Here is a 52,529-nt window from a genome sequence, read left to right on the forward strand (position 1 = left end):
AATATCAACTGAAGGGACACGTGCTCGATTTAGGATGTGGTCAAGGACGGGACGCCTTGTTACTCGGACAGCTGGGTTATACCGTGACGGGTGTCGATCATTCCGTCGTCGGTATCACCCAGCTCAACCAACACGCTTCAGTAAAGGGCTATGCTGTCGAAGGCATTGTCGGCAACGCTTATGCCTTTCCGATTTCCGAACAGATTGATGTCGTATTGTTAGACTCGATGCTGCACTTCAACAAAAATGATTTAAAGAACGAAACGACGTTCGTAAACCACATCTTGAACCAGTTGCGCGAAGGCGCAGTCTTCGTCAATTGTATGTTGCAAGGGACAAACCGCGAACAGGTATTAAAAAATATTCTTTCTGATTCTCTTTATGAATGGGAAACGCTCGCTGACACATATACCGAATATGCAGAAGCAAATGCAACATTCCATCTGCTCGCCGTAAAAAAGCGAGGTCCCGTTCCGCCCGATTGAACGGAAAGAAGTGTTTGCCAGACCTCTTTATTTGCATTCAAAAAGGCATCAACTCATCTGAAAGAGTGGATGCCTTTTAAGTGCGTGGAACGAATACGATTCGCTCACTTAGTTATCTTGATTCGTTTCCTCGTTCGCTTCGACGTCAGAGTCATCGTCTGCTTCATGCGAAAGATCCGGTTGCTCATCAGACGCCTCGTCTGATTTCTCGGCATCCGCTTTTTGGTTTTTTGCTTGATCGTGCTTATCGCGAGTATCCAGTGCCGCGTCTTTATCACGTCCCGCAATTTCATCGTTCGTCATCTGATTACCTGATGTAATCGGATCTGTTTCTTTATCGTGTTGTTCATTCATGAGAAATCCCCCTTAACTGAATTAAGCTACAGTTAAGAGTATTCCCTGAACGATTTCCGTTAAACATCAAGAGGTTGCATTTTCTTCGCAAAGTCCGTAATCAACTTATCGAGCGGTTGCGGATGATGCAGATAGTGCCCCTGGACATATAAACGTTCGCCTAGCATTTCTACCTGCTTGTATTGCGATAATGTCTCGACCTCTTGAATGACGAGCGAAACACCGAGCGCCTCCGTCAAGGCATAGACCGACCGGATCATCGACTGTTCGAGCTGATTTTGAGCCAAACGTCGGGTGAAGATGGGATCGAGCTTGACCGCCTGGACCGGTAGATGAAGCAATGAATTGAGCGATGCATAATGGCTACCGAAATGATCGACCGTCAAGCGGTATCCCGCGCTTCGTAACAGTTCAAGGCGCTCAATTGCTTTTTTCCGTCCTGTCTGCAATACTTCTTCCCGAATCTCGAGGACGACACGATCTTGTTTAAAGTTTGCTTGCTTCGAAAAGGACAAGAGTTCTTCTAACAGTTGATTCGACTGAAATTGACTCGCGGAAAGATTGACCGCAACCGAAACGGGTAAGTCGAATTCTGCTTCGAACCGTTCGCGATCGGCAATCGCTTGGCGAATCGTAAATCGACCGATGTCGCCAAAGACCCCCATACGTTCTGCAATTGGAATGAAGTCAGTCGGGCTGACGAATCCGAGCACAGGATGGTTCCAGCGTAATAAGGCTTCGACCGCAACGGTCATCCCTCGCTTCATATCAAGAATCCGCTGGTAATACAGTTCGAATTGCCCGCGTTCTAACGCATGCGTCAACTCTTCTTCAAGAACGGAAGCGAACGGATGCTGTTCGAACTCCCGCTGTTGATTGACGAACAGCATTCCATTTTTCCCATCGAGCTTCACTTGTTGCATCAAGGCCTCTGCCGCATAGACTTGCGTCTGTCGGTTCGTATAATCCCCCGTCAACAAACTGACACCGGACGACGCCGTCAAATGAATCGGTTCAAATCCGATGTCCGCGATCGGCGCCTCGATTGCTGCCATGATGTAATCGGCATACATCGCACCCGTTTGTTCAAACTCTCGTTCATCAAGCGGCGCAAGAATGATGAATTCATTGCCGTCCTTCCGTCCGACGACATGATTCGGAATCGGAACATATTTCAGCCGGTCGGCGAGGACTTGTAAAACCCGGTTGCCGACACGGTATCCGAATTTGGCATTGACAGCGTGAAAGTTATCCAGGTTCAAGACCATTAAAAATGCCGGATGAATCGTCACACTTGAAATCAAACGGTTCATGTACCGTTCATTGTACACATCCGTCAAGGCATCTTTAATGACGTATGTTTCGACACTGATCGATTTGCTGATGATATCAGCGTAATGTTCAATCAATGCTAAATCGCCCGCCGAGAAGTCATATGGTCGATCGTCAAAGGCACAAAGCGTCCCGATTTTCTCATTGTCGGCGTTTTTGATTGCGACGCCAAGAAAGCTCCCGTTTCCTAATGCCTTCGTGACGGGATGGTCGACCGTCAACGGACTCGTCAACAACTCATTGATTTGAAGTTTCCCTGCATTTTCATCGATGACCAGTTTACAAAGGACGTGGTTGAACACATGCGTCGATCCTTCTTCAATCAATTCTTGATTTTGATTGATTGCTTTGACGATGAAGTTGCTACTTGAATCATTCAGTGCGAAAAATAACGAATTGACGCCAATTTTTTCACTGAGTTTCTCTAAAATTTCTTCGACGAGCGGATGTAAGGCTTCGTAGCGGCTTTGAGAATTATCCATTGTGCTGCCTCCTTTCGTATCATGACATCGGATGAATCGGGAACTCAACGATGAAGCGACTTCCGACACCAACTTCTGACTGAACAGAAATCGCCCCCCCATGGTCCATGACGATCATTTTACAAATCGCAAGTCCGAGACCTGTTCCGCCAATTTTCCGGGTATCTGAGTTATCGGCCCGGTAGAATTTATCAAAAATGAACGGTAACGCCTTATCCGGAATTCCAATTCCTTCATCTTCGACTTCAATTCGGACGTCTTGTGCTGTCACTTCAGTACGTATCTCGATGTTTCCACCATTCGGTGAGTATTTGATTGCATTCATGATTAAGTTCGTAAACAATTGCTTCATTTTTTCTTCGCTTGCCATCAAGAGATGCGCCCCTGAACCGAACGCCATTCGAACTGTATGTTCACTGCTCGCTAACTCGAACATCGGTTTCATTTCAATCAGCAGTTTCTTTAAATCAATCGTTCTTTTCGTTGCCCCTTGCGTCAAATCTTCACCCTTTTGAATTTCGAGGATGTCGTGGATCAGCTCAGACAAACGGACGGTCTCGGAATAAATCGTCTCGAGGTATTTCTTTTGACGGGGCCCGTCGAGGGAACGCTTCATCAACAATTCTGTGAATCCCATGATTGAAGAGAGCGGCGTCCGCAGTTCGTGAGAGACGATGGACACGAATTCAGCTTGCTTCAAGTCGAGTTCTTTATCTTTCGTCACATCGCGCAAGACGAGCATCATGCCCCACTCGACGTTCGCAATCGCAATCCGCTCCGCATAGGCACTGAGCAAGAGATTGCCTCGAAAGGCTGACAGTTCAATCGTTTCACCCGGTATATCACCGTTCATCAGCTGACCAATATAATCGTGCAACGCATCCGGTTGATCGACGTGCTCAAACAGCGATGTCGCCCGCTCATAGGCATGTCGAAATCCTTGTGCTTGATTCAACAGTTTTGGCGGGAACATATCGAGCAACGCTTGGTTGGCATAGATTTGTTCGCCACTACTCTCGATGTAGAGGACTGCTTCGCGAATCGAATCGAGTAACTGGTACGTCTTGATTTTTTCATGCTCCATCTGATGGAACAAGAGGTGTCGCTCTAACGTCATCCCGAGCTTGCGTGACAAGTCTAAGATGTCTCCGACTTGTTCTAAATTAAATTGCTCGAACTCATGCTTTAAATAAATCAACCCGACGACATTGTTGTTACTCGGTGACTGGATTGGAATCGCGGACTCATATCCTCCTGTTTCAATCGGCAGTTGGACGGACTTTCGCATCACGAATGCACGGCGCAAAACGGAATATTGATCTAAGTCCTTTTCAATCAATTCCATCTCTTCCACCGCCTCTGTCACGACATGACTGAGTTGTTCGCGCCGGTAGAGAATGATTGCACCACGCGTCAATCCGATGAGTGGAAGTAGCTTCAACAGAAGCGTCTCGCACGCAGATTCGACGTTTTGTGTCGCGAGTGTTTCCATGATTTCATTTCGGTGTTTTAATTTATCTTCGGCTGCGAGCAAGTCGTGTTTCAGCTGACCGATTTGTTGCTGATCCGTCGTGACGTCCGCACTTTGCTCGATCGAAGGAAACGATCCACTCTTCAAACGATATGGTCGTGTTTTTTTAGTTGGACGGTACCGCATGACTTTTTTCAATGAATTTCTTCCTCCTAGCTGAAAAATCGTTTCTAAAATTATACCACGCGTATGAGAAGGCCGGCATACATCATTTGAATTCTTCTTGCTTCAGTAAGGAGCGGAAGGACACTTCAAATTGCTCGTTTTCTAGGCGCGTTCGCTTTTTCGGTCCCTTCGTCCGTCCGCCGGCCCGACGAATTTGTTGGCCGACATGCCGCGTATGCAAGAGAAAATCAATATTGTCATCTGTAAAAATTCGTCCATTCTGGTCAATCGGTCGTCCTTTACGCGCTAAGGCAAGTGCCGCCAGTCCATAATCTTGTGTGACGATGATATCACCCGGTGAAATCCGGTTGACGATTGCATAATCGACCGCATCCGGACCTTGTCCAATTGTAATCGTCGTCGCCCCCGCCCGGTTAAATTCATGCGCTGTATCACAGACTAAAAACACGTCCACCCCGGCGCTTAACCGGATTGTCAAATCAACGACCGGACACCCATCGGCATCGACTAATACTTTCATTTCCCTCTTCCTCTCTGTTTACCTATCTGTCCTAAGTGTCCGCGAGAAACAGAAACACTGTCAAGCGAATCGCTATAAGTTGACCCGAGTCCGATTTCGCAAGACAATAGATAGGAAAGGAAGTGCCCGTATGGAGCAAGCTACATTCAAATCATTTTTACATCTTCTCAAAAAAAGTAATCCCCCGGTCGGTCTGCTATCAGCAGCCGTCGCCGTCTCGGTCATCCAGGCATTAGCGGCACTGATGATTCCGTGGTTTCTGAAATCACTGATTGATAATTTCTCGGTCGATCGGCTGACACCCGGACTGATTTCCTTATTCATCGTCGTTTTTCTCGTCCAACTCGTCAGTAATGCCTTTTCGATTTACTGGCTCCAGATTGCCGGGCAACGCATCGTCGCCAACTTGCGGACATTACTGTGGAAACATCTCCTCGGTCTACCGGTTCCGTTTTATGATGAAACAAAATCAGGGGAGCTCGTCTCCCGCCTCAACAATGACGCGACGACGTTACAACAGTTGTTGTCGGAGCAGCTCGTCCGCCTGTTGACATCCGTCGTTTCCATCATCGGGGCCATCACGATTTTATTTTTCCTCGATTGGCAGATGACGCTTGTCATGGTGATCGCCGTTCCGTTGACGTTACTGATCATCATCCCGCTCGTCCGGAAACTGCATGAGATTTCCCGGGCGACACAAAAAGAACTCGCCGGATTATCCGGCTTCTTCGCCGAGATGTTGAGCGAAGTCCGGCTCATCAAATCGCAAGCGACCGAGTCTTACGAAATGGACCGTGGAAACGAAAAGATTGAGAATCTCTTCGGCTTCGGCGTCAAAGAAGGTCGGATTCAAGCGATTCTGTTACCGCTGTTCAACGTGACGCTGACATCGATGCTGATCATCATCATCGGCTTCGGTGCTTACCGGGTCTCGACGAACCAAATTTCTGCCGGTGAGCTCGTCGCCTTTTCACTCTACTTGTTCCAAATCATGACCCCGCTCGTGACGATGACCGAATTCATTTCGAAGCTCCAGAAAGCACGCGGGGCGACAGAACGAATTTCGGAACTTCTCGAAGAACAGCCGGAGCAACAAGGAACGCGTGACGTCACCCGTCCGTTCGGAGCGGTTCAATTCAATCAGCTCTCGTTCGGCTATGATGAGACGACGTTACTGCATGACGTGTCCTTTTCTTTGCCGCACGGCCAGACGACGGCGATCGTCGGACCAAGCGGTTCTGGAAAATCGACGTTGTTTGCGTTGCTCGAACGGTTTTATCAACCGACGTCAGGAGATATTTCACTCGGACCGGACGGCATCGAGACATTCCGACTTGAAAGCTGGCGCCGGGCAATCGGCTACGTCGCCCAGGATTCACCCGTCTTGTCGGGAACGATTCGTGATAATTTACTGTACGGACTCGTCCGTGACGTGACGGAACAGGAAATCCGCGATGCTGCAGAAATGGCGAATGCCGATGCCTTCATCGAGTCGTTCCCGCATGGTTACATGACGGAAATCGGCGAACGTGGGGTCAAACTGTCGGGTGGACAACGGCAACGGATTGCGATCGCCCGTGCCTTGCTGCGTGATCCCGAACTCTTACTCCTTGACGAAGCGACGTCGAGCCTTGACTCGGAATCGGAACGCGTCGTCCAAGAAGCACTTGAACGTCTGATGCACGGACGGACGACGTTTGTCATCGCCCATCGCCTGGCGACAGTCCGTCACGCGGATCAAATTATTGTTCTTGAGGACGGACGGGTTTCCGGCATCGGGACACACGACACCCTCGTCGAGACGAATGTTTTGTATAATAAACTCGTAACGCAACAATTCATCGGTCAGACCGATGCAATCAGGGGGAATCACGGATGACGAAAACGGTAGGATTTATTGGACTCGGTGTCATGGGCCAAGGAATGGTGCGAAACTTACTGAAAGCCGGTTTTGCCGTCAAAGGCTATAACCGGACAAAAGAAAAAGGCTTACCGCTCGAACAGGACGGGGCGACGATCGTCGACACGATTAAAGAAGCCGTCACCGGCGCAGACGTCGTCATTTCAATCGTCGGGTACCCGGAAGACGTCGAACAGATTTACTTCAGTGAAGACGGAATTTTAGCGAATGCTGCGCCCGGGACGATCGTCATCGACATGACGACATCAAGCCCGGCGCTCGCCGTCAAAATCGCGGAGCAGGCACAAGCAAACGGGCTCGTTTCACTCGATGCACCTGTCACAGGTGGTGACCTTGGTGCGAAAAACGGGACACTCGCGATTCTTGTCGGTGGTCAAGAACAGGCTTTCGCTGACGTCAAACCATTGTTTGAGGCGATGGGACGCTCGATTTCATTATTCGGCGGTCCCGGAAAAGGACAATCGGCGAAACTCGCAAACCAGATTGCAATTGCCGGTTCAATGATCGGGACAGCTGAGATGTTATTGTTCGTCACGCGCTCCGGCATCGACCCGACCCAGTTCGTCGAGACGATTAAAAGTGGTTCTGCCGGCAGCTGGTCACTCGAGAACTTGATTCCGCGTGTCATCGCGGAGAATTATTCACCAGGATTTTTTGTCAAACATTTCATCAAAGACATGCGTCTTGCACTTGAACGGGCGGATGAGATGGGAATTTCGACACCGGGTCTTGCGCTCGTCAAATCACTGTATGACGAGCTCGCAGCGATGGGGCACGGTGAGTCTGGTACACAAGCACTCTATTTATTACTCGCTGAAAAGTCACAGCAACAGCAACCGTAACAAAAAGGTCCGCCCGATTCATTTGGGTGGACCTTTTTTGATCAATTGATATCGGTTAATGAGAAATCGTATGCGGCAACCGCTTCTTGCTTCCCGTGCTTTCCACATAGAAATCATAAAGGGCAAAGTCCGTTTGTTGCGGCAACCGCTTCTTGCTTCCCGTGCTTTCCACGTAGAAATTATAAAGGGCAAAGTCCGTTTGTTGCGGCAACCGCTTCTTGCTTCCCGTGCTTTCCTCGGGCGAGCCGCAAGCCGTTGCTCCTTGCTTCTGACGAACAAGGAGCAGGGTCTCGCCTGGCTCTGACAGCGCAAGGTGACCTTGCGCTTTTTCCCGTAGGAGTCACGAAAAGCGAAGCGATTCTGAACATATTATCTTTGCCTTCTTGAAAAACAGAACGATTCGACCGAGCCGTCCGTCTTGAATCGCTCCCTAACGAATAGCAGTGCATTTGTGACCCTGCAGCGCAGCGAAGCGGCACAAATCACTGCCGCTTGGGAGACGAGACAAGGGAGGGAGGCGCGAACGGTCGGTTTACTCCGAATCCAGTCCAACTCAAAAGGTCCTCCGATTTCTCAGAGGACCCATCCGTACCAATCATTCAGCCGCTGTCGGCCGTTCTGCTTTTAATTTCTCATAAAAATGTGCCATCGTCGTATCGAAATACGGCGTCAGGAAGATGACACCGACCGTACTCAACAAGGCGAGAATTCCCCAACCGATGAAGCTGATGTAGAGTTTGATTAAATGTCGTTTCTGTCCACGCATCATCCGTCGGCTCTCTCCTAATACTTGAATAAACGACAGTTCCGGACGATCGACGAGAATATACGGGACGAGTCGGTAAACAAGATAGAAATAGATCGCCGGTAAAATCAAAAATGATCCTGCATAGACGAGCAGTGTGACGACCGTGTACGAAAGAATCGTCCGGACATATGATTTCAACGAAGCGAATCCTTCGAACAACGTTCCGATGCCGGCTTTTTCATCTCGAACGAACCGTAAGTAGGAAATCGTCCGTCCGACCGTGACCGGTGCCAAAATAATCGTGACGACGATGTTCAAGCCAACGAATTTCATCATACTTCCGATGTCTTCTTGATCAAACGACATTCGACTGGCCGCTAAGGCAAAAATCGCAAAATAGACGATTGAAATGCTTAGCCCAACAAACCAGTTGCCTTTTAATGTCGCGAGTGCTGTTTTTTTGTACGCTGAATTTGTCATCATAAACCCCTTCTCACTTCACTTTCCCATTTGATTTTAACGTAGTCCCGCTTGAAAAAATAGGGACGTGCTTCGATTTCAGAGAAAGTTGTGACAAACTACTGAAAGATGGACGGACGACAGCAACAAACAAAAGGAGAGGCACACCCTCCCACTCAGGGAAGATGCACCTCTCGTTACCGATGCTTTTTTAAAGAAGTGATTTCAAGGCCGATACTCTTGATGCATCGACTTTTCCATTAACGAGAACTGCTGAACCGACGTGGAGTTCGGTCGCTTTCGTCGTTTCCAACAACTCTTTTGCTGCTTCGACGGTAATGCCGGAGCCCGGTAAAATCGTCAATTCCTCGTGTCGTTCGACGAGTTCCGCGATGACCGCTTGTCCTTCGAGCGCCGTTGCTTTGGCACCCGACGTCAAAATGCGGTCGACTTCCGGGAAGTCGGCTAAGACCTCTGCTGCTTCGTGGATATCACGGCTGCTGTCGATGGCCCGGTGGAACGTCAGCGACAGCTCCCCTTTGTGTTTGATGACGCGACCGAGGAATCCTTCATCAATCCGTCCATCCGCTGTCAACGAACCGACGACGATGCCGGCAGCCCCTAATTCACGAATCAAGTCGATATCGGTGATGATCGTTTCCTGATCCGCTTCTGAATAGACAAATGACTTACTATGTGGCCGGACAAGGACATGGACCGGGATTTCTACTGCCGAAAGAACTTGACGAATCAATCCGTAACTTGGTGTCAGTCCACCTTCCGATAAGGCAGATACGAGCTCGAGTCGATCTGCGCCTGCTTGTTCTGCAGCCGTCGCCTCTTCGACGGTTGCTGCGATTACTTCTAACATGTACATCCCTCCCGCATCAGTGTATCACGAGACGACGGTCCAGTTCACCCGTTCGTTAAACAACTTCATCTCCCATGATGGTGGATAGGTCGAAGGACTGAGGACGATTTTAGCCCGTCGGAACTCGGCGACTTTATACTTGCGGTTCCCCTCAAACTCGTCACATGCTAAAAAGGCATAGACGTCTTTCGTACAACCGATGACGGCTTTTTGAATCAAGGATGACTCGATGTCGTCACTAACGAAGCCTCGTTCGATTTCTGCGCCGTCAAATGCAAGGAAACAGGCATCAAACGCATAGGAATCAAGTGCTTGCAACACTTCGACACCGACCGTTTGACCATAGGTGTCGACAGTTCCGCCAAGTAAGCGGATTTCACCGCTGAATGGTCCATTCTTACGACATTGTTCCAGATGGTTTGCGATCGAGAGCGAGTTCGTCACAATCGTCGCCGTTCCCGTTAAGTACGGCAATAAGTGCTCGACGGGTTCCCCTTTTCCTAAAAAGATACAGGAGTATTCACTGAGCCATCCTTTCGCGTAACGCGCGAGACGACGCGACAATTGATCCGTCCGACGGGAAATCGGCGATTCTGGTTTCCCGCCTTGATAGATGGCTCCCCCATAAACACGTTTGAGTTGGCGGTCCCGCTCGAGTTCCTCCAGGTAGCGACGGACGGTCTCCCCTGAAACATCCAATCGATCAATTAAATCTTTCGTCATGACTTTCCCTTCTTCTTCCAGCCATTTCATGATTTGTCCTTTTCGTTCTTCTCCGAGTAACGACACACGACCTTCCCCCTTCATTAACGAGTACTAGTTCTAGTGTACCGAACGTCTGTAAAGGTCTTGTAAATCCGGTGTAAAAAAACGTGTGCTTCCTATGAATTGTTGTTGAATTCCTCATTTTTTCAGAATTAACACGTCCCTCAGACAAAAAAAGTCCACCTTTATTCACGGATGACATGAATAAAGGTGGACTAAAGTCAGACTGTTATTGCTTTTCTTTATCGAACAACGGAATCTTCGACTCTGTCCCTTGACGAATCCGACCGATGTTATCGCGGTGTTTGAAAATGACGAACAAAGCAAGTACGGTAAAGAACGTCGGAACGATCCAGTCGTGTTGTACGATGCCGATCGACACGGCAGCGACGATTCCGATGCTTGCCGCGACAATCGAGCTGAGCGACACCATTCGACTGAAACGAAGCGTCGTTAAGAACGAGACGAGCAAAATCAAGAATAAGAGTGGACTCGTCACGAGCAACATCCCACCTGATGTCGCGACAGCTTTTCCACCTTTGAACTTTGCGAAGATCGGATAAATATGTCCGATGACGGCCGCAATACCGGCAAAGAGTGGATGGAGTTCTGACGTGAGCAGAATTGGGACGAGACTCGCGACCGCCCCCTTACCGAGATCCCCAATCAAGACGATGATCCCGGCTTTTTTACCTAAGACACGAAACGTATTCGTCGTTCCTAAGTTACCGCTCCCGTGCTGACGGATATCTATCCCGTGTCCCCATTTTCCGACAAGTAACGCAAATGGTATCGATCCAAGCAGATAGCCGAGAATCAAAATCCCAATGATTTCAATCATGGTCAACCTCCAAAGTATTAATGACCGACCTTCATATATTCTTCGAGAGTCTGTCCATTATTTTTGATTTGTGTTGCAGGACCGACACCGACGTAACGAATATGCCATGGTTCATACGTATACCCTGTCCGCGCTTGGAACCCTTTATCATAACGAACGATGAAACCATACTTCGCCGCATTGTTCGCAATCCACTTACCTTCTTTTGTGTTGCCGAGTTCAGCTGTCAAGCCGTTTCCGACGCTCGGTGCTGAAATATCGAAGACGAGCCCTGTCTGGTGTTCACTGTGACCAGGACGTGCCGAATATTGATCGGCTGCTGCTTTCCCGTCTCGTGCGACATAGTTATTGTAGAGGACCGTCTGGCGTTGACCGGACCGGAAACCACTGACCGCATTCAATGTCACGCCGTCTGCTTTAGCGGCTGCGAACATCTTCTCAATTTGTTTTGCGGCAGGTGCGCGCATGTAACTTTGTTCGAGCACACCCGAATAAGAGAAGCTGATGTCTGGAACGACGAGATCAGACGGTTTGTAGTCGATTGGCAGACTGTATTTCTTGTTGACGACGACGAGTTCATTGAGTCCTAAATCGGCTTTTGTATCCGATTTATCGACGTCCGGTGTCTCTGATTCCGGTTCAGACTTTTTATCCGGCTCAGGATCTTGCGACGATGTTGTTTTACCATCATCCTTTTTATCCTCAGTTGCTTTATCTTCCGTCGCTTTATCGTCTGCGGCTTTTTTATCAGCAGCGGCTTTCTCTTCTGCTGCCTTCTTGTCTGCTGCCGCCTTATCTTCTGCTGCTTTTTCTTCCGCAGCCTTCTTGTCAGCAGCTGCTTTCGCGTCCGCTTCTTTTTTTGCTTCTTCTGCTTCTTTTTCTTTCGCTACTTCTGCGTCTGTCTTCTTATCTTCTTGGGCGACGTTGTCATCCGTTTTTTCTTTTGTCGCATCTTCTGTTTTAGTGGCATCTTCTGCGCCTTGATCCCCAGGATTACATCCTGCAAGGAGGAGCGCTAACGTGCTGACTGCTACGATTTTCTTCATCGTGTATTCCCCTCTTCCTTCGTGCTATTCTATGTTACCTCTAATTGACGCAATAGAAAAGCCCTCCAGCAAGAAATCCTGCTGAGGGCTTAGGCTTAGTTCGAAACGAGTCGTGCATCCTCAGCACTCATCTGTTCATAGATGGCATGCCAGTTCGGAAAGACCTTTGGTAAACGAATCGGTCGGAAATTCTCTTTTTTGACGACGACATGCGTCGTTTTTCCAGCGACGGCAAGTTGACCATCCGCATTTTTGACTTCATAGCCGTAAATCGTCCGAAGTCCGTCGTAATGGCTGATCCAGACCGAGACTGTCGCCGTATCGCCATACGTCAATGACCGTTTGTAGTCGAGATTGACGTTCGTAACCGGTGAGACGTAGCCTGCCTCTTCCATTTCCTTATAATCAAGACCAAGCGACTTAATCAGCTCCGTCCGGGCGATTTCAAGATAAACGAGATAGTTCGAGTGATAAACGATCCCCATCATGTCCGTTTCCGCATAGCGAACCGGTATTTCAATCGTGTGCATGTAACTTCCCCCTTAAAAATCCTCTTTTTCAAGATAGGACCATTCTGAACCGCTGACACTCGCTTTGTCAATCAATCGGACGGACTGTTTCGCGATTGCCCGTTCGACAATCGTAATCGCGGCACGGGCGTTTCCGTTCGGCACGACCTGAATCTGTTCATCTAACGCCAGACGCGCTTCTTCCGTCAAGACATACCCGTAGCGTTCCGCGTAATTGACGATGATTTCAATCAACTCGTCTTTCGCGTAGTTCGGAAAGTGCAGTTCCCGCTTAAAGCGTGACTTCAGACCGGGATTGCTTGCAAGCAGTGCCTGCATCGGTTGCTCGTAACCGGCGAGAACGACGACGAGGTTATCGTTATGCTTCGTCATCTCATCGACGAGCGTATCGATTGCTTCCTTGCCGAAGTCATTTGCCCCGCCGTTCAACGAATAGGCTTCATCGATGAAGAGGACACCACCGAGTGCGTCACGGATGACGTCCCGTGTCTGTTGCGCCGTCTGTCCGACATAACCGGAGACGAGGTCGGCGCGACTGACGACTTTCAAATGTCCACGTTTCAAATATCCCGCTTGACGCAAAACGTCAGCATAAAGGGCGGCGACCGTCGTTTTACCCGTTCCGCTGTTGCCGCTAAAGACGGCATGCAGTTCGACCGGTAAGACTTTAAAGCCTGCTTCCTGGCGCCGCTGTTGCATCGAGAGCAGTGCCTGGATTTGTTTGAGCTCTGCTTTTAGCTCCGTCAGACCGACGAGTGACGCTAACCTTGCATCAATCGACTCGTCTTCCGGTGCCGCGAGTTCGAAATCCGCTTGTTCGAGCAGGGCAAAGTCTTCGTGACTCGCACTTTCGCCGAGGCTTGCACCCTTTTTGAAGATTGCATCGAGGACGATGTTACGGACGGCACGCCCGTTTCCGAAACTCGAGTCGACCCGTTCGCGCTCGAGTCGCGCAAGTAGCGTCCGCTCCGCTTGATCCGTCAGGACATAATCGTTAGACGTCGCAATCGACCGACCGATTTCAAGCAATTCCTGATCCGTATAGTCGGCGAGCAGATAATGGTTCGATTCCGGAAAACGGCTCCGGAGTCCCGGATTCGCTTTTAGGAAGTCACGCATCTCTTCCGGATAACCGGCGAGGACAACGGCGAAACGTCCCGCGTATTCCCCGCTCGTCATCGCCGCGACGAGCGTATCAATTGCCGCCTGTCCGTAATCATTCCCGCTTTGACCGGACCGTTTCAAGGCATAGGCCTCATCGATGAAGAGGACACCACCGACCGCCTCCCGGACTTTACTCATGACCTGTTCTTCTGTCTGACCGACGAATGCACCGACGAGCGACGACCGATCCGTCTCGACGACTTCCGCCCGTTCAAGCAGTCCGAGTTCATGATAGATTTTCGCCATCAGACGAGCGAGCGTCGTTTTCCCGGTCCCGGGGTTGCCCATGAAAATCATGTGCAGTGACGGCTGGTCACTCGACCGGTAACCATCTTCCGTCCGTTTTTGTTGGTACTTCAAGAAACGGTACATTTGATGGACACGTAACTTGATGTCTTCGAGTCCAATCATCGCATCGAGTTCCTCGAGTGCCGAGCGTTCGACTTGTTTGATCTCAATCGGGAGCAGTGAGACGACACGGCGTAATTCTTCCGTCGCCGTCACCTTCAGCTCTGTCATCTCTCGAAAGGCTTCGCGTGAATAAAACCGTTCCTGTAAACTGTTGACAAAGTCCGTCGCCGTCTGTTCGAGTCGGGCACTCGACAAGAGGAGCGCTTTTGCCGCCTCAAACAACTCCGTCCAGCGCGTCGCATCGATCCGCCGCAGCCGTTCCGTCAATTCGACGACTTGTTCTGTTTCTTGTACGATTTGACTCGCCTGCTGAATCATATCTTTTGTCGCCGATCGTTTCGCATTGGCATTATCCGTCTCACGGATCGTCGGGAACGTGTTCGCGACGAGCAGTTGATAACTGCCTTGTAATTGTTGTTCAATCATCAATTGCTCCAAGCGTTCCGGTAAGCGACCGTGTTGTTTGATTTCTTGAATCCAGCTTTCTGCCAGCGCATCAATCCGTCCCGTCATGATGTACCGATGTTCGACGAGTAGCGCGAGAATCCGGACGAGTGCTTCCGTCTCTTTTAACAGCCGACTACTTTGTGCGTAGCGTAAGGCGCGGACCTCCTCGACTTTTTCACCCTGTTCCCAGGCTTCAATTTGTTTGAACATCTCCTCTTTCGAGAATGCTTCCATCGCTTTAGTCCCTCCTACTTCTCGAAAAAACCGACTTTTGTCGCCACGATGTGCGACGTTCAAGTCGGTTTTTCGATTACTTCATTTTTAACCAAGCTGGATCAAATTCATCCAACGACTCGATTTTTTTCATTTTGACGGAATAGAATAACTTACCGTTATTCCGTGACTCCGCCCCTAAGACTTTCGAACGGTCGGATGCGACATAATATGTCGCTTCTTCTTGATTGTCTTTTTTATCGAAGAACGATGGATACTGTTTAATCCACTCATCCGGAACCGTGCTTGCGGGTTCTTTTTTGACGTAGACGTCTGCTGCATTGCCGGCAATATCCGCCTCGCCCTCGATTTGACCAAAGTCACCTTTATCGATGAAGTCGAGGATTTGTTCATTGAAGCCACGCGATAAGAATGGGCGCGGCGCACTGACACTTTTCGATGCTTCCGTCTCATTGACTAGCTTGCCGTCAGCGTCGTATTCCCGGAACATTTCACCGTCCCAAATCGCCGTCGTGCCTGTCGAAGGTCCTTCAATGACTTCCGTTCGGAAATGACCCTGATCGTCAAATACGACTTCGTACGTCCGAGCTTCGAGTGCATCTTCCTTCGTCGATAATTTCTTTTCGACATACTGGATGCGGGACATCGTATAGAACGGTTTGACGGGAGTCGCTTCATCCTCTTTAGAGGTCTGTGTCGTATTTAGTAAATAAAAATTATAGGCAAGGAGTATCGCCATTGCCACGATTGCTACAGCAATCCATGTACTCGTTCGTTTCGTCATGCCATGTACACCATCCTAATCAGTCTCGATTCATAGTTAATGGTATCGGTTTTACGCCTAGAATACAAAGGGTTTGTCTAAGTTCAACTGATTTCTAAGGAAATACGGCAGACTTTTGAACGATTCCGTTCATCGAACATACAAATTGACAAAAAAAGACGAAATGAATCACGTGCGCGCGATTCATCCCGTCTTCGGTTAATTTTCTTTTGGTTCACGTGCGATGATCATCGATTCGTCGACGAGATAATACGAATGCTGTGGCAATTCGCGTAAATAGCCTGTCGCAAACAACATCGCACAATCAACTTGAAACGTTTTCGAATACTTCTTTAATGGTAACTTACCCTCTTTATCAAAATAGCGATCGACGGCGAGCTGGACATGATCCATCTCATAGACGATGTCCCGGTCTTTTGCTTCCATGATCGCGAACGTCTCCCGCGACATGTAAAAGCTTTGTGTCGACCGGACACCGAGGTGGACAGCCAGGCGGTCTAAATCAATTTTCTGTGCTTCGTCGAGTAAGACCGTCCGGTTCGTCCCTTTCGGTAACGTCAACTCAAATTCGTGGGTCGCTTGTTTGACTTCATCGAGCGTAACATCACGAATCGGTAAAGGTTCTTCCTCTTTCGGCTGAAACCACTTTTTGAACCGACTCATCGGCTGGCCTCCCTCCTATAGAAAAAGGCGGGGTTCCCCCCACCTTTTCAATCAACGACAATCCCTTATTTTTGAAGACGTTCGCGAAGGACCATCGGCAAGATTCCACCGTGGCGGTAGTAATCGATGTCGACTTCCGAGTCAAAGCGGGCAATCGCTTCGAACTTCGTGACTTTTCCGTCTGCAGCTGTCGCTGTGACTTGGATGATGTCACGCGGACGGACCGATTCGTCGATTGCGATACTGATTGCTTCCTCACCTGTTAAACCAAGTGACTCAGCAGACGTACCTGCGACGTATTGAAGTGGTAAGACACCCATCATGACGAGGTTCGAACGGTGAATCCGCTCAAAGCTCTCGGCGATGACGGCTTTGACGCCGAGGAGGTTCGTTCCTTTTGCAGCCCAGTCACGTGACGAGCCCATACCATAGTCTTTACCAGCGAGGATGACGAGGCCTGTGCCATCTTCTTTATACTTCATCGCAGCATCGTACATCGCCATCGTTTCACCAGTTGGCCAGTACGTCGTGAATCCGCCTTCTGTTCCCGGTGCGACTTGGTTACGAATCCGGATGTTCGCGAATGTCCCGCGCATCATGATTTCGTGGTTACCACGACGTGAACCGTACGAGTTGAAGTCTTTTGGTGCAACGCCTTTATTGACGAGGTATTGACCGGCTGGTGTCGTTTTCGAGAATGATCCGGCTGGTGAAATGTGGTCTGTCGTAACAGAATCCGCAAATTTACCGAACACACGGAGATCATTCAATGCTTCAACATGTCCCGCTTCCTTCGCCAAGTTCTCGAAGAACGGCGGGTTTTGGATATATGTCGATGCTTCGTCGAAATCATACTGATCGCCAGTCGGAACGTCGAGGTTGTTCCAACGTTCGTTTCCAGTGAAGACTGAATCATATTCAGCACGGAAGCTTTGTGGTGTGACGACGGTGTTGATGATCGTCTGAATTTCGTCACGTGACGGCCAGATGTCAGCGAAGAAGACTTCTTGTCCGTCTTTACCTGTTCCGAGTGATGCGTTCATGATATCAACATCAACCGTTCCCGCGATTGCGTATGCCACGACGAGCGGTGGTGATGCCAAGTAGTTGGCTTTGACGAGCGGGTGAACCCGACCTTCAAAGTTACGGTTACCCGAGAGGACAGATGAGACGAGCAGGTCTGAACCGAGAATTGCATCTTCGACAGCACGGTCGAGTGGACCCGAGTTCCCGATACATGTCGTACAACCGTAACCGACCGTGTTGAATCCGAGCTCATCGAGGTACGGTTGAAGTCCTGATTTCTCAAGGTAATCCGTTACGACTTTTGATCCCGGAGCAAGTGACGTCTTGACGTATTTTGGAACTGTCAAGCCGAGGTCGATTGCTTTTTTCGCAACGAGTCCGGCACCGATCATGACGTAAGGGTTTGATGTGTTCGTACAGCTTGTGATGGCTGCGATTGCTAGGTCCCCTGTACGCATTTCGACCGCTTCGTCTTCGAACTGGACGACTGCGACTTTATCTTTTTCGTCTTCAGAAAGACCGAATCCAGCATTGCCTTGCGGCGCTGTCAACGCTTTTTCGAATGACGTGTGGACGTCTGTCAAATCAATCCGGTCTTGTGGACGTTTTGGCCCAGCAAGCGCAGGAACGATTGTTGAAAGATCAAGTTCAACTGTTTTCGTGAACGTTGGATCTTCGTTTTGTGGTGTGTAGAACAAGCCGTTTGCTTTCGAGTAGTTTTCAACTTTCTCGATCAACGCTTCTTCACGACCTGTCAAGCGAAGGTACGTCAACGTTTCTGTATCGACTGGGAAGAATCCGCATGTCGCACCGTATTCTGGTGCCATGTTAGCGATCGTCGCACGGTCAGATAATGACATCAAGTGAAGTGATGGACCGAAGAACTCAACGAATTTACCGACAACGTTTTGTTGACGGAGCATTTCCGTCACGCGAAGGGCAACGTCCGTTGCTGTTGTTCCCGGGTGCATTTCACCTGTGATGCGGACACCGATAACTTCAGGAACCGGGAAGAATGAAGGTTGTCCGAGCATGCCGGCTTCCGCTTCGATTCCACCGACGCCCCATCCGAGGACACCAAGACCGTTGATCATCGTCGTATGTGAGTCTGTTCCGACGAGTGTATCCGGATAGACGTCGACTGTGCCGTCTGCCGTTTCTTTTTCAAGGACGACCGATGCCAAGTACTCGAGGTTAACTTGGTGGACGATTCCTGTTGCCGGTGGAACGGCACGGTAGTTGTCGAATGCCGTCGTTGCCCAGCGTAATAATTTGTAACGCTCTTCGTTGCGTTCAAACTCTAAATCCATGTTTTCAGCGAGTGCACCGGCAAATCCGTAAGAATCGACTTGAACCGAGTGGTCAACGACGAGATCAACCGGAACTTCCGGGTTGATGACTGATGGATCTCCACCGAGATCCTGCATCGCTTTACGGAGTGACGCGAGATCGACGACAGTCGGAACACCTGTGAAATCTTGCAAGATGACGCGTGACGGTTTGAACGGGACGTCGATATCGTTCGAAACTTGGGCAGTTCCCCATTTCGCCAAGTTTTCGACGTGTTCTTTCGTGATTGAGCGACCATCTTGTTGACGAAGAACCGATTCAAGCAGGACACGGATGGAATATGGAAGACGTTTGACTTCCGTTAGTCCGAGTTCTTCTAATTTTTCCAGGCTGTAATAGTTGTAATTTTTACCGTTCGCTTCAAACGAACGGCGTGCACCAAACACGTCTTGCGTTGGTTGCGTTTGTTTCATGCTGATTCCCCCTTTAAGTGTTGACGACATCAAGCCCCTGATACCGCTTACTTGTACAGCTCTATCATAGTATAATATGAGCCTCGTTACAATTTGAAAGAACAAAAGACTTCCGATAACTTTTTCTTATCGACTAAATGAGAAGCTATATCAATCGTACGCTTATGAAGCGAAGCGTTTGTTAGTTTTCGATACTTCCGTTACGGGTACTACTAAATTGTAGAACGATAACAGAACTTTCTGGAGGCGGACATTATGGCACAATATAAAAATGATGCAACCCACGTCGTCACGACGATTATTTTCAACGATTTAGAAAAAGCCAAAACCGGTTTTGAGATGATCAAGGATCTTGAAGCGATCAAAGAGATTGAAATGGAACAGATGGTCCTCGCCGAGCGCAATGAGACGGACGGTTTCTCCTTCATCGATGCGATCGACTTCACACAACAGGATCAATCGTTCAAAGGTTCATTAATCGGGATGGCAGTCGGCGTTGTCGGCGGACCGTTCGGCATGCTCGTCGGTTCCGTCGCCGGGTACCTGATCGGGGCAAACCGGGACGAAAAAAACGAACGCGATTCGTTTGATTTGTTTAACCGGACGCTCAATCAAATCAACCCTGACCACTACGGCGTCATCATCATCAGCGAGGTAAATGAAGATTCGGAAGCGATCAATGCACTGGCGGCTGAACTCGGAGCGACCGTGCGCCGGACGGGTGAAACGTTTACGGATGAGACGGTGTGAATTAATATAGTATGGTTTATGCTTAGTCCTCATTTATTTTGAGGGCTTTATTAATTTCATCAGGATTAGTTGGAACTTATTTATTTTTCTTGTAGTAATCAAAAACTATTGAAATTGCTTGATAATCTAAACAAAGGACAATTAAGTACATTTGGAGAAAGTATATTGCACGGAATTTCTATTCATTAAAAAGGAGAAATAATAATTAATGAAACCCATAAAATTTTATTCTGAACACGATATGACAGTAAACTTGTATCTTGATTCAATAATTCAAGAAATAAATAACAATTGGGAATACAGCGAGCTAGATATTAACTCAATCCTCACTTTACAAAATATCAAGAAATTTTTAAATGTTAAATCAATTTCCGATGCAATAAGTGATCAAGTTTTTAAAAATTTAAATGACTATTTAAAAAATATAAATTCTTCAACAGGAAAATTTGTTAACTCTAAAATTGAGACATTCCTAGACTTAAGAACACAGGTTGAGTACATCTATGCTGAGGATTTTTATGACATTATTGAGGATTATAAAATTTATAATTCAATTGATGAGAAAGAATTTATATTATATATGAACAACAATGAAGAGGACATATACATAATATTAAAACACAAAAAAACTGTATTATATTTTAAAGAAATTATAAAAGAGATTTTACTGTCCCAACCAAAATATGCGGAAATTATATTAGAAGCGTTTTTGAACGAGTCGCCCTACTTCATACCTGAACTAAGTAAAGAAGAATTTGAGATACTTTTAAAAAAGTACGTTCAAAGTGAAGAGTCTAATCTAAATGTATTAAAGAAAATTGTAACGGCACCTCCAAATATGAAGATTAATGTATCAGACAAAATTAAATTGATAGCAAAGAAATCACTAGCTAAAAGAGAGCTCCAATTGTTTGAAGGCAATAACTCGTTCTCCACAGAATTTGCAGTTAGTTTTTCAAAACATCAAATTGAAGAGATAATATTTGATTATAAAAATTTTAAAACTGATATAAAAGTTAGTTTGGATTGGATAGAAAACAACAAAGACTATCCAACTCTATGGAATAATTTCATATTTTTATTTGGATTTTTTGATTCCAACTTCAGACTAAATTCAGTTAGTAATAAAAAAGAATCAGGAGTACTTGAAACTCTCACTATGACTGATTTTCCACACCTGTATCACGAATCAACATCATTTTTATACAAAGAAACGATATACGATGCATTGTTTTATAATTATCTGAAAGTATTAGAGTCATTAGAAATTCAGTTTGAGGATATGATTAAATGGTTTTTCGCAGATTATTTACATAGTGAACATGGTGTCGAAGACTTTATAGTTACAATGCCAAATGTGAATTTAAGTTACTTTGAAAAATGTAGAACTATAATTCCCGAAATAGACAGAATACTAAAGCAATTCACTTTATTGATTGAAGAAGGTAAAATTGATCATGAGTTGATTCAAATTTCTTCTTCAAGCATTAAAATAAATGATGTACCATCTTTCAATAGTAATAAATATTATTATCCTGATTACAATAACGACTGGTTTAATATTGCTACTCAATTATTATTTTCAAATCAAAGCGGTATTTATTATCGAGAAAAGAGTGATGAGAAATATAGAAATTTTTTTCATTTAATCACTTTTGAAATTGTAAATATTAAAGACTTTTTACCATATCAAAAAGATAGAATTGACTGGTTGATTGAACAAAATTTAATTAGTATTTCTAGCGAAGGAACTTTATCATTAGGCCAGCCTGAATTAATTCAGATCTTACGAGACTTACATTCGTATGATGTGATAAATATCTTTAATAAACAAGAAAGTAAAAAAGCTATAATACAAGATTTATTTGAAAAAGGTGCTCTTTATAGAAAAACTACATTGTTCACAATTCCTGAACAACATTATCTAGATTATTATTTAAATAAGTCAAAGTTTACTAATGGATATGACATAAGAAATAAGTACGTTCATGGAACAAACACTAATGATTCAAAGGATCACGAAAGAGATTACTATTTGATTCTGAAAATAATCATGATTGTAATTGTCAAGATTAATGATGATCTCGATATCAATAGTCGAATTAAGTAAGCTCTATAATGATAAAGATGAATTAAACGTCAAATCGAAAAGCAAAACAGACCGTTCAGGTTGTGTTGCTTTTCTTTTTTTTAGTTTACTACCTAAAGTGTATTAACCCATAATATTAATTACAGAGATTATAATACTTAAAAAGTCTTTTAATCCTATATAAATAGATACTATTTCCGCCTATTTCTCAACTTGAAAATTGTCTCGCTCAACTCCACCTCTTTACATCACGATTAAATTTCTTTTGATATTTTTATTCTTTAAGGAGTGATTAATTGTAGATGCGTTTAGCTTGGTCTAGTTAAAAATATAGCGGGCCTTAACGGCAACAAATCGTGTAGGAAACTTCAAAAAAGCTGTCAATTTAGTTTTTAGTAGATTGTACTTTGGACCGGTGAAACTCTTATAGACGAGACGTTTTGAATTAACCATATAAAGCGTCTGATTTGTGCTCGCTTTTCCCGAGACATTTTTTGTCTTCAAATCATACTCTCTCAGATTGAACAAATAAAAAAACAAAATAAATGAAAATTTATGGGAAAACCACTATGATAAAAAGGAATATTCATACATATAACGTTTGGAAGTGTTTGAATTCAAAAAAAGAGAAAGGCGAATCAATATGGTGATTGAACAAATCTATATGTACTAAATGGAGGAAACAATTATGTCTTTAAAAAAAGTAATCCCCTTGCTTGGAATGATGCTCACTGCCCTTCTTTTGGCAGCTTGCAACGATTCAGCTGAAAATAATATGATCGGCAGCTGGAAAGTAGTATCCGAAAACAAAACGCTGTCTTACATCGAAGTAAGTAAAGAGAGATATACCATCCGCACAGGTGATGAAGATCCGCGAACGGCTAATTACATCATAACCGAAACCGAGGACGATTCGTTTATCTTCGATGTAATTAATCCAGAAAACGGATCAAATGAGTTTTTGTTTGAAGGTCACTTTGAGAACGATGATAAAATTTCGTTGCTGAGAAACTCAAACGGACGTGATACAAAAAGCGTATTGATTCGAGTGGACAGCATCTCTGAAGAAATGAAAAAACAAGCGATTCGAGATGAGAAAGAAAAGAAGAAACAGCAAGCAAAAGAGGAGCAGCTTGCCAAAGAGGAAGAAGCGGCACGGCAAGAGGAAAATGAGTCTACACTTCAAGAAGAAGAAGAACAAGAACAAAATGATGAAAGTAACATGGAGCCGACGGAAAAAACAAAGTACTTGCAAAGAGCAGATACTCTTGATGAAAAGATACTTGCTGAAGGAAAAAAGCTGTACGAACAAGATTTACAGACCGGTTTTTATGGACAGTATTACGAAGAATGGGATAACCTGTTGAATGATATGTGGGCGGAAATCAAGACACAAAAACCTGCAGCTGAATTCGAGCTTCTAAGACAAGATCAAAGCAACTGGATTAATCAAAAAGAGAAGGGTTTTTCTGAAATTCCGGATGAACCGGCTTCTGAAAGAGCCCGGGGAATGGATTTTCTAACGTTCGAGACAAAAAGCAGAGTCTATTTCTTGATTGAAAATCACTTGAAGTGAATACGAGAAAAACGATGAAACGAGGCATTTCTTTTCATGAAATTATTACCCCCTAAGCCCTTTTATTACGAAGGCGGTGAACGCGCTGTTCTACTCTTGCATTCCTTCACCAGCAATCCGAATGATATGAAAAAGCTTGGAAGTTATTTGCAGCAAAATCAGTATTCCTGCTACGCCCCGACACTCAGTGGACACGGTTTACCGGCAGAAGAACTTCTGAACTACGGGCCAGCTGACTGGTGGCAGGATGTTCTCGACGGTTATCAGCTGTTGCAAGACAAAGGATTTGAACAAATAGCAGTCGTCGGACTATCCCTTGGCGGTGTACTTGCCCTAAAAATGGGACAGGAGTCAAAGGTAAACGGTGTAGTCACCATGTCCGTGCCGATGTATAAGGAAGCAGCCGTTCTAAAAGAACGAATAATTTATTATGCCAAGCGCTATAAGCAACTCGAAGGGAAAGATGGCAAACAGATCGAGTCTGAAATAGCTAAACTTGATCACCTCCCCTTCGATTCATTAACCGACTTTGAACAACTCATTAATCAGACGAGAGACCAGTTGTCACGTATTACCTCGCCTGTTCACGTCCTGTACGGGGAATTGGATGACCCGTCGTACAAGACGAGTGCCGAGAAGATTTTTGAAAGCGTAGCTTCGGATCAAAAAACGATTAAAGGATTTGCGAATTCGAAACATTTAATGACGTTAGGAAAAGATATGAACACAGTTAATCAAGACATTCTTGCGTTTTTAAACGAACTGAACTGGTGATGTATTCATCCCCTTTAAAGGCAGTCCGTACTCAGCGGGCTGTCTCTTTTCGTTCTGCTGTATAGATCTGTAATCAGAAACCAATCAAAACAATTGACGCCATAAAAAACAGATGGTATATTTATCTCGAATTAAAGATATATGAATTGAAGATAAAAAGAGGTGAACGAAATGGAACAGCCGAATCCGAACTTAAAAGCACTGACAGTCATGGTCCGCGCAGTCGATGCGCTTCATGAAGTCATCAAACAGGATGTTGCGAAGTCCGGACTAAATCCGACTGATTTTTCCGTACTCGAGTTGCTGTATCACAAAGGAAGACAACCGATTCAGCTGATTGGGAAAAAAGTATTGATTACGAGTGGCAGCATCACCTATGTCATCGATAAACTTGAAAAAAAGAACTACGTCGTCCGCAAAGCCTGTCCGGAAGATCGGCGTGTCACATTTGCGGAACTCACCACGGACGGTCAAAACTTGATGGATACGATTTTCCCGGAACATGAACAAGCTATTAATCAGGTTTTCCAAGGGATTGACCAGGCGGAAATCGAATCGTTTATTAAGACCGCTAAAAAAATAGGCTATCAGGCACAAAATCATTAAAATTTTTTAAGTATATATCTTGAATTCGAGATAATAATGACTAAGGGAGCGATTTATATGAACGAATTAAAAGGAATCCACCACGTAACAGCTATCACGAGCAGTGCCGAGAAAAATTATGCGTTCTTCACAAACGTCTTAGGCATGCGTTTAGTGAAAAAGACCGTAAATCAAGATGATATTCAGACGTATCATTTATTCTTCGCCGACGATAAAGGATCAGCCGGTACCGACATGACATTCTTTGATTTCCCTGGTATCCCGAAAGGCACACACGGCACAAACGAAATCTACAAAACCGCTTTCCGCGTGCCGACAGACGAAGCACTCCACTACTGGATCAAACGATTCGATAAATACGACGTGCAACATCGCGGCATTAAAGAACAGTTCGGTAAGAAGACCCTCTCGTTCGTCGATTTCGATGATCAACAGTATATGCTGATTTCAGACGAGCATAACGAAGGTATTACCTCCGGAACTCCGTGGCAAAACGGTCCGGTACCATTAGAATTCGCCATCACCGGCTTGGGTCCAATCCACATCCGGATTGCCGAATTTGACCGGTTAAAAGAAGTGTTGGAAAAAGCGATGCTGATGCGGGAAATCGATAAAGCCGGATCACTGCATCTGTTTGAAATGGGCGAAGGCGGGAATGGCGCGCAAGTCATCGTCGAGCATAACCTCCTCCTTCCAAGTGGACAGCAAGGATTTGGTACCGTTCACCACGTCGCTTTCCGAGTCGAAGATACGGCCGCTTTAAATGAATGGATCAGTCGCATGCAAAACTTACGATTCAATACATCCGGCTATGTCGATCGTTTCTTCTTCGAATCCTTATATGCGCGTGTCGCTCAAGGTATCCTGTTCGAATGGGCAACAGATGGTCCCGGTTTCTTGGATGACGAGCCATATGAAACGGTCGGAGAAAAATTATCGTTACCACCGTTCTTAGAATCACAACGTCAACAGATCGAGCAAATGGTCCGTCCAATTGATACCGTCCGCAGCACGCGGACGATTGAAAAAGAATACCTATAAAACGGAGGAATTCACTTGAGTCTATTCAGTAAATTATTTGGTTCAAAGGAAACACCACAACAAGAGGAGGAAACGAACATGACAAAGTTAAACATTGGAATCATTTTGGGATCAACACGTGAAGGTCGCTTAAGCCCACAGGTCGGGAACTGGGTCAAAGAGCTCGCGGACAAACGCGGAGATGCCAACTATACAATCATTGACATCGCCGATTACAAATTACCGTTGCTCGGTGAAAAAGACGGCGATGCATCCGGTGCAGCTGCCTGGTCTGAAGCGATTGCCGCTCAGGATGGATTTGTGTTCATCACACAGGAATACAACCATTCGATTGCCGCGTCCTTAAAAAATGCTCTCGATCACCTTCGTGTTGAGTGGAATAACAAAGCAGCCGGTATCGTCTCGTACGGTTCAGTCGGCGGTGCCCGGGCAGCAGAACATTTACGCGGGATTTTAGGCGAATTGTTGATCGCAGACGTCCGAGTCCACCCTGCCCTCTCGCTGTTCACTGACTTTGAGAATGGAGCTGTATTAAAAGCAGCACCGGTTCAAGCAGATTCCGTCAACCAAATGCTCGATCAAGTCATCCCTTGGGCTGGCGCCTTAAAAACGATTCGTTGATCATTTAATCGCATCTAATGATACTGAAGAATGTTTGAATAGAGACAAAAAATGAGAGAGCTCCTTCATGGCGGAGTTCTCTCATTTTAGTAAGTAATTATTTTCGTTTTTCTAACTCATCGATTACCCTCTTTACTGCAAGTCGTGTCGTTTCCGGATCTATTTTACTTAATGTGTTTTGCTGAACCGAAATCACTATGTTCTTATAGCTGATAATAATTAAATCTGATTTTTTCGCGAGTTTTTGATTCAATTTGTTGTAACCCGAATTGCTTGGATACTGGATCATGTCTTCCCCTATGTAGTGGTCTGTGTATGCAAAGTGGATAGATAACTGAGTCGTCTGTTTTTCGTCTTCGAAATACAAACTCTCTTGTGTTGAGGCACTGTCACTGGTTCCATCAACGGTTAGCCATTTTCTTTTGCTAAAGCTTAACTCCCTGTCGATTATTGTAAAATCTGATCCCAGCGTACTTGCTTTCAGTTGAAAATGATCAATCTTCAAGTGTTCATGCATCTGTTCAAACAGCTTCTCAAACCGGTCGTGATTCATGATTTGATTCTGATTTCCAACTATTTTTTGATTAGCAGAAGTGACTTTTTTGATTTCTGGTTTAGGATTAGATGTTACTGCATCATCCGTGCATCCCACAACGAAAAAAGCACTCGATAGTACCATTAAGAATCTTTTTCTGACTTTCATTTAACGCCCTCCATTCATTCCTTCACGCGAATGAAAAAGTCCATGAACGTGACGAGTAACCCAACAAACGATACTGTCATTCCAATTTTAATACCCAACACGTCATTTAATCCCATTGGACTAAAGCCGATCATCAGAGCGATTCCAAATAAAATAATACTGATTCCCATCAAAATTAATTTCATAATACTTCATTCCTCTCAAGCTGATTCATGATGCTTTCTGTTCAAAAGTACCAGTCAATTACGAACTAAGTCATTGAATTGAACAATGTCACTGCCCTTTTTCGCGTAGTATTCAATCATTTCCGGCAGTTTCTTTTTATCGTAACTTGTGATGCCGTCCGTGATTACCGTCACGCCATAGTCCAGTTTTCGTAAGTTGAGGCAGGTCGATTTGACACAAGCCGTCGCGTCTCCACCGGTCAGATAAAAGTCGGTGATGTCGTTTTGCTTAATAAACGCCGCGAACGCTTCGCTTGTTAAAGCATTCCCCTTGTATTTTGTGAATACATGATCTGAAACGATTTTTAAATCGGGTGCTAACTCGGCACCACGTGTCCCGGTTTTAAACGTTCTTGTCCCGGCTGATAAATTTTCGTGCCGGATGTAGACCACATGCAAGTCCTGTTCAACTGCCCAATCGATTGACTGATTGATCGTACCGATGACTTCTTTGTAGTTTTTTGTCATGTCATTTTGAATATCAATGACGACTAATGCTTTCTTTTGCATATGAACTCCTCCTGAATTAATGAACGGATTTTTAGTCTTGATGATGTTATGCTTCCGATTCGGATCAGATAACGTACACTTGAGGTAAGAAGCAAATTCAAGGAGGCATGCCCCATGAAAGAAAAATACTATTTTGACGTCTTTCCTGAACTGACGAGCGAACGGCTTTTATTAAGGGAAATCCGGTTAAGCGAAGCGAACCAGATGATTGACATTACGGCCTACGATGGTCAACAGGCAAAAAACAGCCTTGACGTAGTCAACATCTTGAGTCAGATTGCTCTTGATTACTTCAATGGGGACGGAATCACGTGGGGACTGTACTTAAAGTCGACCGGCGAATTCATCGGGAACTGCTGTTTTTGCCGCGGCTACCAAAACAACATTGCTGAGATCGGCTATGTCCTGAAACCGGACTTCCGCGGCCACGGTTATATGACGGAAGCCGTCAAGACCGTTACCGAATTTGGACTGCAGGAGATGAAGGTTTTACAGGTCTGTGCCTATACAGAACATGAAAATCGTGCCTCCCAATCCGTACTTGTAAAAGCAGGTTTTCTCCGCAGCGCTGATGAGGGGGAGACTTACAAATATCTAAGTAACTAGCGTCATCAGATGAACGGATATCTTCCACATATGATAAAATTTAACCAAGACGCAGATGTCCGAACGCTGCACTGAAAAAACTCTGAAGTGGAGTGATGCACATGAAAACGATCACGAAGATTCTCCTTGGCGTCGTCATCGTCGGTATCCTGGCAATCAGTTGGTGGTTAGTCTCGCCGCTTCTTTTTGATAAAGCAGTTGACGAAGGACTTCCCCCGACTTCCTCTGACGTCAAAACGGAAGAACAGACACCGGATACTGAAGATGAAACGGAAACTACGACACCTGGCACGCAGGAGGAAGAGCTTACGTTCTCCGGTAAATTCGTCGATGGAGAAAAAAACTACAAAACCTCAGGAACACTCAAAACGATTCAAGCAGATGACGGTCAGTATCTCCGGTTTGAAGATTTCAAGACGACGAATGGTCCAGATTTATTCGTCTATCTCATTCAACCGGGTATGGAGCCAAAAGAAGGCATCAACTTAGGGGCATTAAAAGGCAATACCGGCAATCAAAATTATGCTGTCCCTCCAGATGTCGATTTCACGAAGTACAATACCGTCGTGATTTGGTGCCGTGCCTTCAACGCCGACTTTGGTACGGCAGTAGTAAAGACTGACAACGAGTAAATATTATGTAACCGATCCCCTCACCACTGATTCATTTCCAATCAGAAGGTCGGGGGATTTGGTCTGGTTCAAAGTCGCAGACACCTACCGGCTCACTTCGCCTTAAAGTTATAGAGCGGCTTGATGACTTTGAGTAATTCGACCGTATCTTCTGTGTTCCGGATGATTTCCTCCATCGGTTTATAGACGAATGGCGACTCATCACGTGTCGATTCGACGACCGAACTCGACCAGACGTCCTGCATCGTCGCTTCAAATTCTCTCAGATCAACGGTTTTAAAGGCTTTTGAACGGGACATGATCCGTCCTGCTCCGTGTGGCGCCGAGAAATTCCAGTCCGGATTGCCTTTTCCTTTAACGATCAGTGAGCCGTCACGCATGTTCATCGGAATGATGGCGACTTCACCGGCTTGCGCTGAAATCGCACCTTTGCGGAGAATCATCTGCTCGAGATCGATGTAGTTATGGATCGTATCGAACTGTTCCGTGACCGACCAGCCCATCGCTTCAACAATGACGTCGGTCATTGCTTGACGGTTCAGCGCCGCGTACTTTTGAGCGATTTTTAAGTCATGTAAGTAGTTGTCCATATCGGAACCGGACACGTACGCTAAATCTTTATTCGTTTCATTGAACTGACTCTTCAACTCGACCAGAGTCGATTGAATGTCCTGCTCCCGTCCCTGATCTTTCAGTGAGGCGACGACCGACGCCGTATCGACGGTGAATTGTGAGCTTTCCGCCAGATTTTGGTAATGTTCGGCAATCGTTTTTCCGAGGTTCCGGCTGCCGGAATGAATCACGAGATAGAGATTGTCCTCGTCGTCCGCGTTCAGCTCGATGAAGTGATTCCCGCCGCCTAACGTGCCAATCGACAATCGGGCCCGCGTTTCGTTGAACGGTGCCAACACCTGCTCAAACGGAATCTGTTCCGATAACCGGTGCGGCTGATTGCGGACTGACATGCCGCTCGGAACCAGTTCCTGAATCGCAGCATCCAACTTCTCATAATCGACGCGGGCTGTTCCTTCACGGTTGATTTGTGTACATAACATCCCACAGCCAATATCGACACCGACGAGATTCGGAACCACTTTATCGTGAATCCGCATCGTCGTTCCGATGACCGAGCCCTTGCCAGCGTGACAATCGGGCATGATTCGGACATTGCCGTCGACAGCAATGTTTTCGTTCAGCATCCCCGTCACCTGTTCAATCGTCGTGTCATCGACATTGTGTGTAAAAATCTTCGCTTCGCCGTACTTTCCGCGAATCGTCTTCATTTCATCCTCCCCCTTACCTTCCTGTCTCTTGTTCAAGTATCCTATAAAATCCCTTTTTTAACAATTCGTTCTTACTCGTGGACAATCGAGACCCATTGTTGGGTCAGCGCCGATTGACCGTCCTCCGTTAACCAGACAAGAGCCGTCGTACTCGTCGCGTCCGGTAACCGTTCCCGCACCAGTCCCGTCATGTCGAGTTCGCGGAGCGTACTTTCCGGTAACAGCGTCACCGCTTGTCCACACCGGACGAGGCCAATCAAGGTCAAGACGTCGGAACACGTTTCCTGTGAGACGACCCCGAACTGTTGGCTGAGCGTCTGAAAGACACCCAGTCCTTCCTGACTCGGAATAATCATATCGGCATCCGGAAAATCAGGATGATGGATTCGGTAAAACGGTTCCTCTTCCATCCACTCGATCGTGACACCTTGCGCCTCAATCGGCAGCCGGACGAGTGCCACGTCGATCGCATGATCCTTCAAACGATCAATCAAAGCAGCAGACTCGCCCTGATGAATCTGTAACGTAATCCGCGGATGCCGTCGTTTCATTTCTCTCACCCAGCCTGTCAAGCGGCCGGCGGACAACGTATTGACGCCGATCCGTAAGATGCCGGTCCGCCCTTCCTTGATGTCACTGACTTCGATCCGCGTTTCCGCTTCATAGCGCAATAGTGAGACGGCCCGTTCATAGAGCCGCTCACCGCTCGCTGTAATCCGGATGCCGCGTCCCGCCCGTTCAATCAGCCGTACGCCAAGCAACTCTTCCATCTTCCGAATTTGTTGCGTCAAGGCAGGCTGAGCCATCCGCAGGCGTTCTGCTGCCCGCGTGACCGATTGTTCTTCGACGACTGCACAAAAATAGCGATATTGCCGTAAATCCATATTCATCATCTCTTTCATATGTTTTCAGTCATAAATATGTATGAATCATAACATCAATCATATGATACGATGCTGAAATCAGCGATTTTTAAAGGAGACGATTTTTGTGAAACGTACGACGTCCACAGTCCAGTGGATTATTTTCTTATTAGCCAATACGATTGCCTTGCCGATCGTCGTCGCGAGCCTGTTCGACCTCTCAAGTGTCGAAACGGCCGCGCTTGTCCAGCGATCCTTTTTTGTCGGCGGGATTGCCTGTTTTCTTCATGGTGTGTTCGGTCACCGGTTACCGATCGTGTCCGGTCCTGCCGGTTCATGGGTCAGCATCTTTGTTGTCATCGCCGCTCTGCCGGTCGATTCAAAAACGGCCTTCACGATTGCGATGGCCGCGGTCGTCATCGCCGGTGTTGTCTTGATTTTCCTCGGGTTGACGGGATGGACCCGCTTTTTATTACCGGTCTTCACCCCGCTCGTCAGCGGCACGTTTTTACTTTTATTATGTATCCAACTGACCGGCGTCATGCTGGGGGCCGTTCTCGCCGTCGAAGCGACACGTCTTGCCGGCATATTGACCTTCCTGCTCGTCCTCGGACTGAGTCAGTTTGGTCCGGCACGGCTTCGTCCGTTCGCCTTGATGATCGGTATCGTCGTCGGCTGGTTGGTCAGCCGTCCGTCACTGCCGGAAGCATCCGGTGTCTTTTCCGTCCCGACCGCTTTACCGTTCGGGATGCCGCAATTTGACGGCAGTGCGTTTCTCGTCGCGATTCCGTTTGCAATTCTTTTGATTGTCAACTTGATTGCTGCGCTCAGCGCCGTCGAAGCGACGATTCAGAAAAAAGGCGCCTTACACCAGGGACTAACGGTCGAAGGGATCATTCACTTGATCGCGGCGACGTTCTCGACGCTCGTTCCGGTTCCCTTGCCGATCACGAGTGGCTTTATCGCCCAGACAGGCAGTAAGGACCGCCGACCGTTTTTGATTGCCTCACTCGTCATTGCCCTGGTCGGTTTTTTCCCGAGCATTATCGGCATCATCGCGACACTACCGCGCAGTGTCGCCAGTGCAGCGTTACTCGCGACGTTACCGCACATGTTCCTGATTGCCTGGCAGTCGGCTGAAAGCAGCATGACGACGAGCCGCCATAAACACGCTTTTGCGATTTGTGCCGTCATCGGGATCAGTATTCTGTTGCAATCGACGGTCCTGGCAGAAATTCTGCCACTGACGTTACGTCCGTTCTTCAGTAACGGCTTATTAATCGGGACGATGCTCGTGCTCGGTTTTGAAGTCATCGAACGTTTGCGCGTGCGACGTGATGCTCAATCAGAACGGCTTGCCAGTTAACTCGTCCGAAAACACAACATCCCCGCTCTCTCGCGACAGGCGAAAGAGCGGGGATGTTTTTTGAGTCATCATCTGATGGCAGTCCATTAACCTCGGCTTCTTCCCGTGACTCCTACAGGAAAAAGCGCGTGCTTTTCGCACTGTCAGAGACAAACGAGATCCAACTGCTCGCCTGAGGAAAGCACGGGAAAAGATGAGAGTTTCACTTAACTTAACCTAACTTCACCGCACTTCGCGCCACCATTTACGGGTCTGACTTGCAACAGTAACGCTCTCACCGATCATCGGTGTCACGACCGGTACGTCATGTTTCGCCGCTTCCTTCAACAGCCGTTCGACCGGTTCGTACCACGGATGAAACGCCAGTGTAAACGCCGACCAATGGACAGGAATCATCACGTCCCCTTTGACGTCAAGATGTGCCGCGAGTGTCTGTTCCGGTAACATGTGCGAACTGGACCAACGGGTATCGTATTGACCGCACTCCATGATCGTCAAGTCAAACGGACCATACTGGTCACCGATCGCCTTAAAGTGTGGACCGTAGCCGCTGTCGCCGCTGAAAAAGACTTTCTTCGATCCCTCAATTACCCATGATGCCCAAAGCGTCGAAAATTGATCAAGCCCGTTACGACCGGAGTAATGCCGGGCCGGCGTCGCCGTCAGACGGAGGCCATTCGTCTCAATCGATTCGTGCCAATCGAGTTCCGTGATCCGGCTTGCGTCGACGCCCCAGCCTTTCAGGCGGCTCGCGACACCAAGCGGAACGATGAATTGTCCGACCCGGTCTTTTAATGCCAGGACCGAATGGTAATCCAAGTGGTCATAATGGTCATGCGAATAAATGACGAGATCGATTGCCGGCAAGGCATCGAGGTCGACCGGTGCCGTCGTCTGGAACCGTCCGCCTCCGAGTTTCGGGAACGGTGACGGCGCACGACCGAGCATCGGATCAAAGAAAATCGTCTGGTGATCGAGTTCGAGCAGGAATGCCGAATGCCCGAACCAGGTCACACGCGGTTCTGTCCCGTCCGTCCGCTGTTCAAACGGTTTGACCGGTAACGGTTTGACCGGTTTTAAAGACGGCAATTTCCGCCCATAATCTTTTAAGATACTTTTTGTTGTCTCCCATTCCATCTTCAGTTGAAACGGCAGTTCATTTTGAAACTTTCCATTTTTGAACTGGGCGGATCGTCTGTAATCCTGTTGATCGGCTTTAGACGGTCGGCGACCGAATAATGGATAACGCGTCATAAAGACCGTTCCGAGTAAACCGAGCCCTGTAAGTGTTGCGACTGTTTTTTTCATGTTTTCACCTCTTCAATAAGTGCTTCCAGTATAGCACTCGCCTTTTTCCTGGCGGTAGCGAAGACACTTCTCCAACAAAAAACACGGGTTACTTTTAGAAAAAGCAATCCGTGTTCGTCCCTTATTTATTTAAATCGTCTGCGTCCCATTTCGTCCGCGTACTTTTTTCGTGATTCGCATCCTGCTCCGCCTCATAGTCATTGACGCCGGGATTTTCGACTTTTCCCTCATGTCGATGTCCTTCATCATGGTCATGGTCATGATTGTGGTCGTGATCGTCCCGTTCCTTGACGAACAAGGCGATGCCGCCACGCTCGACTTCTTCGTAATGTTTTGCCACTTCGTCGTCCGAATGACCGACGCGTTTCAGCGTCTCACGTAACGGTGGTTCCTTGCTGAACTTCGCTTTCATTTCATCGACCCAAGACGCACCCGATGTCTCTTCGGCCGCTTCATCCCGTCCGACAACTGAAAAATCAGAGTCCTTATGTCCGTGTTCTTTTAAAGCATGCATCTTTTGCTCCAAGCTGGATTGATCATGAAAAACGCCTACGAATTTTTTCGCCATCGTTACCACCATCCCTCTCACAAAATGTATGAATCGGACTACTTCCCTTTTTTACCCATGTTCTTCTGAAGCAAAACAGTGCAGTAAAAAAAAGAACTCCTCCGCTGACGCGGAAAAGCTCTCTCAAGATTCGATTAATCGTTCAGCTGTTGCGGCGAATCGACTAATGTAATCGTACCTTCATTTTTTTGGACGAAGCGTTCGTAGACGAAATCATTCGCAAAGAGGAGAACCGGGTTTTCCCAACGGTCATAAACGAGGACCGTCCGTGAATCCGTCAATTTCTTCACTTCATTGATTTCTGTCACCTTGACCCACTTCGCGACCTGGAAGTTCGCCGCATCTTTTAAGATATCGACGCCATACTCGCCTTTAAGGCGGTGTTCGAAGACTTCGAACTGCAGTTGACCGATCGCACCGAGGATGACCTCGTTGTATTCCGTCTTATAGACTTGAATTGCCCCTTCTTGTGCCAATTGTTCAATCCCTTTTTGGAACTGTTTTGACTTCAGGGCATTTTTCGTAAAGACCTTCAAGAATAATTCCGGTGCGAATGTCGGCAAGGCTTCGTATTGGAGTGACGGATCACCATTCGTGATTGTATCGCCAATTTGATAGTTGCCCGAATCATAGAGACCGATGACGTCTCCAGCAAAGGCTTCGTTGACCGTTTCCCGCTCATCTGCCATGAACTGCGTCGATTGCGACAATTTCATTTTCTTACCTGTCCGCGTCAGGACGACATCCATCCCACGGTCGAATTTGCCGGTACAGATGCGGATGAACGCAATCCGGTCCCGGTGATTCGGGTTCATGTTCGCCTGGATTTTAAAGACGAATCCGCTGAAGAATTCTTGTGCCGGCTCGATCTTCCCTTTGTTCGATTCCCGTGGTGTCGGTGACGGGGACAAGTTGAGATAGTGCTCGAGCAGTGGTGTGACACCAAAGTCGACGAGTGCTGAACCGAAGAAGACCGGTGTCAGCTCACCTTTTGCAATCAATTCCTCGTCATAGGCATTGCCGGCACCGTCGAGTAAATCAACTTCGTCGACGAGCGTGTCGTACATTTCATTGTTGATTGAGTTAGCGAGTTCGTCGTTTGCGAGCCCCTCTTCCCCAAGCTCAATCGTCTTCCGGTCTTGTTTGAAGCAGTGGAACTTCTCGTTGACCCGGTCATAGACCCCTTCGAACTGTTGTCCTGAACCTGCCGGCCACGTGACGGCAACCGACGGGATCCCGAGGACTTCTTCAAGCTCTTCCATCAGTTCGAGTGGATCGCGTGCTTGACGGTCCATCTTGTTGATGAATGTAAAGATTGGAATACCGCGCATCCGACAGACTTGAAAAAGTTTTTTCGTTTGTGACTCGATCCCTTTCGCCGCATCGATGACCATGATTGCCGAGTCGACGGCCGTCAAAATCCGGTACGTATCTTCACCGAAGTCTGAGTGACCCGGTGTATCCATGATGGAAACGATTTTTTTATCGTATTCGAATTGCATGACCGATGAGGTGACCGAGATTCCACGTTGTTTCTCGATTTCCATCCAGTCGGATTTAGCAAATTTTGAATTTTTCCGGGCTTTGACCGATCCCGCTTCCCGGATTGCCCCTCCGTGGAGTAAGAATTTTTCTGTTAATGTCGTTTTCCCGGCATCCGGGTGGGAGATGATACCGAAAATCCGGCGTTTCTCGACTTCAGTTTGTAATTTTGTCATGTATAATAAGTCCCTTCACGATAAATTCAATACTTGTAACCAGCTCATTTTTCGCAACTAATCTATCATACCGAATTTTCAGCTATTCGTCTATTTCACACGATTGACTCAATTTTCAGATTTTTAGTTGACAACTCGTCCTGATGTTCTATACGATGACGAGGAAGTTAACTAACTAGAAGGAGGAGACGTACACATGAAACAGCCACAAGCACAGCGACAGATTCAGGTATCAAACTCATCTGCGATCATTGTACGTCACCCAATCGTTTAATTTTTTAAAAATTAAGCAGGGTGTGCGTATACGTACATGCTGCCCCCTTATATCAGGACGGGTATGCCCATATTTGTGCGTATCCGTCTTTTCTATTGTCAAAAAACGGAATAATAAGGGGTTTTATTTATGTTCAACTCATTAAAACTGCTCGACCGTAACATCTGGATCCGGTTCGTCGGGGAAACGTTAACCGGTATCATGATGTTCATGATTGCACCATTTCTTGTACTCTATTACGCCGATCAACTCGATTCGTACCTCCTCGTCGGCGTCATCATGGCGATCGGGCCGATTGCCGCTTTATTCGGCTCTTTCCTCGGAGGGCACCTCGCCGACATTTACGGCCGCAAACCACTGATGGTCATCGCCATCGTCGGGGATGCGCTCGCCCTAATCGGATTTACGTTTGCCGATACATTTTGGCCGTTGCTTATCTTAAATGCGACGCTCGGCCTGACGAATTCTCTGTTCCACCCGGCAGCGAGCGCAATGGTCGCTGATGTCACGCCACCGGAACGATTAAACGAATCGTTTGGTCTCTTACGGATGGGACATAACATCGGGGCTGCGTTCGGTCCATTGATCGGCAGTGCCGTCCTCTTCATCGATCGGTCCTTGATTTTCTATGGAGCAGCTATTGTTTATGTACTTTATGCCCTCGTCCTCCTGCTGTTCATCGGTGAGACGAAGCCTGAAAAAATTGAGCATCCGGTGGATACACCACAACTTTCTTCACTGACTGTCTTACGAAAGGACCATGTCTTTTTAATCTTCATTGCGGCTGGTGTCTTCATCTCGATGGGCTTCACGCTCGTCGAAAACATGCTACCCGTCTTCTTAAAAGAAGCCTTACCGGGATTACCGGACGAAAAAAATCCTTTCCCGTACTTGATGGGACTGAACGGCATCATGGTCGTCTTGTTCCAATTTCCGATTGCTGCGAAGCTATCCGGGAAATCGTTCGGGAAAGTCATGTTACTCGGCGCAAGCGTCTTCGGACTCGGCATGATTTTACTCGCCTTCGTCCCGTCCTACTTCTTCTCGCTCGGAACGGATTATATCGTCATCGTCATTCTCTTACTCGTCATTTATGCCCTTTATACCATCGGCGAAATGATCATGTCACCGGTCCAAATGACGTTCATCGCTTTAATCGCGCCGGTTCACTTACGGGGAACGTATAATGGTGCCGCGAGCGTGCAGTGGTTGATTGGTGGCGTAACGGCACCGCTCCTCGGGTCGTTGTTCCTCGAATCCGGTCACGGCGACTATGCGCTTGGCGCCATCGGGGTCGCGTGTTGTTTATCTGGACTTGTCTACTTGGCACTCGATCGTTCGATTCGCCGTGCGAAACGGTTGTCCGAGTCGGCGTAAGTTAACGTTTATTTTAAAAAGGCGCATCTGACGAAAAGTCGAATGCGCCTTTTACTGTTTTAGAAAGAAGAGGTCCCTGTTTCTTATGTTTAGGGCGGAACGCTCTTCCTCGACTCGTCTTCAAATCTCCCCATTTCCGTTAGTTTCGTTAGTTTCATCGGGAAAAAGCGACTAAACGCACGCTGCTCAAGAGACAGGCAAGCCGAAGGTGATTTTCGTCTCCCCCCTTCGATTCATTCCTCACAACGGCAAGTTTCGTTTCCGGAAAAGGACGATGGCAAGACCATAGCTCAGCAGACCAATCAAGATTAAAATGATTACTGAGACGAGGACCTCTCCTTCCCCACTGGCGATTTTTCCGGGTTCATAAAGCGAAAACGGCGTAAAATGCCGAATCCAGTCGATTTTCGTGACAATTTTCCCCATCATGTTCATCCCGTAAAATAGAAAAGTTATCCCACCCGCGACCGCAAAAGCATTTTTTTCATCGTTGAACAAACAGGAAATCAAGAACGAATAACCGCTGACGGCTAAAAATAAGCAAAACCCGACGTAGTTGATTTGGAAAAACTCAGTGAGTGCGATTCGGTCCGTATCGATTAAGAACCGTGCTGCGAGCGCCCCGCCTGCGAATGTCAAAACATGAATCACAATTAAACCACTGATTAAGACGAGCATTTGTGTGACGATGACTTTCGTTCGTGAGACCTGCGTCGATAAAAGATAGGCCATCGAACCGCGGTCGACGAGCCGTGCGACGAGTTGAATCGCGACCATCACGCTAAAGACACCCAGGATTAAAAGATAAAATAGACCATAGTATTCGGCCGAGATGAATTGACCGTAGTTGCTGATCGACTCCATTCCGAATGCCCGCATCATTCCCTCCGGTAAGATCTGCATCATGTCGTCAATCTGTTCCATGTTGTCGTCGAGCAACGGATAAAGGGAGGTAATCAACGTGACATACATGGCTGAGCCGACCCCGAAACCAAAAAACATCTTCAGATGGAGCTGCATCATATGACGATAAAGGGCGAGATTCATTTCCCCAACTCCTTTTGATTATAATAATCCATAAAAATTTGTTCCAAGCTTTGGTCATCGGCACTGATGTTCTTGACGTGATACGGGGCGAGCGTTTGGATGAGTAAATCATAATTCCCACGGAGTTCGACCCGGACCGTCCGCACGTCGATTCGCTCCGTCGTCAAGGCGGAAGCAAGCAGAGCGGCTACAGCCACTTCTTCATCGAGCGTGACGTTAAATGATTTTCGTTGCATCGTCTGCAACTCATGAATATTTTTTGTCGCGACGATTTTTCCGTCACGAATAATCGCTGCCCGGTCGCATGTCCGCTCGATTTCAGCAAAACTATGAGACGACATCAAGAAGGTCTTGCCACGTGCTTTTTCTTCAAGGACGAGTTCGATGAACAAGTTCTGCATCAATGGATCGAGTCCCGACGTCGGTTCGTCGAGGATATAGATTTCCGGGTCATGCATGAATGTCGCGACGATCCCAATCTTTTGCTTCATTCCTTTTGACATCTTGCGAATCGGTGTGTTCGGGTTGAATTGGAGCTTTTTAATCAACTCGTCACGTCTGTCCGGATTGTCTGATCCTTGCATACCGGCCATCATGTTGAGGAATGCAAGCCCTGTCATTCCGTCGAGGAACGCCATTTCGCCGGGTAAATAACCGACGTGACTTCGCGCTTGCGCCTGATTTGCCCACGTATCGATCCCTTTTATCGTCGCCCGCCCGCGTTGCGGCTTCATATATCCCATCAAATGGCGAATCGTCGTTGATTTTCCGCTACCGTTCGGTCCGAGAAAACCGAATACTTCGCCTTTCTCCACATTGATCGTGACATCAAAAATTCCTTTTCCGTTTGAAAACTGTTGCGTCAGATTCTCGATGTTTATCATGTCATCACTCCCGAATTATGAAATATAAATCGTTGTTTATTACATTAATTTTATACTGCTAGTTTTTTGAAGTCAATGATATAATGAAATATAGGTGATGATATATTTCATTATATCGTGATAACAGGAGGTTTCTTTTTATGAATGGATTTGAAAAACGAACGGCAGAAATCAAACAGCGTATCCGTCAAGCGACACTCGCCTTATTGATGACATCAGAACCAAAACACCTGCGGATTGCAGATATCGTCGATCGTGCCAATGTTTCACAAGTGACAATCTATAAGCATTTTGAAAACAAAGAGAATCTCATCCGTGAGACGATTCAAGAGTGGTACACGAAGATGATGGAGCAAATGGAAACATACCTAACAGGTGACTACTCCTTTCAAGAAAAATTATCGTTTATCCTGCTTCAAAAAAAGCAGTCCTTTGAACAATTCCCGATGGAACACCTGAACACCCTTCTTTTACAAGATACGAAGATGAGAGCATTTACAGAAAAAATGAATCAGGAATTCACCCTCCCGCTGATGCTCGCTTTGATTGACCAAGGAAAAAAAGAAGGCGTAATCCATCATACTTTCTCACCACCTCTCATCATGTTTTACATGAATCTCTTCATGGAACAGGCTGACGCATTCACGGGACTCGCTGATAACTACGCTGACAAAGATCATTTCATCAATGAGATAATGCAACTCTTTTTTTATGGGGTTGCTGGAAAACCACATTAATCCATGATAAAAAGCGAGTTTTCCCTTTAATGATCGGGAAAACTCGCTTTTGTCTGTAAAAACAACGCATCTCAGGTAACTTACGCTTAAGACGGCAACGCATTATCTGCGACAAATGGACCAAAGATAACCGGAAGCGGTTCCAGCGTTCTTTGCACATCCGCGATGAACCGACTCGATCCACTGACGAATACGATCGGGTCGTCGCTTGCAATCATCTCTAAAAATTCAGCCGCCCCTTCATCCGTACTATTTTGGTGCATAGTATGGAAAACAAGTCCCTTTTGAATAAGTCCTTCGAGTGTCATCATCAACTTAGACGAGAGCACCTTCATGTCGTTAAAATGGACAAGCGTCGTTTTCCGATGATTCGTCAAAGCATACCTTGCTTCGTCAATGACAGCACCTAAATGATGTGTTTCTGCAATCAACAACACTTCGAGTTGTCTCCAGTTTGCGTTTGATGAATATTTGCAAAAGTGACGACACGTATCAACGAGTTGGTGATGGACGACAGACCATGCCTCGAGCAATGGGTCTGTCGCTTCAAGCTCAAATTCCCATTGCACGGCGAGCAGGATCTCCTCACTGACGATTTCTGGGTAAGACAGAATGAACGATTTCGTTTGATTGATTTCTTCGAGTAAAATGAGTTTAAACAACTCACTCGGTTCTTGTTGGTTCGTCACGTGATGCAACAGGCGACTGAGGCGTAAAATCCGAAGTTCACGATTTTGTAAACGCATGTCCTGCTGTCCCATTTGTTCAAGCTGTCGGCTATGATTTTTTTCTAACTGATCATAAAACCGGCTCGCGATGCGGAAACCGCGTTTATCCACTTCCGGACCCATCTTTTGTAAGAGGTGTAATGCTTGATCAAAATGCATACCATGACCTACCTTTCCCCCCTCATTATGCCCGAACCCCTAGATAAAAACAATCTTCAAAAAAGGTATAAAAAATACTTGTTTTATACAACATATTTAAACTTGTTCTTCCTTCCTATCCATTTTAGAATCTAGGATAAGTAGGTGATATATATGCGCATGACACGTTATACGGACTATGCGATCCGGTCGCTTTTATTTGCAGGCACACATGCGGATCGACTTGTCCGAATCCAGGAAGTAGCGGATTGTTACGACATTTCTAAAAATCATCTGATGAAAGTCGTCTATCGTTTAGGACAAAATGGTCTGATTCATTCTGTCCGTGGTCGTGGTGGTGGATTTCGCTTAGCAAGTCCTCCGGATGAAATTTATCTCGGTGACGTCGTACAATTGTTCGAACCAACGACTCATTTTTTGGACCCGCAAGAGGGAATGGTGGAACATCCATCTCTTGACCCTGCACGAACTGCCTTTGATGAAGCGATTGAAGCGTTCCATCAGGTACTTAATAGTTATACGATCCAGGATTTATTGCATCCGGCAAATGAACTGCATCCACAAATTCTTGAAATGATTCCGAGGCGCAATTGATGCGTAGCGGAATCATTTTTTGTTGCGCCCGCATCATCAACGATTTCTCATCCGCTGCGTGGTATACTCATATAAGAAAGGAGGGGTACAGATGAACCCTCATGAAGAACTCAATAGCCTATATCTTCGATTGAAAGAGGAAAATCCGTCACTCGAACGTGGCGAATCACTTTGGACGATTTTTGAAGATACGACAGACGATTCACTTCGCCCCTTAGCATTATGGACCTTTTCTCAAAACCAGTTTGATCTCGGACATTTCCGCTCGTTCCTCGTCTCGTTTTCATTATTGATGGACTGGATTCGTAAGGACGAACTGACACTGACACATAAACAGGAGCTTGACCTGTACTGGAACTATAAATCGTATTTGATTTATGCCGCTGAACAAGAAGACGTCTCGATCGCTTTGTTAGAGGCAGATTATGAACGTTTTAGCGACTTTTGTGACGCCAATGGATTTGCGCGGACCCGTGATTATATCGGTTTCATGATTTACAGTAAACTTGGTGACGAAGAACAAGCGGATCAATACTTGGAAGAATGGATTGATGCCCCTTCCGATGAACTGAGTGATTGTCCTTCGTGTGAAGGATTCAGCCGGATGACGTACGCGATTGAACGTGGTTTCGAAGACCGGGCACTTCTATTGTATGCAGCAATCCGACACGAGCGCGGTTGTTCACGGATGCCGGACCAGGCACATCCGTACATCTTGCCATTGTTCATCAGTCGTAAACAGGACCGATTCGATTGGATGGAGAAACTCACACAAGAAGTACGCCGCGTCAAGCCGCTCTTCACAGGTGGTGACGAACCGTATCACCTTTATGCCGAAATGTATTACAACCCGAATTACGTCTGGTCGATGGAAGAGAAAAAACAATTGATTCCGCTTTTGACAGATCGCGGCTACCTTCAGTTCTTACTCGCTCATTACGCAGCCTCTTACCGATCAGCCCGTAAAGAAGAAGCCGGCTATCTCGGATTGCTCCGTTCGAATATTTATGAAATTGCCCAAAGTCTTGACCACCGCATTGACGGTTCCTTTTATCTAGACTTTGTCGAACGTGAACTTAAACGGGTCACACAATTTGTCGGTTGATGCACCACGAAAGGAAGTGTCGTCATGCTTGATCATGTTCAGTTAGCTGCGCCACCTGCTTCAGAAGATGCGACCCGGGCTTTTTATGCCGGGCTATTACATATGAAAGAAGTCGAAAAGCCCGTCGGTGTCCGTGCGACGGGTGGCGTTTGGTTTACAAGTCACGCTGCAGCGATTCACGTTGGCATCGAACAAAATTTTCAGCCGGCTAAAAAAGCACATCCCGGCCTTACGTTTCCCGACTTGGATGGTGTCGCCGAGCGCTTGAATAAAGCCGGTCACCCGGTCACGTTTGACGATCGGCTTGCACCGCGCCGGCGATTGTTTACGGAGGATCCGTTCGGAAACCGGATCGAGTGTATCGAAAGCCAGTTGACGCCGATTACTCCGGATAAACTAAAGGCAGGTTCGCATGTCCGTCTCCTTGCGCCTGCTTCGAGCTTAGCGAGTGTCGATGAAAAAATCATCAATGACGCCATCGAACTGTTAGAAACGCTCGGACTCCGCGTCTCAATCAGTCAACATGCCCGCGCCGTCAATCCGTTCGGTTCGAGCGACCCGGCTTGCCGAATCGACGATTTACATGCCGCTTTCGCCGACAGCGACGTCAACGCGATTCTTTGCGTACGCGGTGGCTTCAGTTCAAACGAATTGCTTGCGGGACTCGATTACGATTTGATTCGGACCCACCCGAAGATTCTTTGCGGGTTCTCTGACATTACGGCGCTCAGTAATGCGATTTTCACAAAAACAGGTCTCGTCACCTACTCAGGACCGATGTTACGGGCACTCAGTTCGCGTGACGCCTACACGCTCGACTACTTCAAGAAGATGTTCTTCGGCGTCCAAGCGATCTCCGTTCGTCCGAGCGTCAACTGGCATGACTGGTTTGACGACCGGACCGTCACGTCCTTGAACGACGGTCATCTCGTTTTAGCGAGCGGAAAAGCGAGCGGCCGGATTCTCGGGGGAAACCTTTGTACGTTGAACTTATTACAAGGAACGCCGTTTTTCCCCGATTTGCGTCAAGCCGTCCTCTTCTTAGAGGACGACTACGAAGTCCATCCGGCGACGTTCGCCCGTGACTTTGCTTCGTTACTGGCACAACCGGGCGCTGACGAAATCCGTGGCATCGTCTTCGGCCGGTTCCAACTGACGACGAAGATGACGGAAGAACATTTACGTTATCTCGTCAGTCTCTACCCGCAACTTAAAACAATCCCCGTCATCGCGAATGCGGATTTCGGTCACACGGAACCTTTATTTACGTTCCCGATTGGCGGGATCGCCGAGCTTGACCATGATCAAATCACGCTGAACGCGAAATAAAAAGAAGGAGTCGCGGCAATCCGCGTCTCCTTCTTTTTTTAATAGTCGAGCAATCTCGAAGCGTCGATTTGGCGCTTCGATCCATCGGCGAACATTTCAAGTGTCGCGAGGATCTGATGATCTATAAGGTCATATTTCACTAATGTAAAATCTTCAAGAGTCGAGATCGTCTTAAACGTCTTCCCGACGGTAAATGCCCGCTTGCGACTGGCATCAAAAGCAGGAATTGTCACGAATACGACCGTGATTTCCGTTCCACTCGTATCATAATAAAACTCGACGACGCGACCGTCTGCTGTCTCGGGTAAGTTCCCCTTTTGCGGTCGTCCGGATTCATCTAATTGTACATATGGCTGTAACATCTCTTCTCCTCACTTTCTCCGTCATTCATCATAGCATGAGAAAACCATTTATGCTAATCTATAAATGATGTTGAAAGGGGGATGAGTCACGGATGGCATGGTTCATGAACGGAATTTTGCTCTGGGGCTTTATCATGATTACACTAATGGCGATTGGCGGCTTCTTCATGTTCCGGAAGTTCTTAAAAAAACTCCCGAAAGAAGACGGCAAATCGATGATGGATTGGGAAGATGAGTACATCGACCAAACACGACACTTGTGGACGGACGAGACAATGGAGTTATTGAATGCCCTCGTCATGCCTGTTCCGGCGGCGTTTCGTGACGTCGCACGGCGGAAAATTGCCGGACGGATCGGTCAGTTCGCACTTGAAGAACATGCATCGGTCATGACGTCAGAGCTTGTCGTCAAAGGATATATTTCAGCGACTCCAAAACGTGATCATAATTTTTTGAAAAAAGCCTTAAAAGAACACGCAATCGATTGGCGTGAATACGAACTCTACTTCCAACGTTAATGATGGCAGAATCAATCTACTTTGAGTGAACGAGATTCTATGTGATGTATTCAAAAAATGACCGCTTTGTCCATTAAATCGGACAAGACGGTCATTTTTCATGATTGTGGTAAATGTTCGACGGGAACAATCCCCGACTTAACTTGTTTGTACTTCAGATACATGGCGATTCGCCACGGGACGATCATTCCGAACGCGACGAGATAGAAAATTCCACCTGTCTCAAAAATATCGATTTGACCCCCGATCACAAATTTTGCGACCGTCCGTACGAGTAAGATTCCGAATAAGACGATAAAAAATGCTTTTGAACGTTGCAAATAAATTTGACCTTCTGCTTCATAAAAATTTGACGTCTTAATCAAGAAGACACTGAAAATCATCCCGACAATCAATGCTTCCGCGACCTCCGTCCATGTCAGACGAGATGCCGGGTATAAAAATTGCAACATCCCGGTCGACATCGCGAACGGAGGGATTAAAATCTTTTTGGCATTTGTCGGTTTCGCCGACGCCTTCACCCGTATGAAGCTGATGAGTAACCCCATCACGAGCGCAACCCCTGTTGATATCCAAATCATCTCATCACTTCCTCGATTAAAATCCTGTAAATCCAACGATATCACTCATCCAGGCCGCAAATTTACTCAAGCCATTGAAATACAACATGACTCCGAAGACCATCATCAAGGCGCCACCGAATTTCGTCATTTTGAGACTGTACTGGACAAGGAGTTTCGAGCGTCCAACAAAAAAGGCCATTAATAAGAAGGGAATCGAAAATCCAAGGACATAAAACAGCATGTAGAGCATACCTTGGCTCGGATTCGTCGCCGCTAGACCGATGACACCAGCAAGGATTGGACCTGTACAGGGTGTCCAGCCTGCCGCAAATCCGATTCCGACGAGGACTGTACCGATGTAACCGCCCTTGCGTTCACCAAGATTCAATTTTTTTTCACGCATCAAGAACGTCGGCTGCCATAAACCGACTAAGACGATCCCGAAGACGAAAATTACGAGGGCCCCAACCATCCGTAATGTATCGCGATACGTGATGAAGACGTCCGCAAAGAGTGACGTCGATAATCCAAGGACGACGAATACGAGTGCGAACCCGACTAAAAAGGCGAGTGTATGGAAAAGTGAACGTCTTTCCCGGACACCTTTTTCTTGTAAATCCGTTACAGATACTCCGGTAATGTACGAAAGAAATACCGGATACAACGGTAGCGTACAGGGAGACACGAATGACAGTAACCCTGCCCCAAATGCTAACCACAGCGAGAGCTCCATTTCAGCAGCTCCTTTCTATAAGAAGAAGTTCTTCTCTATTTTGCCAAACTCCGCATCATTTAGCACCTATTATCTCACAAAAGATAAGAAAGATTCGTGACTTCTCAAATTACAAAAAAATTACATTTACTTTATCTTACTAAAATTTCGTTGCACTCCGAATAATCACTTGCTAGAATATGGATACGACACCAATGTAAGGGAGACTGCTATGACAAGCCAACAATTACTGACCTTAGCAATTGAAGCAAAACGAAGCGAACTGTATCTTCAAGCAGATCGGTCTAGTTTCACCTCCCCACATGTATTGAAGCTCAGTCATGAACTCGATCTGTTATTAGTCGAGTACACACGGATTATGCAAACTTATGCCGTTGGCTCTTCAAATGAGCGGCTCCTCACATAAAACGAAAATTCAATGCAGTCATTTCGTGGCACCTTCCATTAAGTGTACTTGTTTGATCACTAATCCTTTTTAAGCAAACCCTCTTTCCATTCAGAGGGTTTGTTTTTGTTCAATCGCTTTTTCATTGTCGTGCCCTCCTTCTTCTCTCAAACCTCGCCTCCGGTCAAATCAGAAGATGGTTCAACTTATTTTTAGACAAGGGATTGATTCATGACTTTTGTACATTACAATTGCTTCCGTTTATTCTTTATATAGGCATAAAGACTTACGAACCTACTTAAAAACCATGCTTTATGACCTACTAATGACAAAAACACGCTTTTTGCAATCTGTTTGTCACACTGACCTCTTTTGTAACTTTAATGACATTGACCTGTAAACGCACTACCCGGTTTCGGGGTGTAGAGTAGGAACAGTAAACACAGCATATGTCAGGAGGACATCAATAATGAAAAAAGCAGTTTTCGCTGCAGGACTTGCAGCAACGGCTCTATCAGTAGGATTCGCCCAAGAGACAGAGGCTGCCTCAGAGACGGTAAAAGTAGACACAGCAGTACTCAACGTTCGCACAGCACCTACAACAGCATCAGCAGACGTAGGTAACGTATATAAAGGGCAAACATTAAATGTCGAAGGACGTTCTGGTGCATGGATCAAAACAAGCATCAATGGCCAAAAACGTTATGTACATGGCGCATATACTACTGCTGCCTCATCATTCGACTTTAAAAAAGCTACAGTCACTACGGCAGTATTAAACGTTCGGACACAACCTACTACGAACTCGAAAGATGTAGGTAACTTGTATAAAGGTGAAACAGTAAACGTAGAAAGTAAAGTCGGATCTTGGATTAAAACAACAATCGATGGTAAAACGCGCTATGTGCATAGTGCTTACACTACACTTTCTGGTTCTACTGCTTCGACTTCAGCAGCTCCAGCTCCTAAAGCAGAAGCAAAACCAGCAGCTAAGCCAGCACCAAAACCAGCGGCTAAACCGGCTACTGCAACTAAACAAACGACTTCAGCGAAGTCTGGTACTAAAGTGACGATGAACGTAAGTGCATACACGAACGATCCATCAAGCAACGGTAGCCAGCTTTACAACGGTCGTGCATTGACTGCTAGCGGTTATGATGTAACAAACACGATCACGTACAATGGTATGCGTATCGTAGCAGCTTCTTCACAATACCCGATCGGCACACGGATGCACATTTCAGGTATCGGTGAAGCAATCGTTCTCGACCGTGGTGGCGCAATTCAAGGTAACAAACTTGACCTTCTCGTTGGTTCACAGCAAGAAGCCATCAACTGGGGACGCCAAAACGTCACAGTAACTGTCTACTAATTAAAAAAAGTAACAGCAAAACCTGCCGGGCGAGATCGCCTGGCAGGCCTTTTTGTGTGCATTTACGTAATCGAAGTCACATGACCCGACTGTAATTGATACATTTTTTTATAGAGTCCGTCTTTCGCAATCAACGTTTGGTGATTTCCTTGTTCGACGACTTCCCCTTGATGTAACACAAGAATCAAGTCGGCGTCCTGAATCGTCGATAACCGGTGAGCGATTGCAATCGTCGTCCGCCCTTCCCGCATTCGTTTCAATGCCGTCTGGACTTTCTCTTCCGTCTCCGTATCGATTGAACTTGTCGCTTCATCCAAGATTAAGATTTTTGGATCACGCGCCATCGTTCGTGCAAATGAAATCAATTGCCGTTCTCCGGCTGAGAACGTTGCCCCGCGCTCGGCGACCGGGCTATCATATCCCTCATCAAGTTGGTGAATGAAACCATCCGCCTGAACGAAACGGGCCGCCTCTTCAACGGTTCCGAACGAAATCCGATCGTCAAACAACCGAATGTTATCAGCGACACTTCCCGTAAAGAGGAACGAATCCTGCAGGACAAGTCCGACGTGACGCCGTAATTCATCTTCCGGTAACTGTTCGAGCGGTTTTCCATCAATCAAAATTCGTCCCGACTGATAGGCATAAAACCGCATTAAGATGTTGATGATTGAACTTTTCCCGCTTCCCGTCTGACCGACAAGGGCAATCGTCTGTCCTTTTTTCGCTTCAAAGGTAATCCCTTTCAAGACTTCCGTCTCTCCATCATAACTGAACCGCACGTCTTCAAAGACGATATGTCCATCCGTGACGCTCGCTGCACCAGGCAAGCCTTTCGTCGGTTCCGGCTCATCCGTATCGAGAACCTTAAACACACGGTCGGCCGAAACAATCGCCTGTTGGAATTCAGACAACCGTTGCATGATTTGTTGAACGGGTTGGAAAATGCGTTCAAGATAACTAATGAAGGCATAGACGACACCGACTTGAACCGTCTCCGTAAATGATAAGAATCCAAAGTACGTGACGAGTGTCGCGATTGAAAGCGCCAGCATCAGTTCAATGATTGGACGAAGTAACCAACTGTCGAGCTTTAAGTTTTTATAACGACCATTTTGGTGGGCGACGTTCGTCTCTTCAAATTCCGCCATCAATCGTTTTTCTTGGCGGAATTGCTGAATGATCGCCATCCCGTTGATTGATTCATTTAACTGCGCATTGATTTTCGATAACAAATCGCGGACTTCTGCATAATATTTCGTCGAGTACTTGCGGTAGATCCAGATGACGAAATAAAATACAGGCAGTAAGACAAGTGCGATTGTCGCAAGCGTCGGGTCCAAGAAATAGAGAAAGATATAAGTTCCGATCAATTGGACACCACTTTGGACAAACGTCGAGAGGACGCCGATGTAGAGTTCCTTGATCGCTTCCGTATCATTCGTGATCCGCGAGACTAAAACCCCAGCCGGTGTCCGGTCAAAGTAAGCGAGTCGCAGGTGCATGACATGACGAAACACATCAATCCGTAAGCGCTGAATGACTTTTAACGCGATTTTTTGAAATTCAAAGGCTTGCAAATAATCGACGATAATTCCTGTCGTATGCAAGATGAGGTAGGCACTAAATAATAAGGCGACTTCCTGGACTGGATAATTACCAGTCGTGACATAGTTGTCAATGAAGATTTTAACTAAATAAGGTCCTCCGAGTTTCGCACCCGTCGTGACCAATAAGAGAAGGAACGCCACAAAGACTTGTTTCTTAAAGGGACCGACAAACCGAAGCAGACGCTTCAAGACGTCTTTTTCATTGATATCATGATTCAAACGGTCCACCCCCTTGTTCAACTAATGATTCGAGTTGTTGATGGTCATACGTTTCTTTATACCAGCCTTTTCGCCGCAACAACTGCTCATGTGTCCCCCGTTCGATGATCCGTCCCGCGTCGAGAACGATGATTTCGTCCGTATGGGAAACGGCCGACAAACGATGGGCGACGATGATTTGCGATTGTTCGTTATCAGCTGTCCGGAAATGATCGATGATCGCCTCTTCTGTCTTCGCATCGACGGCCGATAACGCGTCATCGAGCACTAAAATCGGACAGTCGGCGAGTAACGCCCGGGCAATCGAAATCCGTTGTTTTTGTCCACCGGATAACGTCACGCCGCGTTCTCCAACCATCGTCGCGTAACCTTCTTTAAAACCAAGAATATCGTCATGGACAGCAGCAACACGAGCTGCTTCCATGATTTGTTCCATCGAAGCGTCCGGTTTCGCAAAAGCGATATTGTCCGCAATCGATGCTGAGAACAAGAAATGATCTTGCGGGACGACGGCGATCTGCTTCCGGACCGTTTCGCGGAGGAGTTGTTTAATATCTTGCCCCCCCATTCGAATGGCCCCTTGTTTGACATCATATTCGCGGGTTAATAACCGGACAAACGTCGACTTCCCAGCACCTGTCCGCCCGACGATTCCGAGCGACTTTCCAGGCTCGAGTGTGACATCAATCTGTTCGAGAACCGGCTGTGTGTCATAGATAAAACGGTCAATCGCGATATCGAGTCGTGGTGAATCGACGGTCGTCACCGCTTCCTTCGCATCTTTAATTTCCGGCTCCACGGCAAGCATCCGTTCGATTCGGTCATACGAAGCACGTCCTCGTTCGACGATATTGAATAACCAGCCGAATGCGAGCATCGGCCACGTCAAGAGACCTAAGTATGTAGTGAAGGCGACGATGTCACCGATCCGGATTTCCCCTTGTTGTAACAAATATGCTCCGTACCCGACGGCGATGATATACGATAAACCGACGAGTCCAAAAATCGTTGGATCAAACAACGCATCAATTTTCGCGACACGACGGTTTTTTTGAACGACGTCGTCCGATAACGATGTGAATGTCGTCACGTCTGACTCGACTTCACCCGTCGCTTTTAAAACACGGACGCCACTGATACTTTCTGCTACTTTGTCATTCAAGTCAGAAAAGGCTTCCTGTGCATCATGAAAACGGGAATGCAGCATCTTTCCGTAACGCGATGTCAAGTAGACCATCAACGGCATCGGCAGAAGGGAAACGACCGTCAGTTTCCAACTGATTGTCGTCACCATCATGACGACGACAAAACCTCCCATTGTCACAGAATCGACGAGCGTCAAAATCCCTGCCCCTGCCGTCATTGAAACCGCTTGGACATCATTCGTCGCATGCGCCATTAAGTCTCCACTTCGATATTTCTTATAAAACGATTGGTCTAAATCTGAAAAGTGACCATAAAGCTGACTCCGCAACAACCGGCCCAGCCGGATCGATGCGCCGAAGATGTGAAAACGCCAAAAGTAACGGATAACGTAGGTCGAGACTCCGATCAATACGAGCACCCCGGCGAGTGTAAACAATCGCTCTTTCGTCAATGTACCGTCACTTAATCCATTGACTGTCGTCCCGATGACTTTTGGTGGAATCACTTCGAGACCTGCGACAAAAATCAAACAAATGATGCCGATGCTATATGCTTTCCATTCAAGTCGGAAAAACCAACTTAATTTCTTGAAGACTCCCATTCAAGTCTCCCCCCCCTTTTTCAAATCAATTGAGTATTTTAAATAGTCTCACATTTTAGATTAGCCATCTTTCCAGTAAATAGCAAACAAAAAGGAGACCACAAGGGTCTCCTTTCAGACTGTAGACAAACCCTCATTTCCGCTTGGAAATGAGGGTTTGTCTTATGTATGCGTAAAAAATATGACACTCCATTAGGATTCCG

52 protein-coding genes (1 of these 52 only partly in view) are annotated in these 52,529 nt (G+C 46.7%); 22 read left to right on the top strand and 30 right to left on the bottom strand.

What is annotated here, in order from left to right:
* A protein-coding gene (locus KNP96_RS06630; protein ID WP_214769705.1) for a class I SAM-dependent methyltransferase crosses the window boundary here: on the top strand, positions 1–485 show its 3' portion. 85 nt of this gene lie to the left of the window's left edge; the window shows 485 of its 570 coding nt (coding positions 86–570); its start codon lies beyond the left edge, outside the window; its stop codon occupies positions 483–485.
* 108 nt (positions 486–593) lie between these two features.
* On the opposite strand, the gene KNP96_RS06635 is transcribed toward KNP96_RS06630, so the two are convergent.
* The 4 genes from KNP96_RS06635 to KNP96_RS06650 form a co-directional block, all read right to left on the bottom strand.
* Positions 594–839, bottom strand: a complete 246-nt coding sequence (locus KNP96_RS06635; RefSeq protein WP_214769708.1) for a hypothetical protein — start codon at positions 837–839, stop codon at positions 594–596.
* Between the two features lie 59 nt (positions 840–898).
* Entirely contained in the window at positions 899–2,653 is a 1,755-nt protein-coding gene (locus KNP96_RS06640; RefSeq protein ID WP_214769711.1) for an EAL domain-containing protein, read from the bottom strand.
* 19 nt (positions 2,654–2,672) lie between these two features.
* Entirely contained in the window at positions 2,673–4,322 is a 1,650-nt protein-coding gene (locus tag KNP96_RS06645) for a sensor histidine kinase (protein WP_251135742.1), read from the bottom strand.
* A 70-nt stretch (positions 4,323–4,392) separates the two neighbouring features.
* Complete coding sequence (locus KNP96_RS06650) at positions 4,393–4,830, bottom strand: YaiI/YqxD family protein (RefSeq protein ID WP_088836799.1); 438 nt, start codon at positions 4,828–4,830, stop codon at positions 4,393–4,395.
* Positions 4,831–4,960: 130 nt separating this feature from the next.
* Between KNP96_RS06650 and KNP96_RS06655 the strand changes: the two genes are divergently transcribed.
* The 3 genes from KNP96_RS06655 to KNP96_RS06665 all read left to right on the top strand — a co-directional run bounded on the left by KNP96_RS06655 (position 4,961) and on the right by KNP96_RS06665 (position 7,897).
* Positions 4,961–6,709 carry an ABC transporter ATP-binding protein gene (locus KNP96_RS06655; RefSeq protein ID WP_159173707.1) on the top strand — a complete coding sequence of 583 codons (1,749 nt, stop codon included), beginning with the start codon at positions 4,961–4,963 and terminating at the stop codon, positions 6,707–6,709.
* A complete protein-coding gene (locus KNP96_RS06660) occupies positions 6,706–7,593 on the top strand; it encodes an NAD(P)-dependent oxidoreductase (protein ID WP_214769714.1) in 888 nt (295 codons plus the stop codon). Before KNP96_RS06655 ends, KNP96_RS06660 begins: the two co-directional genes overlap by 4 nt.
* 70 nt (positions 7,594–7,663) lie before the next feature.
* On the top strand, positions 7,664–7,897 hold the full coding sequence (locus KNP96_RS06665) for a hypothetical protein (RefSeq protein WP_214769717.1): 234 nt from the start codon (positions 7,664–7,666) through the stop codon (positions 7,895–7,897).
* 291 nt (positions 7,898–8,188) lie between these two features.
* On the opposite strand, the gene KNP96_RS06670 is transcribed toward KNP96_RS06665, so the two are convergent.
* From KNP96_RS06670 to acnA, 10 genes are all read right to left on the bottom strand, one after another.
* Positions 8,189–8,821, bottom strand: coding sequence for a DUF975 family protein (locus tag KNP96_RS06670; RefSeq protein WP_214769720.1), 633 nt, complete (start codon positions 8,819–8,821; stop codon positions 8,189–8,191).
* Positions 8,822–9,011: 190 nt separating this feature from the next.
* Complete coding sequence (locus tag KNP96_RS06675; protein ID WP_088836795.1) at positions 9,012–9,671, bottom strand: copper homeostasis protein CutC; 660 nt, start codon at positions 9,669–9,671, stop codon at positions 9,012–9,014.
* Positions 9,672–9,695: 24 nt separating this feature from the next.
* Positions 9,696–10,460: a DeoR/GlpR family DNA-binding transcription regulator gene (locus KNP96_RS06680; RefSeq protein WP_029333368.1), complete on the bottom strand. Its 765-nt coding sequence runs from the start codon at positions 10,458–10,460 to the stop codon at positions 9,696–9,698.
* A gap of 205 nt (positions 10,461–10,665) precedes the next feature.
* On the bottom strand, positions 10,666–11,277 hold the full coding sequence (plsY, locus tag KNP96_RS06685; protein ID WP_214769723.1) for a glycerol-3-phosphate 1-O-acyltransferase PlsY: 612 nt from the start codon (positions 11,275–11,277) through the stop codon (positions 10,666–10,668).
* Between the two features lie 17 nt (positions 11,278–11,294).
* Complete coding sequence (locus KNP96_RS06690) at positions 11,295–12,323, bottom strand: M15 family metallopeptidase (protein ID WP_214767439.1); 1,029 nt, start codon at positions 12,321–12,323, stop codon at positions 11,295–11,297.
* A gap of 95 nt (positions 12,324–12,418) precedes the next feature.
* Positions 12,419–12,853: an acyl-CoA thioesterase gene (locus tag KNP96_RS06695; RefSeq protein WP_034801290.1), complete on the bottom strand. Its 435-nt coding sequence runs from the start codon at positions 12,851–12,853 to the stop codon at positions 12,419–12,421.
* A 12-nt stretch (positions 12,854–12,865) separates the two neighbouring features.
* Positions 12,866–15,109, bottom strand: a complete 2,244-nt coding sequence (locus KNP96_RS06700) for an AAA family ATPase (RefSeq protein WP_214769726.1) — start codon at positions 15,107–15,109, stop codon at positions 12,866–12,868.
* A gap of 76 nt (positions 15,110–15,185) precedes the next feature.
* Positions 15,186–15,893 (bottom strand): hypothetical protein, encoded by a 708-nt coding sequence (locus KNP96_RS06705; RefSeq protein WP_214769729.1) that lies wholly within the window; start codon positions 15,891–15,893, stop codon positions 15,186–15,188.
* Between the two features lie 198 nt (positions 15,894–16,091).
* Positions 16,092–16,556, bottom strand: a complete 465-nt coding sequence (locus KNP96_RS06710) for a DUF3939 domain-containing protein (protein WP_214769732.1) — start codon at positions 16,554–16,556, stop codon at positions 16,092–16,094.
* 65 nt (positions 16,557–16,621) lie between these two features.
* Positions 16,622–19,345 carry an aconitate hydratase AcnA gene (gene acnA, locus KNP96_RS06715; RefSeq protein ID WP_214769735.1) on the bottom strand — a complete coding sequence of 908 codons (2,724 nt, stop codon included), beginning with the start codon at positions 19,343–19,345 and terminating at the stop codon, positions 16,622–16,624.
* Positions 19,346–19,600: 255 nt separating this feature from the next.
* Here acnA and KNP96_RS06720 point away from each other — a divergent pair, with 255 nt between their 5' ends.
* The 7 genes from KNP96_RS06720 to KNP96_RS06750 all read left to right on the top strand — a co-directional run bounded on the left by KNP96_RS06720 (position 19,601) and on the right by KNP96_RS06750 (position 26,802).
* Positions 19,601–20,095, top strand: coding sequence for a hypothetical protein (locus KNP96_RS06720; protein ID WP_214769738.1), 495 nt, complete (start codon positions 19,601–19,603; stop codon positions 20,093–20,095).
* Between the two features lie 208 nt (positions 20,096–20,303).
* On the top strand, positions 20,304–22,205 hold the full coding sequence (locus KNP96_RS06725) for a hypothetical protein (protein WP_214769741.1): 1,902 nt from the start codon (positions 20,304–20,306) through the stop codon (positions 22,203–22,205).
* Positions 22,206–22,872: 667 nt separating this feature from the next.
* Complete coding sequence (locus tag KNP96_RS06730) at positions 22,873–23,760, top strand: lysozyme inhibitor LprI family protein (RefSeq protein WP_214769744.1); 888 nt, start codon at positions 22,873–22,875, stop codon at positions 23,758–23,760.
* Positions 23,761–23,796: 36 nt separating this feature from the next.
* On the top strand, positions 23,797–24,534 hold the full coding sequence (locus KNP96_RS06735; RefSeq protein ID WP_214769747.1) for an alpha/beta hydrolase: 738 nt from the start codon (positions 23,797–23,799) through the stop codon (positions 24,532–24,534).
* A gap of 171 nt (positions 24,535–24,705) precedes the next feature.
* Positions 24,706–25,140 (top strand): MarR family winged helix-turn-helix transcriptional regulator, encoded by a 435-nt coding sequence (locus KNP96_RS06740; RefSeq protein WP_214769750.1) that lies wholly within the window; start codon positions 24,706–24,708, stop codon positions 25,138–25,140.
* Between the two features lie 57 nt (positions 25,141–25,197).
* The gene (locus KNP96_RS06745) at positions 25,198–26,181 is read left to right on the top strand and encodes a ring-cleaving dioxygenase (RefSeq protein WP_214769753.1); all 984 of its coding nucleotides are present in this window, start codon (positions 25,198–25,200) and stop codon (positions 26,179–26,181) included.
* 78 nt (positions 26,182–26,259) lie between these two features.
* Positions 26,260–26,802, top strand: coding sequence for an NADPH-dependent FMN reductase (locus KNP96_RS06750; RefSeq protein WP_483297865.1), 543 nt, complete (start codon positions 26,260–26,262; stop codon positions 26,800–26,802).
* Between the two features lie 97 nt (positions 26,803–26,899).
* Here KNP96_RS06750 and KNP96_RS06755 read toward each other — a convergent pair whose 3' ends face one another.
* Genes KNP96_RS06755 through KNP96_RS06765 form a run of 3 tightly spaced genes read right to left on the bottom strand, consistent with a single transcriptional unit; the run spans position 26,900 to position 28,239 of the window.
* The gene (locus KNP96_RS06755) at positions 26,900–27,505 is read right to left on the bottom strand and encodes a hypothetical protein (RefSeq protein WP_214769759.1); all 606 of its coding nucleotides are present in this window, start codon (positions 27,503–27,505) and stop codon (positions 26,900–26,902) included.
* A gap of 14 nt (positions 27,506–27,519) precedes the next feature.
* Positions 27,520–27,690 (bottom strand): hypothetical protein, encoded by a 171-nt coding sequence (locus tag KNP96_RS06760; RefSeq protein ID WP_214769762.1) that lies wholly within the window; start codon positions 27,688–27,690, stop codon positions 27,520–27,522.
* Between the two features lie 54 nt (positions 27,691–27,744).
* The gene (locus KNP96_RS06765; RefSeq protein ID WP_214769765.1) at positions 27,745–28,239 is read right to left on the bottom strand and encodes a cysteine hydrolase family protein; all 495 of its coding nucleotides are present in this window, start codon (positions 28,237–28,239) and stop codon (positions 27,745–27,747) included.
* Between the two features lie 114 nt (positions 28,240–28,353).
* Between KNP96_RS06765 and KNP96_RS06770 the strand changes: the two genes are divergently transcribed.
* Both KNP96_RS06770 and KNP96_RS06775 read left to right on the top strand, forming a co-directional pair.
* The gene (locus KNP96_RS06770) at positions 28,354–28,845 is read left to right on the top strand and encodes a GNAT family N-acetyltransferase (protein ID WP_214769768.1); all 492 of its coding nucleotides are present in this window, start codon (positions 28,354–28,356) and stop codon (positions 28,843–28,845) included.
* Between the two features lie 101 nt (positions 28,846–28,946).
* Entirely contained in the window at positions 28,947–29,477 is a 531-nt protein-coding gene (locus KNP96_RS06775; RefSeq protein WP_214769771.1) for a DM13 domain-containing protein, read from the top strand.
* 92 nt (positions 29,478–29,569) lie between these two features.
* On the opposite strand, the gene KNP96_RS06780 is transcribed toward KNP96_RS06775, so the two are convergent.
* Together KNP96_RS06780 and KNP96_RS06785 are read right to left on the bottom strand one after the other, a co-directional pair.
* Complete coding sequence (locus KNP96_RS06780) at positions 29,570–30,760, bottom strand: RtcB family protein (protein WP_214769774.1); 1,191 nt, start codon at positions 30,758–30,760, stop codon at positions 29,570–29,572.
* A gap of 71 nt (positions 30,761–30,831) precedes the next feature.
* The gene (locus KNP96_RS06785; RefSeq protein WP_214769777.1) at positions 30,832–31,644 is read right to left on the bottom strand and encodes a LysR family transcriptional regulator; all 813 of its coding nucleotides are present in this window, start codon (positions 31,642–31,644) and stop codon (positions 30,832–30,834) included.
* A 106-nt stretch (positions 31,645–31,750) separates the two neighbouring features.
* Here KNP96_RS06785 and KNP96_RS06790 point away from each other — a divergent pair, with 106 nt between their 5' ends.
* Complete coding sequence (locus KNP96_RS06790) at positions 31,751–32,989, top strand: purine/pyrimidine permease (protein WP_214769780.1); 1,239 nt, start codon at positions 31,751–31,753, stop codon at positions 32,987–32,989.
* Between the two features lie 222 nt (positions 32,990–33,211).
* Here the strand turns inward: KNP96_RS06790 and KNP96_RS06795 are convergent, their stop codons facing one another.
* The 3 genes from KNP96_RS06795 to KNP96_RS06805 all read right to left on the bottom strand — a co-directional run bounded on the left by KNP96_RS06795 (position 33,212) and on the right by KNP96_RS06805 (position 36,583).
* Positions 33,212–34,297 (bottom strand): MBL fold metallo-hydrolase, encoded by a 1,086-nt coding sequence (locus KNP96_RS06795; RefSeq protein WP_088836775.1) that lies wholly within the window; start codon positions 34,295–34,297, stop codon positions 33,212–33,214.
* A gap of 121 nt (positions 34,298–34,418) precedes the next feature.
* Entirely contained in the window at positions 34,419–34,865 is a 447-nt protein-coding gene (locus tag KNP96_RS06800; RefSeq protein ID WP_251135743.1) for a general stress protein, read from the bottom strand.
* Between the two features lie 134 nt (positions 34,866–34,999).
* Positions 35,000–36,583, bottom strand: a complete 1,584-nt coding sequence (locus tag KNP96_RS06805; protein WP_088836773.1) for a peptide chain release factor 3 — start codon at positions 36,581–36,583, stop codon at positions 35,000–35,002.
* 403 nt (positions 36,584–36,986) lie between these two features.
* On the opposite strand from KNP96_RS06805, the gene KNP96_RS06810 reads away from it, so the two are divergent.
* Positions 36,987–38,234: an MDR family MFS transporter gene (locus KNP96_RS06810; RefSeq protein WP_088836772.1), complete on the top strand. Its 1,248-nt coding sequence runs from the start codon at positions 36,987–36,989 to the stop codon at positions 38,232–38,234.
* 240 nt (positions 38,235–38,474) lie between these two features.
* On the opposite strand, the gene KNP96_RS06815 is transcribed toward KNP96_RS06810, so the two are convergent.
* Together KNP96_RS06815 and KNP96_RS06820 are read right to left on the bottom strand one after the other, a co-directional pair.
* Positions 38,475–39,281: an ABC transporter permease subunit gene (locus KNP96_RS06815; protein ID WP_088836771.1), complete on the bottom strand. Its 807-nt coding sequence runs from the start codon at positions 39,279–39,281 to the stop codon at positions 38,475–38,477.
* Complete coding sequence (locus KNP96_RS06820; protein WP_088836770.1) at positions 39,278–40,165, bottom strand: ABC transporter ATP-binding protein; 888 nt, start codon at positions 40,163–40,165, stop codon at positions 39,278–39,280. The genes KNP96_RS06815 and KNP96_RS06820 overlap by 4 nt, the downstream gene beginning before the upstream one ends.
* A gap of 140 nt (positions 40,166–40,305) precedes the next feature.
* Here KNP96_RS06820 and KNP96_RS06825 point away from each other — a divergent pair, with 140 nt between their 5' ends.
* Complete coding sequence (locus KNP96_RS06825) at positions 40,306–40,902, top strand: TetR/AcrR family transcriptional regulator (RefSeq protein WP_214769787.1); 597 nt, start codon at positions 40,306–40,308, stop codon at positions 40,900–40,902.
* A gap of 86 nt (positions 40,903–40,988) precedes the next feature.
* Here the strand turns inward: KNP96_RS06825 and KNP96_RS06830 are convergent, their stop codons facing one another.
* Entirely contained in the window at positions 40,989–41,789 is an 801-nt protein-coding gene (locus tag KNP96_RS06830; protein WP_214769790.1) for a hypothetical protein, read from the bottom strand.
* Between the two features lie 153 nt (positions 41,790–41,942).
* On the opposite strand from KNP96_RS06830, the gene KNP96_RS06835 reads away from it, so the two are divergent.
* From KNP96_RS06835 to KNP96_RS06845, 3 genes are all read left to right on the top strand, one after another.
* Positions 41,943–42,383 (top strand): RrF2 family transcriptional regulator, encoded by a 441-nt coding sequence (locus tag KNP96_RS06835; protein WP_088836768.1) that lies wholly within the window; start codon positions 41,943–41,945, stop codon positions 42,381–42,383.
* Positions 42,384–42,474: 91 nt separating this feature from the next.
* The gene (locus KNP96_RS06840; protein WP_029333318.1) at positions 42,475–43,488 is read left to right on the top strand and encodes a hypothetical protein; all 1,014 of its coding nucleotides are present in this window, start codon (positions 42,475–42,477) and stop codon (positions 43,486–43,488) included.
* A gap of 24 nt (positions 43,489–43,512) precedes the next feature.
* Entirely contained in the window at positions 43,513–44,817 is a 1,305-nt protein-coding gene (locus KNP96_RS06845) for a VOC family protein (protein WP_214769793.1), read from the top strand.
* A gap of 38 nt (positions 44,818–44,855) precedes the next feature.
* On the opposite strand, the gene KNP96_RS06850 is transcribed toward KNP96_RS06845, so the two are convergent.
* Positions 44,856–45,179 (bottom strand): hypothetical protein, encoded by a 324-nt coding sequence (locus KNP96_RS06850; RefSeq protein WP_029333315.1) that lies wholly within the window; start codon positions 45,177–45,179, stop codon positions 44,856–44,858.
* 92 nt (positions 45,180–45,271) lie between these two features.
* On the opposite strand from KNP96_RS06850, the gene KNP96_RS06855 reads away from it, so the two are divergent.
* A complete protein-coding gene (locus KNP96_RS06855) occupies positions 45,272–45,697 on the top strand; it encodes a DUF2621 family protein (RefSeq protein ID WP_214769796.1) in 426 nt (141 codons plus the stop codon).
* A 98-nt stretch (positions 45,698–45,795) separates the two neighbouring features.
* Here KNP96_RS06855 and KNP96_RS06860 read toward each other — a convergent pair whose 3' ends face one another.
* Both KNP96_RS06860 and KNP96_RS06865 read right to left on the bottom strand, forming a co-directional pair.
* Positions 45,796–46,278, bottom strand: coding sequence for a CcdC family protein (locus KNP96_RS06860; protein WP_029333313.1), 483 nt, complete (start codon positions 46,276–46,278; stop codon positions 45,796–45,798).
* A 16-nt stretch (positions 46,279–46,294) separates the two neighbouring features.
* The gene (locus tag KNP96_RS06865; protein WP_029333312.1) at positions 46,295–46,993 is read right to left on the bottom strand and encodes a cytochrome c biogenesis CcdA family protein; all 699 of its coding nucleotides are present in this window, start codon (positions 46,991–46,993) and stop codon (positions 46,295–46,297) included.
* Between the two features lie 211 nt (positions 46,994–47,204).
* Here KNP96_RS06865 and KNP96_RS06870 point away from each other — a divergent pair, with 211 nt between their 5' ends.
* Positions 47,205–47,399, top strand: coding sequence for an aspartyl-phosphate phosphatase Spo0E family protein (locus tag KNP96_RS06870; RefSeq protein WP_029333310.1), 195 nt, complete (start codon positions 47,205–47,207; stop codon positions 47,397–47,399).
* A 448-nt stretch (positions 47,400–47,847) separates the two neighbouring features.
* Entirely contained in the window at positions 47,848–48,750 is a 903-nt protein-coding gene (locus KNP96_RS06875; protein WP_088836764.1) for an SH3 domain-containing protein, read from the top strand.
* Positions 48,751–48,812: 62 nt separating this feature from the next.
* Here KNP96_RS06875 and KNP96_RS06880 read toward each other — a convergent pair whose 3' ends face one another.
* Together KNP96_RS06880 and KNP96_RS06885 are read right to left on the bottom strand one after the other, a co-directional pair.
* Positions 48,813–50,579, bottom strand: coding sequence for an ABC transporter ATP-binding protein (locus KNP96_RS06880; RefSeq protein ID WP_214767393.1), 1,767 nt, complete (start codon positions 50,577–50,579; stop codon positions 48,813–48,815).
* A complete protein-coding gene (locus KNP96_RS06885) occupies positions 50,569–52,326 on the bottom strand; it encodes an ABC transporter transmembrane domain-containing protein (protein WP_214767391.1) in 1,758 nt (585 codons plus the stop codon). Before KNP96_RS06885 ends, KNP96_RS06880 begins: the two co-directional genes overlap by 11 nt.
* Positions 52,327–52,529: the final 203 nt, after the last annotated feature.

It is taken from the genome of Exiguobacterium sp. s133 (assembly GCF_018618595.1).
GTDB classification, from domain to species: domain Bacteria; phylum Bacillota; class Bacilli; order Exiguobacteriales; family Exiguobacteriaceae; genus Exiguobacterium_A; species Exiguobacterium_A oxidotolerans.

What these genes read in the sequence shown, in the direction of transcription:
- KNP96_RS06735 (WP_214769747.1), top strand. Translation starts at nt 23,797, where the DNA reads ATGAAATTATTACCCCCTAAGCCCTTTTATTACGAAGGCGGTGAACGC.
- KNP96_RS06805 (WP_088836773.1), bottom strand. Translation starts at nt 36,583, where the DNA reads ATGACAAAATTACAAACTGAAGTCGAGAAACGCCGGATTTTCGGTATC.
- KNP96_RS06830 (WP_214769790.1), bottom strand. Translation starts at nt 41,789, where the DNA reads ATGCATTTTGATCAAGCATTACACCTCTTACAAAAGATGGGTCCGGAA.
- KNP96_RS06840 (WP_029333318.1), top strand. Translation starts at nt 42,475, where the DNA reads ATGAACCCTCATGAAGAACTCAATAGCCTATATCTTCGATTGAAAGAG.
- KNP96_RS06800 (WP_251135743.1), bottom strand. Translation starts at nt 34,865, where the DNA reads ATGGCGAAAAAATTCGTAGGCGTTTTTCATGATCAATCCAGCTTGGAG.
- KNP96_RS06875 (WP_088836764.1), top strand. Translation starts at nt 47,848, where the DNA reads ATGAAAAAAGCAGTTTTCGCTGCAGGACTTGCAGCAACGGCTCTATCA.
- KNP96_RS06835 (WP_088836768.1), top strand. Translation starts at nt 41,943, where the DNA reads ATGCGCATGACACGTTATACGGACTATGCGATCCGGTCGCTTTTATTT.
- KNP96_RS06820 (WP_088836770.1), bottom strand. Translation starts at nt 40,165, where the DNA reads ATGATAAACATCGAGAATCTGACGCAACAGTTTTCAAACGGAAAAGGA.
- KNP96_RS06865 (WP_029333312.1), bottom strand. Translation starts at nt 46,993, where the DNA reads ATGGAGCTCTCGCTGTGGTTAGCATTTGGGGCAGGGTTACTGTCATTC.
- KNP96_RS06740 (WP_214769750.1), top strand. Translation starts at nt 24,706, where the DNA reads ATGGAACAGCCGAATCCGAACTTAAAAGCACTGACAGTCATGGTCCGC.
- KNP96_RS06770 (WP_214769768.1), top strand. Translation starts at nt 28,354, where the DNA reads ATGAAAGAAAAATACTATTTTGACGTCTTTCCTGAACTGACGAGCGAA.
- KNP96_RS06845 (WP_214769793.1), top strand. Translation starts at nt 43,513, where the DNA reads ATGCTTGATCATGTTCAGTTAGCTGCGCCACCTGCTTCAGAAGATGCG.
- KNP96_RS06690 (WP_214767439.1), bottom strand. Translation starts at nt 12,323, where the DNA reads ATGAAGAAAATCGTAGCAGTCAGCACGTTAGCGCTCCTCCTTGCAGGA.
- KNP96_RS06635 (WP_214769708.1), bottom strand. Translation starts at nt 839, where the DNA reads ATGAATGAACAACACGATAAAGAAACAGATCCGATTACATCAGGTAAT.
- KNP96_RS06850 (WP_029333315.1), bottom strand. Translation starts at nt 45,179, where the DNA reads ATGTTACAGCCATATGTACAATTAGATGAATCCGGACGACCGCAAAAG.
- KNP96_RS06775 (WP_214769771.1), top strand. Translation starts at nt 28,947, where the DNA reads ATGAAAACGATCACGAAGATTCTCCTTGGCGTCGTCATCGTCGGTATC.
- KNP96_RS06725 (WP_214769741.1), top strand. Translation starts at nt 20,304, where the DNA reads ATGAAACCCATAAAATTTTATTCTGAACACGATATGACAGTAAACTTG.
- KNP96_RS06755 (WP_214769759.1), bottom strand. Translation starts at nt 27,505, where the DNA reads ATGAAAGTCAGAAAAAGATTCTTAATGGTACTATCGAGTGCTTTTTTC.
- KNP96_RS06870 (WP_029333310.1), top strand. Translation starts at nt 47,205, where the DNA reads ATGACAAGCCAACAATTACTGACCTTAGCAATTGAAGCAAAACGAAGC.
- KNP96_RS06655 (WP_159173707.1), top strand. Translation starts at nt 4,961, where the DNA reads ATGGAGCAAGCTACATTCAAATCATTTTTACATCTTCTCAAAAAAAGT.
- KNP96_RS06695 (WP_034801290.1), bottom strand. Translation starts at nt 12,853, where the DNA reads ATGCACACGATTGAAATACCGGTTCGCTATGCGGAAACGGACATGATG.
- KNP96_RS06750 (WP_483297865.1), top strand. Translation starts at nt 26,260, where the DNA reads ATGACAAAGTTAAACATTGGAATCATTTTGGGATCAACACGTGAAGGT.
- KNP96_RS06660 (WP_214769714.1), top strand. Translation starts at nt 6,706, where the DNA reads ATGACGAAAACGGTAGGATTTATTGGACTCGGTGTCATGGGCCAAGGA.
- KNP96_RS06815 (WP_088836771.1), bottom strand. Translation starts at nt 39,281, where the DNA reads ATGAATCTCGCCCTTTATCGTCATATGATGCAGCTCCATCTGAAGATG.
- KNP96_RS06650 (WP_088836799.1), bottom strand. Translation starts at nt 4,830, where the DNA reads ATGAAAGTATTAGTCGATGCCGATGGGTGTCCGGTCGTTGATTTGACA.
- KNP96_RS06670 (WP_214769720.1), bottom strand. Translation starts at nt 8,821, where the DNA reads ATGACAAATTCAGCGTACAAAAAAACAGCACTCGCGACATTAAAAGGC.
- KNP96_RS06780 (WP_214769774.1), bottom strand. Translation starts at nt 30,760, where the DNA reads ATGAAGACGATTCGCGGAAAGTACGGCGAAGCGAAGATTTTTACACAC.
- KNP96_RS06860 (WP_029333313.1), bottom strand. Translation starts at nt 46,278, where the DNA reads ATGATTTGGATATCAACAGGGGTTGCGCTCGTGATGGGGTTACTCATC.
- KNP96_RS06885 (WP_214767391.1), bottom strand. Translation starts at nt 52,326, where the DNA reads ATGGGAGTCTTCAAGAAATTAAGTTGGTTTTTCCGACTTGAATGGAAA.
- KNP96_RS06665 (WP_214769717.1), top strand. Translation starts at nt 7,664, where the DNA reads ATGCGGCAACCGCTTCTTGCTTCCCGTGCTTTCCACATAGAAATCATA.
- KNP96_RS06765 (WP_214769765.1), bottom strand. Translation starts at nt 28,239, where the DNA reads ATGCAAAAGAAAGCATTAGTCGTCATTGATATTCAAAATGACATGACA.
- KNP96_RS06705 (WP_214769729.1), bottom strand. Translation starts at nt 15,893, where the DNA reads ATGACGAAACGAACGAGTACATGGATTGCTGTAGCAATCGTGGCAATG.
- KNP96_RS06795 (WP_088836775.1), bottom strand. Translation starts at nt 34,297, where the DNA reads ATGAAAAAAACAGTCGCAACACTTACAGGGCTCGGTTTACTCGGAACG.
- KNP96_RS06640 (WP_214769711.1), bottom strand. Translation starts at nt 2,653, where the DNA reads ATGGATAATTCTCAAAGCCGCTACGAAGCCTTACATCCGCTCGTCGAA.
- KNP96_RS06810 (WP_088836772.1), top strand. Translation starts at nt 36,987, where the DNA reads ATGTTCAACTCATTAAAACTGCTCGACCGTAACATCTGGATCCGGTTC.
- KNP96_RS06720 (WP_214769738.1), top strand. Translation starts at nt 19,601, where the DNA reads ATGGCACAATATAAAAATGATGCAACCCACGTCGTCACGACGATTATT.
- KNP96_RS06760 (WP_214769762.1), bottom strand. Translation starts at nt 27,690, where the DNA reads ATGAAATTAATTTTGATGGGAATCAGTATTATTTTATTTGGAATCGCT.
- KNP96_RS06710 (WP_214769732.1), bottom strand. Translation starts at nt 16,556, where the DNA reads ATGAGTCGGTTCAAAAAGTGGTTTCAGCCGAAAGAGGAAGAACCTTTA.
- acnA (WP_214769735.1), bottom strand. Translation starts at nt 19,345, where the DNA reads ATGAAACAAACGCAACCAACGCAAGACGTGTTTGGTGCACGCCGTTCG.
- KNP96_RS06785 (WP_214769777.1), bottom strand. Translation starts at nt 31,644, where the DNA reads ATGGATTTACGGCAATATCGCTATTTTTGTGCAGTCGTCGAAGAACAA.
- KNP96_RS06675 (WP_088836795.1), bottom strand. Translation starts at nt 9,671, where the DNA reads ATGTTAGAAGTAATCGCAGCAACCGTCGAAGAGGCGACGGCTGCAGAA.
- KNP96_RS06825 (WP_214769787.1), top strand. Translation starts at nt 40,306, where the DNA reads ATGAATGGATTTGAAAAACGAACGGCAGAAATCAAACAGCGTATCCGT.
- KNP96_RS06855 (WP_214769796.1), top strand. Translation starts at nt 45,272, where the DNA reads ATGGCATGGTTCATGAACGGAATTTTGCTCTGGGGCTTTATCATGATT.
- KNP96_RS06730 (WP_214769744.1), top strand. Translation starts at nt 22,873, where the DNA reads ATGTCTTTAAAAAAAGTAATCCCCTTGCTTGGAATGATGCTCACTGCC.
- plsY (WP_214769723.1), bottom strand. Translation starts at nt 11,277, where the DNA reads ATGATTGAAATCATTGGGATTTTGATTCTCGGCTATCTGCTTGGATCG.
- KNP96_RS06745 (WP_214769753.1), top strand. Translation starts at nt 25,198, where the DNA reads ATGAACGAATTAAAAGGAATCCACCACGTAACAGCTATCACGAGCAGT.
- KNP96_RS06700 (WP_214769726.1), bottom strand. Translation starts at nt 15,109, where the DNA reads ATGGAAGCATTCTCGAAAGAGGAGATGTTCAAACAAATTGAAGCCTGG.